Source organism: Salinisphaera sp. S4-8, assembly GCF_040361235.1.
Taxonomy (GTDB): Bacteria; Pseudomonadota; Gammaproteobacteria; order Nevskiales; family Salinisphaeraceae; genus Salinisphaera.
This window is the reverse complement of the sequence record NZ_APNF01000007.1, coordinates 1-57,671: the sequence shown is the minus strand read 5'-3', so window position 1 is coordinate 57,671 and position 57,671 is coordinate 1. Positions and strand designations below refer to the sequence as shown.

The window sequence follows — 57,671 nt, the reverse complement described above, 5'->3', positions numbered from 1 at the left end:
GCATCGACAGCATATCGGTCGAGCTCTTGCGGTCGTCGACCGAGGCCACGATCTCGATGTCGTGCGTGATCTTTTCGAAATGCGCGGTCAGCTGTTGCTTGATGTTGTCATCCAACATGAAAGAAACGCTCCGTTGATGCGAAAACGGCCGGCCCTCGGACCGGCCGTTTCGGGAAAGGTTGCTTGGCTTGGGCCGGTTGACGCAGCAACCGGCCCGGCTAGATCTTGCCGACGAGATCCAGCGACGGGTTCAGCGTTTCTTCGCCTTCCTTCCACTTGGCCGGGCACACTTCGTCCGGATGCGCGGCGACATACTGCGCGGCGCGAACCTTGCGCAGCATCTCGTTGGCGTCGCGGCCGATGCCTTCGTCGTTGACCTCGAACAGCTTGATCTGGCCTTCCGGGTTGATCAGGAAGGTGCCGCGCAGGGCCACGCCCTGATCCTCGACCATCACTTCGAAGTTACGCGCCAGCGTACCCGTCGGGTCGCCGATCAGCGGGTATTTCACCTTGCTGATGGCGTCCGAGGTGTCGTGCCACGCCTTGTGCGCGAAGTGCGTGTCGCAGGAGATGCCGTAGACCTCGACGCCGCGCGAAGAGAACTCGTCGTACAGATCGGCCAGGTCCTCGAGTTCGGTCGGGCAAACGAACGTGAAGTCGGCCGGGTAGAAGCACAGCACCGACCACTGACCCTTGAACGTTTCGTCTGAAACCTCGACGAATTCACCGTTGTGATAGGCGGTGGCCTTGAACGGTTTCACGTACGTATTGATCAGCGACATATCTGCTCCTATTTGAGACTAACGGACTACAACGAAGGTCGTAGTGTGCCGTCAATTGATCGTAAGTTTAAATCTATTATCAATATTATATGGATAGCCGATAGCTATAATGCAGCGCACAATTTAAACCCGTTTCATATAACGGCTCGCTTCCTACCAATGGTGCCGGGTCGCGATTTGAAGCTGAACCGGCCTGCCAACTCGCGAATTAAATAGACGGTCCCCGGAGCTAGGGCACGTGTTGTCGAGTGAATAAACCACGGGATGCGGCTAAAACATGAACGCCCCTGAGTCGGCTTGATCCAAGCCATGCCCCATTACCGCAGATACTGCGTTTTACCTTTCGTACAGCCTCCGCTGGATGCTCACGAAGCGACCGTCACCTCAGCATGCTAGCGCCCAAGCGGCCGTTAGTGTTCTCAACAGCCAACCTGATGCAGAACGGTTTACCGGCGGCGCCGAAAAAGAACGTCTTGCGATTGGGACCTGAATTCACCGTCCCGAAACACGACACGTTGCCGCCCACCGCGAGCCGGGTCACAATGACTCACTGTGATTCATGTGGAGCGTATCCATGACTCAACTCACACTACGCGGCTTCGATCCGGAACTTGAAAAACGCCTTCGCGAGCTCGCCGCTCGGGATAATTCGTCGCTGAACAAGGCCGCGCTCAAGCTCATGCGCCGCGGCGCCGGCCTTGAAGCGGTGCCATCGGTTGGGCCAGGTATCGGCGATCAGCTTCGAGCGTTTGCCGGTCAATTATCGAACGCCGAGGCCAAAGCGATCGATCGCGCGATCCATGAATCACGCGAGGACGACATCCGACTTCAGCCATGATCGCGCTGCTCGACACCAACGCCTATACCGCCATCATGCGCGGCGACGAGGCACTGCTACGCGGCCTGGAGAACAGCCAGGCAATCCTCATGGCATCGATCGTGATTGGCGAACTGGAATACGGATTCCGTTACGGCAGCCGATACGCCGCCAATCGACAGCAACTCGACCTATTCCTTGCGCAGCCTTTCGTGAGCTTCCTCACCATCACCCGCGACACAGCGCACCACTACCGGCAAATCATGAGCGCACTACGCGCCGCCGGCACCAAGATACCGACCAACAATGCATGGATCGCGGCCCTGGCACGAGAAAACCAGGCCGGCCTGTGGACGCACGACCAGCATTTCGAACATATCGAAAGCATTGACGTGCACCGCTGGTAAACACCGTATTTTTGGCGCCAAGCGCGCCGACGGGGTCGGTTCTTGTCACGTCGTACGCACGGCCGCAGGCACTAGCGCGATGACGTCGAATTCGGCAGGCGAACCCACGCTTGATGTCCCACCCGCCATTTGGCAACACTCGTGTTCGAATCCGCGGTCACAGCGTTCGCCTTAATATCAATATGGACTACGACTTTCTTACCACCTTGCGCCGTCAGCACCCGGGCTGGCGGCTGCTGGCCGCCGACCATGGGCCACTGGTGGCGGCGTTTCTGCATCGCTATTTCATTGAGCCGAACCAGCGGACTTTCGCCGAGGCCGAGCTGGCATCGCGACTGGAGGATTTTCTTTTCCATCTGCGCGAGCGGTTGGGAGATGACGCCTTTCCCAAGCCGGCGCGTCAGTATCTCAACGACTGGGCGGCGGACGAACGCGGGTGGCTGCGCAAGTATTACCCGCGCGACAGCGACGAGCCCCATTACGATCTGGCGCCGGCCACAGAGAAAGCGGTGCAGTGGTTGGTGTCGCTGCAGGGGCAGCGTTTTATCGGCGCGGAGTCGCGGTTGCTGACGGTCTTCGAGCTGCTGCGCGAGATCACCGAGGGCACCGAGACCGATCCAAAGGCGCGCATTGAAGAACTGACCCGGCGTAAAGAAGCTATCGAGCGGGAGATCGAGGAGATCCAAGAGGGCCGCCTGCGGATGATGGACGACACCCGGCTGCGAGAACGCTTTTTGCAGATGTCGGACACCGCCCGGGGCCTGCTGGCGGATTTCCGGCAGGTGGAGCAGAACTTTCGCGATCTGGATCGCCAGGTGCGTGAAACAGTGGCGGCCTGGGACGGGAGCAAGGGCGATATGCTGGCGCAGGTGTTCGGCGAACACGATGCCATTACCGACACCGATCAGGGGCGCACCTTTCGTGCGTTCTGGGATTTTTTGATGTCGCCGAGTCGCCAGGAAGAGTTGTCCACGCTGCTGGAGCGGGTGATGGCACTGGACCCAGTGCGCGAGCTGGAACCCGATCCGCGCCTACAGCGGGTGCATTACGATTGGCTGGAGGCCGGCGAGGCGACGTTGCGTACCGTGGCGCGACTTTCCGAGCAGTTGCGACGCTATCTGGACGATCAGGCCTGGCTGGAGAATCGCCGCATTATGCAGTTGCTGCACAAGGTGGAGCGGCACGCCCTCGCAGTGCGCGAGGCACCGGCCCAGCCACCGGGCATGACGGTGGACGAGTTGGCGCCGTCGGTAACGCTGCCCCTGGAGCGCCCCCTGTACCGGCCGCCGTTGAAGCCGCGCATTGAGCAGAACGAGCTGGCCGCCGGCGACGCCGATCTGGATGCCGGCGCTTTGTTCGATCAGTTTTACGTGGACCGAGCGGCGCTGCGCTCGCGACTGCAGCGGGCGCTGCAGACCCGTGACCAGATCAGCCTGGCGGCGTTGCTGGAGCACAGTCCCCTGGAACGCGGCCTGGCGGAACTGGTGACTTGGCTGGCGCTGGCCGCCGACGATCCAAGCGCGTTGATCGACGAGGCCGGCGAGTGTGAGGTGAGCTGGCGCGACGATCATGGCATGGTGCGCCGCGCCACCGTTCCCGATGTGCTGTTCAGCCGGTGATTGCATGAGTGAAAGTGATATCGATACCGCCTCCGATCTGTCGCCCCTGTTGATTCACCTGCTCAAGGGCGTGCTCTATCGCGACCAGCAGGAAACGCTGTGGCAATCCCTGCTGACGCTTCAGGGCCGGGTTCGCGATTACGTCACGGTGCTGGGCCTGGAACTGGTGCTGGACGAGGCCGAAGGCTACGCCTACCTGCGCCAAACGGCGCGCGGCGACGACGAGCAGGGCCCGCCGCGGCTGGTGCCGCGCCGCCAGCTCTCCTATCCGGTCAGCCTGTTGCTGGCGCTGCTGCGCAAGAAGCTCGCCGAGCACGACGCCAGCGGCGGCGACCCGCGCCTCATTCTGACCCAGGCGCAGATCGTGGAACTGGTGCGGCTGTTCCTACCAGACACCGCCAACGAGGCGAAACTGGTGGATCGCGTGCAGGGCGATATCAACAAGGTGATCGAACTGGGCTTTCTGCGGCGGCTGCGCGGACAGAACGACCGCTATGAAGTGCGCCGCATCCTGCAGTCGTTCGTCGACGCCCAATGGCTCGGGGAGTTCGAACAGCGCCTCCAGGAATATCGGGAGCATGCCGATGCACAATGAGACGCTGGGATTGGATTTCGCGGATTCCAACGAGCAGGCCGGCTTTCGCCTACAACGGCTGGAGGTGTTCAACTGGGGCACCTTCGACCGCCAGGTTTGGGCGCTGGATCCGCGGGGCGACAACAGCCTACTCACCGGCGATATCGGCTCGGGCAAGTCCACCCTGGTGGACGCGGTTACCACCCTGCTGGTGCCGGCGCAGCGAATTACCTACAACAAGGCCGCCGGTGCCGAGAGCAAAGAGCGCTCGCTGCGCTCTTACGTTCTAGGCTACTACAAGGCCGAGCGCGGTGAGGCCGGGCTCTCTGCCAAGGCCGTGGCACTGCGCGATCACAACAGCTACTCGGTGATTCTCGGCCACTTCCACAATGCCGGTTACGATCAGGACGTGACGCTGGCCCAGGTGTTCTGGATCAAGGACAGCGCCGGCCAGCCGGAGCGTTTCTACGTGGTAGCCGACCGCGCACTCACCCTGGCCGGTGACTTCGCCGATTTCGGCAGCGATATCGCCGACCTGAAAAAGCGTTTGAGAAAACAAACCGGCGTCGAAGTGTTCGACGCTTTCCCCGCTTACGGCGCCGCCTTTCGCCGCCGTTTTGGAATCGACAATGAACAGGCCATGGAGCTGTTCAACCAGACCGTCTCCATGAAGTCGGTGGATAACATCACCCGCTTCGTGCGCGATCATATGCTGGAGCCGTTCCCGGTGGGCGAGCGCATCGAAGCGTTGATTCGCCACTTCGACGACCTCAACCGCGCCCACGAGGCGGTGCTCAAGGCGCGCCTACGCATCGAAATGCTCGAACCACTGGTAGCCGATCTGGACCGTCACGACGAGCGTGAACGGCAGGTGGCGGACCTGCGGCAAAGCCGCGAGGCACTGCGGCCCTGGTACGCCAGTTTGAAAATGGATTTGCTGGACAAGCGCTTGGAGAATCTGGCCGTCGAAGCGCAACGCTTGGCCGAGCGACGCACCGCGCTGGAAAACCGGCGCCGCGACCAGCAGGCGCGCCGCGACGAGCTGCGCCAGTCCATCGCCGACAATGGCGGCGACCGGCTGCAGCGATTGAAAACAGAGATACAGGACTGTCAGCGGCAGAAACAGCATCGCCAGCACAAAGCACAGCAGTATCGTGAGCTGGCCCAGGCGCTATCGCTGCCCGACGCCGACACACTGGATATCTTCGTCCACAACCGCCGCCAGCGCGACAAGCGCCAGGAAGCGTTGCAGGAACAGCGCGCCCAGCTGCAGAACCACATCAACGAAGCCGGCGCCAAACTGCATGTCCTGAATGGGCAGCACGGCGAGCTGGAAACCGAGCTCGCCTCACTGCGCCAACGGCGCTCCAATATCCCAGGTCGCGTGCTGGCGATTCGCGAGGCTTTGTGCGCCGCATTGCAACTCGACGAAGACGATGTCCCCTTCGTCGGTGAGTTGCTGCAGGTCCCCGCCGAGGAACGCGACTGGGAAGGTGCCATCGAGCGTCTGCTGCACAACTTCGGCCTGTCACTGTTGGTGCCGGACGCCTTGTACGAGCGAGTCGCCGACTGGGTCGACCGCACACAACTGCGCGGCCGGCTGGTGTACTTCCGGGTCCGCGACTCGCGTGGCGAGGTGTCATCGGCGGCGCCGGAGTCGCTGGTGCACAAGCTGCGCATCCAGCCGGACAGCGCTTTTTACCCGTGGCTGGAGCGGGAATTGATACGGCGTTTCGATTACGTCTGTTGCGAGGATATGACCCGCTTCCGCCGGGAGCAGCGCGCCATCACCCGCACAGGGCAGATCAAGGCGCCGGGCGGGCGCCACGAGAAAGACGACCGTCATCGCATCGACGACGCCAGCCGCTACGTGCTGGGCTGGGACAACCAGGCCAAGATTCGTGCCCTGGAAGCGGAGGCCGAATCCCTGGCCCGGCGCGGTCGGGAGCTCGCCAAGCACATCCAGGGCTGGGAAAACGAGCGCAAGGGCTTGGAAGATGCCCTGGGCATGCTGGGCCAACTGGCCATGTTCGGCGACTTCGAGGAGCTGGATTGGAAGCCGTTAGCTCGGCAACTGGAGCAGTTGGAAAACGAGCGCCTGGCCCTGGAGGCCGCCAACGATCTACTGCGGGAGCTGGAAAGCCAGCTCAAGACACTCGAAGGCAGTCTTAACGAAACCGAGGAGGCGCGGTCAGCCCTGGGCCAGGACGAAGGCGCCAACCGCACCAAGACCGAAACCGCCACCGCCCAGCGCGAGGAAAGCGCCGCCCTGCTCGCCGAAGCCGACGAGGCTCAGCGCGCCTGCTTCGAGACCCTCGCGGGCTACCGCGAAGAAGCGCTGGCCGGGCGCACGCTGACAGTGGAATCCTGCGACAACCAGCAAAGCGAACTGCGCGACTGGCTGCAAAAGCAGATCGACCAGCATGACAAGCAGCTCAAGGCACTGAGCGAGCGCATCGTCAGCGCCATGCAGCGCCACCAGCACGCATTCCCGCTGGAAAGCCGCGAGGTGGATGCCACCCTGGCCGCCGGCGGCGAATACCGCGCCATGCTGGACGCGTTGCAGCGCGACGACCTGCCGCGCTTCGAACGCCGTTTCAAGGAGCTGCTCAACGAGAACACCATCCGCGAGGTGGCAGCGTTTCAGGGCCAGCTACACAAGGAACGCCAGGCGATCCGCGAGCGTATCGACATCATCAACCGTTCGCTCAAAGGCATCGACTACAACCCAGGCCGCTACATCACCCTGCTGGCGGAACCCACCGGCGACCAGGAAGTACGCGACTTCCAGCAGGAGTTGCGTGCCTGTACCGAGGGCGCCCTCAGCGGCAACGAGGAAGAACAGTACACCGAGCAGAAATTCCTGCAGGTGAAACGCATCATCGAACGCTTCCGCGGCCGCGAGGGCACCGGCGAGCTGGACAAGCGCTGGACCCAGAAAGTAACCGACGTGCGCAACTGGTTCGTGTTTTCCGCCTCGGAACGCTGGCGCGAGGACGACCGCGAATACGAGCACTATTCCGATTCCGGCGGCAAATCCGGCGGCCAGAAGGAGAAGCTGGCCTACACCGTGCTCGCCGCCAGTCTCGCCTACCAGTTCGGCCTGGAATGGGGCGAGCAGCGCTCCCGCTCATTCCGCTTCGTGGTCATCGACGAGGCCTTCGGTCGCGGTTCCGACGAATCCGCCCGCTACGGGCTGGAGCTGTTCAAGCGGTTAAATCTGCAACTCTTGATCGTCACCCCGCTGCAGAAGATTCACATCATCGAGCCCTATGTGCACAGCGTCGGTTTCGTGCACAACCGCGAGGGCCGCGAATCTCTGTTGCGCAATCTCAGCATTGAGGAGTACCAGGCGGAAAAAACCGCCCGTGAACGGATTCGTATGCAGCCATGAACTGGACGTCACCGGCCGACCTGAAACAGCAGCTGGACAAGTACTGGCGGCGCGGCGACATCCTGCGCGCGCGCCTGGACGGCGATGCGCTGTTCCCCGTGACTCTGCGACTGCGCAAGCCCAGCGCCCGGGATCTCACCGAACGCTTCGCGGATGTCGCCGACTGGGTGCGCACCCTGCGCGAGGGCGCGAAAGACAGGAAAGGCTTTGGCTACACGGTGCACTGGCGACAGCGCCGCCACCGGGTGCAGGGCGCCAACGACTTGCCCGACGTCATCACCGTGGATACGGAAGACGACGCCCTGCGCTGGCTCGGCCATCGTGACGATGCGGCACGCTTTACCCGCCTCGCCGAGCGCACGCTGGCGACCTTCCCCGCCTTGCGCGACTGGCTGCGTCAGCGCCCGCTGCGTGCGCTCGAACACGCGCCACACTGGGACGACCTGCTTGCCGTGCTGGCCTGGTTCCAGGCCCATCCGCGACCCGGCGTCTACCTGCGCGAACTGGACATCCCGGGCATTCACACCAAGTTCATCGAGACCCATCGTGGCCTGCTCGCCGAACTGCTCGACGCAGTGCTACCGGCCGGCGCTATCGATACGGGTGCCACCGGGGTGCGCAGCTTCAACCGCCGCTACGGGTTACGCGACAAGCCGGTGTTGATTCGTTTGCGGATGCTGGACGAGCGGCTGGCGGTTCAGGGGCTCACCGATCTGACGCTGCCGGTGGAACAGCTCGCCCGCCTGGACGTGGGGGCGGATACCGTCTTCATCACCGAAAACGAGATCAACGGCCTGGCGTTTCCGGCATTCCCCAACGCGCTGGTGATCTTCGGGCTGGGCTATCGGGTCGAGGCGCTGCGCCGTCTGCCCTGGCTGGCCGACAAACGCCTCTACTACTGGGGCGATATCGACACCCACGGCTTCGCCATCCTGAACCGCTTCCGTCGCGCTTTTCCGCACGCCCGCTCACTGCTGATGGACCAGGCCACGCTCGAGGCGCACCGACCGGTCTGGGGCCAGGAGGCCGCGGACAAGCGCTTCACCGGGATACTGGATCAGCTGAACGAAGACGAAGCCGCGCTGTTCCAGGCACTCCGCGACGATCGCCGCGCGCCCGCGCTACGCCTAGAGCAGGAGCATATCGCTCAGCGCTGGTTACTGGATGCACTGGCTCACCTCGACGACCTCTACGAACGCTGAGCGGGCGCCAGCCTTGGCGCTGCCCGGCCAAGATGCGACGCCCAGCCCCCGCCGCCCAAAGGCGGCGCGCTGTTTCAGGAGCGCACCTCGAGCTTTAAATCGCGTAGCGAGAGATCCAGCTGTCCGAACAGCGTGCGGGCATTGTTGGAGCAGCCGCCGCTCGCGCCCATGAGCGGTTCCTCGTCCACCGCCACCAGCACCATCCGCGAGAGCCAACGCATAACGCATCAGGTCGAGCAGAGGTGCTGCCAGGATCTGGCTGATAATACGAGTGGGAAGTGAGTGTCCCCGCCCGGGATCAAACCGTCGGCGAACGCCGCCGCGAAATCCTCGTCTAGTGCCTATTAGTCATGTTCACGCTGTCGGCGGTGCAGAATCCTGAGCGTGCTTTTCCACTGCCGCGAACGGCACATGTGCCAGGCGGCCAAACAGAGCGTGGCGTGTGAGTTTCGCCTTGGATAGCGCCGGCGATGACACGCCACACAAAAAGCGCGCGACGACACGTGCCGGGCCCAATACTTTCGGGTGTTGTCGTCTCAGCGTCATCGCTTCGGCCCACACAGCCGGATCGATCTCGGTCTTGCGACGGGCCGGGATCCGCACCGGTTTGCCATCATTCAAGCACCAGGAGCAGTGGCCGCAGGGTTCGCGCTGTTCGCCGAAGTGCGCACTCAACGCCGCTACTTGGCAGCCATCCGCTTCGATCAGCGCAAGCACTTGTTGCAAGCGCGCCAACTCGCTCTCCTCGCGGCGCAGCGCGTGCTCGTACAGTGTGGCGGCCAATGCCTTCACGCTGTCGGGGCGCTGGAGAATCCGGTAGCGATGACGCACGCCGGCCGCGGTGACTTCCAGCATGTCCTGCTCGCCCAGATAATCCAGCGCCGCCACGATGCGCTCGCGCGGCTGCTGCATCTCGGCGACCGCGCTATCTACATCCAGGTCAAACCAGGTCCGGGCCTTGCGCGCTCGACTTAGCAACTCGGCCAGGAACTGCCGGCGGCCCCGCTGGAAACGGGCCAGTATGTCCTGCGACGCCATCTTCGGCCGGAATCGGTAACTGGCGTAAAAAGGCGTGCCGCCCTTCAGATAGCCCTGCAACTCCAGATAAGTCAGCAGCGTGCGCGCGACCAGTTCACGCAGATCATGCGTGCGGGATAGCGCCGATAGGCTGATGTCGAATTCCGCTTCCTGCGCGAAGATGTCGTGCAGGAAAGAATCGATCGCTGCCGCCGTGGGCGTATCGCCATAGACGAAATTCTCCAGCGTGTTCTGGTCGTCGGCGCAAGCCAGCATCTCGCACACGGCATTCTTGCCGTCGCGCCCGGCACGGCCGATCTCCTGGGCGTAGTTTTCCAGGCTCTTGGGCAAGTTGTAGTGATAGACGTAGCGGATGTCGGCCTTGTCGATACCCATGCCAAATGCGATCGTCGCCACCACAATGCCGTCGTTCGAACGCACGAACCATTCCTGCACCGCGCTGCGCTTATCGCTGTCCATGCCGGCGTGGTAAGCCCGCGCCGGATGGCCCGCATCAGCCAGCCGTCGCGCCACCTGCTCCGCGGTACGCTGAAGGGTGACATAAACGATCGTCGGCCCCGCGCGCCGCTCGTTCAGACGTGCCAGCAGATCATGGTCACGCTGTTCCACCGTGGTCGGCGCGAACAGCAGCTTCAGGTTGGGGCGATAGAAAGCCGTACGCACGGCACAGCCAGCCCCGATATCGAGCACCCGGCAAATGTCGTCCAGCACGGCCGGCGTGGCGGTCGCGGTCAGCGCCAACAAGCGCTCGGCCTTGGCCGCCTTGGCGAAACCGATCAGCTTGAGATAGTCGGGGCGGAAATTGTGCCCCCATTCCGAGATGCAGTGCGCCTCGTCCACCGCAAACAGCGACACCCGCAATTGGCTCAGCGTTTGCCGAAAACGTTCGTTATTGAACCGCTCCGGCGCCACATACAAAAGACGCAACTCGCCCGAGCGCAGGCGATCCATCACAGCACGGTAACCCTCGGCATCGAGGCTCGAATCCAGCCGCTGCGCGGCGATGCCACGGGCGCTCAACGCATCGATCTGATCCTTCATCAACGCGATCAACGGCGATACCACCAACGTGATACCCGGCAACGCCAATGCCGGCAGTTGATAGCACAGCGATTTACCGCCCCCGGTGGGAAATACCGCCGCCGCGGAACGGCCAGCCAACAAGTGCTCGATCACTTCACGCTGGCCGGGTTGAAAACGGTCGTAACCGAAATACGCCTTAAGCAACCGATCAGGCTGGTCGTCCATGGTGCCCCCAATAATTCAAATCAAACCCCTGGCCCCGGGTTCACGATACTACGGTCGAATCAGACTGTTTATTGGGCCACGCGGCATGTTCTGGCCGCCCGCATGAGGCGTACCGGGCAAGCCGTTGCCGCATTGCATCGTGGTTTGAGGTTGCGTTTAACCGCGGCGACGCACGATGCATGACCTACCCTTTCGCCTTGCCAGCGTTCGAAAACGGACACGCTATGAGCCGAGGCTAGCTAGCCCCCTCATGACTAGGCGTAGTCCACGCCAACTCGCGAATTAAAACACTCTCCCCAGCCTTGCCCTCGTCATGGCGGGCGACTCGCACGTATGCTGACCGCCTCAAGTCGCTACGACGGCCTAGCCAGGCGTGACCAAGCCCGTGTCCCGGGGCGTCATCTAAGGTACGGCCCGCGTAGGCTGCGACTACTTTCACGACGAGGTCCCTATGCAACACAGCCGCGATCGAATCCTGACCACCCATACCGGCAGTCTGCCGCGTCCGCGCGCGCTTTCGGAACTGCTGGTCAAGCAGGAAAAAGGCAAGCCGGTCGACGCCAACGAGCTGGCACGCCATATCGACGACGGCGTGGCGCGGGCGGTTAAAGGCCAGATCGATGCCGGGCTGGATGTAATCAACGACGGCGAAGCGCCGCGCGTCGGGTTTTCCACTTACGTCGTCGAGCGCATGAGCGGCTTCGGCGGCGAGCAGCGGCGCAAGACCGCGCTCGATATGCAGCGCTTTCCCGGCTATGCCGACCATATGGCACGCCAAATCGGCGTGGCGGAAGATCTGGCCCGGGTGTGGGATACGGCCGAAGCCCAGCAGGCCGTCCACTACGAGGATTCGCTGGCGGGCGTCACCGCCGAGCTGGATGCCTTCGATCGCGGCCTGGCCAATCATCCGAAACCGGCCGAAACCTTCATGACGGCAGCGTCCCCCGGCGTGGTCACCACCACCATGCTGCGCGGCGAGAACAACCCGGCGTATCCCACCGACCGCGACTACGTGCTGGCCGTCGCGAAAGAGATGAAAAAAGAATACGACGCCATCGTCGCCCGCGGCCATCTGCTGCAGCTCGATGCACCGGACCTGGCCATGGAACGCGTGGTGATGTTCGGCGATGCGCCGCTCGGCACCTTCCTCGAACGCGTCGAACTGCATGTCGAGGCCATCAACCTCGCGCTGGCGGACCTCCCGCCCGAGAAGGTGCGCCTGCACGTGTGCTGGGGCAACTGGCAAGGCCCGCACCAGGACGACGTGCCGGTCGACGAGCTGTTGCCCATTCTCTATCGCGCCAAAGTAGGCGCGTTGAGCATCCCGCTCGGCAATCCGCGCCACGAACACGAAACCGTCGCCTTCAAGCAGCATCCGCTACCGGCGGGCATGCTGCTGCTGCCGGGCGTGATCGACGTCACCACCAACTATCTCGAACACCCGCAGGTCGTCGCCAACCGTATCTGTGCCGCTGTGGATGCCGTGGGCGATCGCGAACGCGTCATTGCCGGCACCGACTGTGGTTTCGGCACCTTCGCCAGCTATGAATTCGTAGCACCTGACGTGGCCTGGGCCAAGCTCGGCTCGCTGACCGAGGGCGCCGCCATCGCTTCCAAGCGTATATGGGGCTGAGGGCCGGCGGCGCTCCGCCAGCCAAGGTAGTCTTGTAAACACGCCACCTTAACGACGTAGCGAACCGCGTGTTGCCGCGCAGGCTGCCCGTCGGTTCGGGCGGCCAACATAGCAGTAGCGCCCAGGCCGACCACCGGCAGCAATATCGCGACGTAGATGACTGCGAAATAGGTCGAAATGACCTCGTCCTTTCGGCGTGCAGGGGCTTGGGCCACAACGGCCCATGTGTAGCGCATGGCATTTTGAAATGCAGTTTGGCTACGTACTGGCATGAGATGATCGACCGAGACGAAGCAGGTATCATCGATTCATGTCGAAAAGCGAGCGCGTTCGCGAACAGATTGCGTATCTCAAGTTCTGGCTCGGGATACTTGCGGCGTTGACGATCAGCCTGGTCGGCTGGCTACTAAGCCATTTCGATGTGGCCCCATGGCCTGTGTTGGTCGGCGGCGTCGTGGCGTTGGTATCTTTTGCAGCAGGAATTCGCGGATTACACGAGCAAATCGAACGCCGCATCGATCAACTCGAGGATTTATAGCAATGGACATTTTCATGGGCTTGCTCGTTATCGCGGTTGGCGGCTTTTTCAGCTATATGGCTATCTCCGCTTCGCGCCACGATTAATCATTTGTCAGAACACGATCCGTCCCTGCCCACGCGCTAGGCATCGCCACCCCTTAATGCGCTGATCTCGCACGAGTTGCCTGGAAGACTTCCTATCTTAAAAAAACGCGACACGCCCAAGTGCTAGCCGCGTGCAGCTGCTACGTACTTGAAGCCTCTATTGGTGGGAATCCTCGACAACTCGTTCAGTTACGATACGCGTTCAGCTGCACGAACGACGCGGCTCACCGTCGAATAATGCACGCCGAAATACGCCCCAATCTCGGCCATGCTGTAACCACCGGATCTGAATGCCGCAACGATCGCTTCGTTCCGCGTATAGCTCTGGGCAGCATAGTCAGCCAAGGGCTTGGCACGACCGAGGCGCTGTGCACGTGGCACCTCAGCTAGCGTTCGGTTCGATTGTTCGAGCTTGGAACGCATGTCTTCAACGAACGCATCGTCGCCCAACAGCACCTGGTTGGCTAAATCAGCCCACGGCGCCGGCTGACCACGCCCCTCACTTACAAACCCTCGATAGGCAAGCTGCGATTCTTTTAGACGATCGCCAAACGCTGACAGAATCCAATCCGTCGTCAAAAAACGTGGCACGCCCGTACGCCCCGCAGTGGCGCGATAACTGCTCCACGGCCAGTCGCCCGCACTGCGTACCATCTGAGCCCGAACCGGGTTGAGCACGATATAACGCGCCACTTCCAGCAAATACGATTCCTTCTGCACGAGAATCGCCTTATAACGCCCCTGAAACAGATGGCCCACACGGCCATGTCGGCGGTTGCTGTACTGCGTATACACCCCATTCAGCTGCCGCATACCCTTCGACAGATTGCCGTCCGGGGTTTCGATCAGCAGGTGATAGTGGTTAGTCATCTCGCAGTAGGCGTGCACCAGCCAGTTGAAGCGATCAGCCACATCGGCAAGCACACCGAGAAACGCCTCACGATCTTCATCGTCCTCGTAGATCGCTTCCTTGCGATCGCCGCGGGCGGTGACGTGATACAGCGCGCCGGCGAATTCCAAGCGTAGCGGTCGGGCCATCCGTGAATGCTCCTTAGGCGTTCATGCAAGCTAGCGGCCTACCGAACCACCTGCTTGTCCTTAGCTACGTCACGACATAACGCGTCGAGCTGATGCGCGATTCGTTGAATCATCGACGAATCTAAAGGCCTCGCGCGCGAGCCGCGGATCATCTTCCCGAATTCGATTGGGTTAACAACACGAATATCCGATTTTCCGGACCGGTTGACGTACCACCCTGGTAACGCCACTACGGGCTGCACGGCTACCGCCTCTCCTATAGCTGACGTAAGTTGGCGGCTAAGCCATTCCGCGTTCCGTTGCGCCTGTTTAAGCGGAGCGGCAGTCCGATAACCGGCGAAGTCGATCTGCCGCCCGTCAAAATCCGCGCGCCAATACTCTTCTTTCTCGACGCCTTGGCTTTTAACCCGTGCCTTGGTCTCGATCGCGAAAACGCCCGCGGGCCCAACGGCTACGTGATCGATATTGAAACGCCCGCCATCAAGATCATGGAGAATATCGTAGCCATGGGCATAAAGCTGATTAAGTTGTTCGCCTGTCGCAAGCTCGCCTTCCCAACCCAATCGCTTGCGGCGGATGAGCGCAAGTAGCCGGATAAAGCGGCCCGCCTCAACACATCCCCAACCGAAAGCACCGGCGATGCCGACTAACATCCCGACCCAGCTCGGCACCCCGAAAATACCAAGCGCTATGGGTGCAACTACCGTGATCGTGGTACCGATTACGACCGCAAAGAACATCCTCGATACGGCTTCCATCTGAAGCTCGGGGATCTGCACAGAAAGAGAATAGCCCGGCGGCCGACGCAGACCGCGCGTAAAAGGATGCTTCAATCCTCGCTGTCTTATCGTTCGTTCCGTATATCGGTCTCTAACCCAAGCCGCTACAAGCATGGGCGCGAACGCCACTAACGGCACCAACCCAAAGAGAAAAGTGTAGGGATTCATAGCCGCGCCGGTCAGTTTGCTCTTGCGTCCAAGTTACCACGGCGTCCAAAGTGCACAATGCAAGACCTGACCCCAACTGCTCGCTTGTCGGGCCATACGTCGATATTAGGACCGGCTGCGCCTAAAGGCAAAACGCAAGACCTGACCCCATTTACTCTGGGCGGCATTCAAAATGCACAATGCAAGACTTGACCCCGGCGCTCCTTGATGAGTAGGCATCGCTCATGCCAACTCGTGAGTTAAATATACTGTCACCGGATCTCCGCCGCCTTCGCAAGACCTGACCCCGCCGCCTACGAATGTGGCAATGCAAGACCTCGTATCTTGCAGATGCCTGGCTGCCGGCCGACCCTGGAATCGCGAGAAATAGGGGTCTGTCCCGAATAGCGCGCTGAAGATTAGCGGGAAAACGTGGTCTGCCCCTATTGTCTCAAAGCGTAACTCAATTCTCGTCTTCTCTAATAAGCTCTTCGTAAACAGCTTGCCTCTTCAAGCGATCGTCACTTATAGGCTGAAGTGTGTTTACCGTTTCTAGACAGGACAACAACTCTTCTCGGCATCCTTTATGATCATTTAGAATATAATCAATTACCGTTTCGCACCATTTTTCGATTTTTCTGGAGGTCAGCTTAGGTCGAGTAGTTCCCCCAACCCTGCGAGCAAAAAGCGCCATGATATGCCACTTAAACCGGCGCGCCTCACTTGGAAGATGCTTATTGCTAAAAAGTATTGATACCCGATAATAAATCAAACATGCTGTGTAATAAATTATTTCTCTATTATCCTCATGGAACGCAGCGTTAGAGATAGATTCATCAGAAAATATCTTTTTCGGGAAACGGTATGATAAATCAGGACGACCGAGAAAGATTGCCGAAACGCAACGCGCCAAGAGTTTCAGGTCGAAGATCTTTACGCCGGGAACGCTTTGCCCTACGTATTGCCGATCCCGACGCTCGAAATAAAGGCGATTCTCTTCATCTGAAAAAGAGTTAAAATAAGCCTCAATACGGCGCGCCACCGGCTGTAATGACAAAAATTGATCATCATCTATTTTCGTTTGGCTATTTGTAGCTTTCACCAAATCCGAAAAAACGTCTTCACTATCGGTCTCGATAACTTTTAGCGAAACCATCATGGAAGAATCAATTTTTTCGCGATTCAACCAGAGTATATTAGATGTCTGACAACCATTGACCACCTGAAAGTCTACGAATGTAATACTTAGGCCTTGAACCCTAACGTCCGGGCTCACTATAGTTATCCCGTTGTTCAAAACTGGAAATCGAGAACGGATGTTGTCGTCGTTTACGGTGGATTCGATCGCGCTATTAACTGAATTATCAATACCCAAAAAAGCCCTAACATTTTCTTCAAAAACGTGGGCCCTAAGACGGCCTGACTCGTCCGAAAGCATATTTTTTACGAAGACTTTCGCCGGGACAACTGCCAAGTAGGCCTCCTCAACACCAGATATAGTCGGCAGCGCGGCAACTGAAAACGCATCAACTTTTGCTTCGATCGGCGCCATCGTAGATCTAAAGGCGCCATTCACACCTTCACGATCTAATATTTCATAATCGATTTCCGAAAAATAGCCACCGTCTTCAAGCGATTCGATAATTTCTGCTTTCGCTTTTTCTATTTCGGCTGGTTTTTTATACTTCCCAGTATAAGCGTACCGAGCTACCAAGCTAAGTTTACCGTTACGGATACTTCCAGCCTTATCCAGAGCGGCGAGATATATATTTTTAACGTTCTTCTCGACTGGGTCTTCGGGGGTGTCTGCAAGATTGTGGCAAAATCTTTCGATAGCAGCATTGAACTTCAGGACGTCTCCCAAATCCATTGACTCTGATGTTTTGGCTTGCGTAAAGATCAGTTTTACATCGTGCTGCCGCCGTCCGTCGCTAAGCGACGAAGCACAGTCCTCTGCCGAAACGATGACCTCCTGATCGATAGTGATACAGCATCCATCGATCCCATCGTCGTTATTAGAGGTTGTTATATCAGCGAGATCGTAGCCCTCAACTACCTCCGGCGAAACTACGCAGTAGTTTATTAATCGTTCGAACTGATCCGACTCACTCATTTCGCTGAGTTCGTAACTAGCTACGAAGTCTTTTAACAGACCTTCTGTAATTCGGTGCATTTTCTCCTCGCAAAAAACGCGGGTCGTAGATCCCGCTTGCAGTCCGGAAAATCAATCCCAGCTAAGCGCCCCACCCGACTGATACTCAATCACCCGAGTCTCGAAGAAGTTCTTCTCCTTCTTGAGATCCATCATCTCGCTCATCCACGGGAACGGGTTTTCCGCGCCGGGGTAGAGTTCGGCCAGGCCGATCTGTGAGCAGCGGCGGTTGGCGATGAACTTCATGTATTCGTCGAACATGCTGGCGTTCAGGCCGAGCACGCCACGGGGCATGGTGTCGTGGGCGTATTCGATCTCCAGGTGCATGGCTTCGTCGATCATGCGACGGGCTTCGTCCTGGAATTCCTGCGTCCAGAGGTTCGGGTTTTCGATCTTGATCTGGTTGATCACGTCGATGCCGAAGTTCAGGTGCATGGATTCGTCGCGCATGATGTACTGCATCTGCTCGGCGGTGCCGGTCATCTTGTTGCGGCGGCCGAAGCTCAGGTACTGCACAAAACCGGCATAGAACCAGATGCCTTCGAAGATCACGTAGAAAGCGATCAGGTCACGCAGGAAAATCTGGTCGTTTTCGTGGGTGCCGGTCTGGAAGTTGGGGTCGTTCAGGCTCTGGGTGTACTGCATGGCCCAGGCGGCCTTGTTGTGCACGCTGGGCAGCTCGCGATACATGTTGAAGATCTCGCCTTCGTCGAGATTCAGCGATTCCACGATGTACTGGAAGGTATGCCCGTGTACGGCTTCCTCGAAGGCCTGGCGCAGCAGGTACTGGCGGCATTCGGGGTTGGTGAGGTGCTTGTACACACCCAGCACGATGTTGTTGGCGACCAGCGATTCGCTGGAGGCGAAAAAGCCGAAGCCGCGCTTTAGGATCAGGCGCTCGTCTTCGGTGAGGGCGTCCGGGTCCTGCCACATGGCGATGTCGGCGGACATGCTCACTTCCTGCGGCATCCAGTGGTTGGCGCAGGCGTTGAGATACTTCTCCCAGGCCCAGGTGTACTTGAAGGGTACGAGCTGGTTGACGTCGGCGCGACAGTTGATGATGCGCTTTTCATCGACGGAGACACGCCCGGCGCCGAGCTCGACCTGTTCCAGGCCGGTGACGGCTTCGGCGTGCTCGGCTTCGTGGCTCGAGTGCTCGTCGGCCTTGTCCAGGGCGAACGGATCGGGTGTGGCACCCGCCGGGTTCGGATTGGCGGTGCTGCCCGGCTTGTGCTCGGGCGTGCCTTGGCGCGGGGTGTCTTCGAAGTCGAGCATGGTGTCGTTCCTTTTGCCTTGCTTCGTTAAAAAGCGGTGTTCTGTTGTGTGCCGGCTGAGCGGAAGAAAAGCGATCTGTCCGCAGATTCACGCAGATCGACGCAGATTAAAGACGGCGCGTAGCGCGTCATTCTGATCCGCCTGCCTTGGCGTTCGAACGAATACGAAATACTGCGCCGGGCCGATAGAACTTGCCGCGTTCGCCTTTGGAAAAATCGTATTCGTCTTTCATCGTTGTCGTTCTCGGCTTAGAAGGCGCTCCGCAGGGACGCAGGTTCGAAGGACGACGTATTGTCTTGTCTTCCATCTGCGTAAATCTGCGTCGATCTGCGGATAACCTTCTTTCGTTCGGCGCTTCGCCCTACTGACAGGCCTCGCAGTCCGGGTCGTCGATGGCACAGGCCATGGGCGCGGTCGGCTTGCCTTCCGGTGCGGGGGCAGTGGCCGAGGCGGTGGGCCGGGCCTTGGGCGCTTCGGTCGCGCTCGCGCCGTTGGAGGCCGCGTTGACCGTCTGGCCGCCGCCGTTGCTGGAGGCACCGCCGGTGACCGAGCCACCCGCGCCGGTACCGCCGCCGGAGCCCTTGCCGCCGTTGCCGACCGCGTTCAGTCGATGATCGGTGATCGTCGACTTCTCGGTGTGCGTGGCACTGGTGGAGCGCAGGTAATAGGTGGTCTTCAGGCCTTTCTTCCAGGCGAACTTGTAGAGTTCGTCCAGCTTGCGGCCCGAGGGTTCGGCCATGTACAGGTTCAGGCTCTGGGCCTGATCCAGCCATTTCTGGCGGCGCGAACCGGCTTCCACCAGCCAGCGCGGGTCGATCTCGAAGGCGCATTTGTAGAGCACTTTCAGATCGTCCGGAATACGGTCGATGCCCTGCACGCTGCCGTCGTAGTACTTGAGGTCGTTGGCCATGACCTCGTCCCACAGGCCGAGCGCCTTGAGGTCTTCCACGAGGTAGGGGTTGGCCACGGTGAACTCGCCCGACAGGTTCGATTTGACGTACAGGTTCTGATACGTCGGCTCGATGGACTGGCTCACGCCCGTGATGTTGGCGATGGTCGCGGTGGGCGCGATGGCCATGCAGTTGGAGTTGCGCATGCCCACGCTCTGCACGCGCTCGCGCAGGGTGTCCCAATCCAGGGTCTGGGATTCGTCCTGGTCGAGATACTCTTCGCCGCGGTTCTCACGCAGGATCTTGATCGAGTCGATCGGCAGGATGCCCTGATCCCACAGGCTGCCCTTGAAGGAGCTGTAGGCGCCGCGCTCTTCGGCCAGGTTGGTCGAGGCCTTGATGGCCAGATAGCTGATCTGCTCCATCGAGCGATCGGCGAATTCCACCGCGTCGCTGGATTCGTAGGGCAGCTTGAGCTTGTAGAGGGCGTCCTGGAAGCCCATCAGGCCCATGCCGACCGGGCGGTGACGCAGGTTGGAGTCACGCGCGGTCTTCACGCTGTAGTAGTTGTACTCGATGACGTTATCGAGCATGCGCATGGCGGTGTTGATGGTGGCTTCCAGCTTGGCCACGTTCAGTTCGCCGTTCTCTATGTGCTGCGGCAGGTTCACCGAGCCCAGGTTGCAGACCGCGATTTCCTTGCCCGGCGAGGTGTTGAGCGTGATCTCGGTGCACAGGTTGGACGAATGCACCACCCCCTTGTGCTGCTGCGGGCTGCGCAGGTTGCACGGGTCCTTGAAGGTGAACCACGGGTGGCCCGTTTCAAACAGCAGGCTGAGCATCTTGCGCCATAGGTTCACGGCCGAGAGCGTCTTGAAGTTCTTGATCTCGCCGCGGGCGGCTTTCGCTTCGTAGCCCACATAGGCTTCTTCGAACGCCTTGCCGGTGAGGTCGTGCAGGTCGGGCACGTCGTTGGGCGAGAACAGCGTCCACGGCTCGTCGTTGAGCACACGCTTGACGAACAGATCCGGGATCCAGTTCGCGGTGTTCATGTCGTGGCAGCGACGACGGTCGTCGCCGGTGTTCTTGCGCAGGTCGAGGAATTCCTCGATGTCCTTGTGCCAGGTTTCCAGATAGGCACAGACCGCGCCCTTGCGCTTGCCGCCCTGGTTCACGGCCACGGCGGTGTCGTTGACCACTTTCAGGAACGGGACCACGCCCTGGCTCTTGCCATTGGTGCCCTTGATATGGGCACCCATGGCACGCACCGGCGTCCAGTCGTTACCCAGGCCGCCGGCAAACTTGGACAGCATGGCGTTGTCTTGCACCGCACCGTAGATGCCGTGCAGGTCGTCCGAGACGCTGGTCAGGTAGCAGCTCGACAGCTGCGGGCGCAGCGTGCCGGAGTTGAACAACGTCGGCGTGGACGACATGAAGTCGAAGCTCGAGAGCAGCTTGTAGAACTCGATGGCTTTTTCTTCGCGCTCGATCTCGTTGATCGCCAGGCCCATCGCCACGCGCATGTAGAACGCCTGCGGCAGTTCGAACCGCTTGGATTCGTGATGGATGAAGTAGCGGTCGTAAAGCGTCTGCAGGCCTAGATAGGTGAACGACAGATCGCGATCGGCAATCAGGGCCTGGCCCAGACGGTCGAGATCGTATTCGCCGAGCTGCGGATCGATCAGTTCATGTTCGACGCCGGCGGCGATGAAGTCCTTGAAGTAGGACGGATAGCGCTCGCGCATCTCGGCATGCGTGGCGTATTCCACGGCGCCGTCGGCAAGGAAGGTCAGGCCTTCGTGACGAATCTTGTCCATGAGCAAGCGCGCGGCAACCATGCCGTAGTTCGGCTCGGCTTCCAGGCGCTGGCGGGCCGACAGCACGAGCGCGGTGGACAGCTCGTCTTCGGAGATGCCATCAAACGCGTTCTTGAGCGTGTCCTTGAGCACCTGCTCGGCAGCCACGCCGTCGATGCCGGCACAGGCTTCGTCGATCACGCGGGTCAGGCGGTCGCGATCCAGCGGGCGCGTGGTGCCGTCCTTGAAGGCCACGTTGATATCGGCGGCCTGGGCCGGTTCGCCGGCTTCGGCGCCCTTCTCCGCCAGCTTGGCGGCACGCTCGTGGGCACGCTCTTCACGATACAGGACGTAGGAGCGGGCCACCTTGTGCTCGCCGCTGCGCATGAGCGCGAGTTCGACGTAGTCCTGGATATCCTCGATATGCACCGCGCCGCCGCCGGGCAGGCTGCGGGTCACGCCCTGCACCACCTGTTCGGTGATGTGCTTGACGGTTTCACGGATGCGCGAGGAGGCCGCGCCCTGCTGGCCTTCGACGTCAATGAAGGCCTTGGTGACAGCCAGCTCGATCTTGGAGGCATCGAACGGGGTCACCTTGCCGTTGCGGCGGATGACCTTGTAGCTGCCCGGCGCCGTCGCCTCGATGCTGGCGCCGTACGAATCGGCCGATGCCGGCTGTTCGCTGCGCGCATTCGCGCGATCGGAAACCTGTGTGTGCTCCATGTCCTTGCCTCTTGAAAGCCGCCGCGCCGGGAGAACGACGCCGCGATAAAACGAAACCGATAAACGCTGTGCCGCGCTGGGGACAACGTCTTGGCAGCAAACTCTACCCCACTAGATACTGTGGTCAAGCACCCGTTTTGGCCATCACAGGAACTATATGTTGTGGTCGCCCGGTGAACAAGAGGTGGACAACGCTGTGGATAAACGGGGGTCAAAAACGCGCAATCGCGCGGCCCGCAAGGGCTTGCGGCGGTGATCAAGTCCTGTCCAGTGCAACCGACACTTGGGTACGAACGCGCCTGTACGCCACCTACGGCCGAGCCCGGGCCAAATTTGTAGTGATCTCGTGATCGATCTGTAAAAGACTTCGCGTACAAGCATTTTCAGGCATCGATGGCGCAGACACGATCCATGAAAACCACGACGATAAAATTTTTTTTCAGCCCGGCGATTTTTAATAGTCGCCAGCCGTATTTAAGGCCGATGCGCAGTAGCGGCCAGCGCATTCACAGGCGACAATAGCGCCATGGAAATCATCGTCATTCGCCACGGTATCGCCCTCGACGCCGACAAGGCCCACGCCATGGGCCTGTCCGACGAGGAGCGCCCGCTCACGCCGGAAGGCACACGCCGTACCCGCGCCGCCGCGGCCGGCCTGCGCGCCACGCTCAACGACCTGGCCGTCGACAATATCGTCACCAGCCCCTTGCTGCGGGCCGTACAAACCGCGGAGATCCTCACCGGTTATCTGGACGATGCCACCATCGAGGAAGCCGAAGTGCTCGCCCCGCCGGTGGATATGGCCGCGCTCGACGAATACCTGCATACCCATTTCGGCGACCGCCGGCTGGTGCTGGTCGGCCACGAGCCGGATCTGGCCACCTGGGTGTCGTGGAGCCTCACCCGCCGGCGCGATCGCCTGATGGCGTTCAAGAAAGCCGGCGCGGCGCTGCTGGAATTCCCCGGCTCACCCGACGGCGGCACCGGCACACTGCGCTGGCTGCTCACCGCCCGCCAGCTGCGCAAGCTCGGCTAGCGGCAAGCTAGACCGATACGCCAAACACCAACCCGGCGGCCGCGGTCACGCCCATCGCAATCGCGCCCCAGAGCGTGACCCGCAGCACGGACTTGCCCATGGGCGCGCCGCCGGCCCGGGCGGACAGGGCGCCCAGTGCCATCAACGACAGCAGCACGCTGACCGCCACCGCGCCGATCACCGCCGACCGGCTCACGAGCAGCACGACAATCAACGGCACCGCCGCGCCGGCCGCGAAGGCGCCAGCCGATGCGAATGCGGCCTGTAGCGGGCGCGCTGCGGTGATCTCGGACAGCCCCAGTTCGTCGCGCGCATGGGCCCCGAGCGCGTCGTGTTGCATGAGCTTGACAGCGACCTGATCGGCCAGCGGTTCGTCGAGACCGCGTTCGATATAGATGCGTTTGAGCTCGGCCTGTTCGGCTGCCGGGTGGCGCTCAATCTCGCGTTCTTCCATCGCCAGATCGGCCTGCTCGGTATCGGCCTGCGAACTCACCGAGACATATTCACCGGCCGCCATCGACAATGCCCCGGCGACCAGCCCGGCGATGCCGGCCAGCAGCACACTATGGGCATCGGCCTGGCTGGCGGCCACGCCAAGCACCAGGCTGGCGACCGACACGATGCCGTCGTTCGCGCCGAGCACCGAGGCGCGCAGCCAGCCCAGCCGATGGCTGTTGTGATGCTCGTGATGATGGCGTTGCGCCGACATACCGGTCGTCCTCGTTCATATCGCTTCCGATCGGCGTTGTATCACAGCAATTTGTGCGATGTTTGAGCCGTTCTGATTCTGATTATCACTCCCTCGCGACGCCGGAACGACGTCGACCCAGGCCGGCGATACCGGCGGGGACCGGCATCGACGGCGCGGTTGCTGTCGGCCCGCAGCGGTGCATTGGCGAATGCTAGGATCGCCCCTATCGTCGGGTCAGGCGAACCCCTGACCCGATCGCCATCCGCTGCAGGCCTTCTGACGCATGCCATGACCGATTACGACTGGCTCATCATCGGCGGCGGCCCGCACGGGCGTTTTGCCGCCGCGTCGATCGCCGCCGCCGTGCCCGCTGCACGGCTAGCGATTGTCGACCCGATGCCCGCGCTGGCGGCCTGGCGCGAACGGGCTGGCGCCTGCGGCATGCATTACCTGCGTTCCTCCAATGCCCACCATCTGGGCGCGCGTGCCCACGGCCTGCGACGTTTTGCCCAGGCCCACGGTTTCGACGGCGCCGACGAACTCGGCTATTACCGTCGTCCCTCGCGGGCCCTGTTCGAAGCCCATGCCGAACAGGCCCTCGCCGGGCTTACGCGTATCGACGATACCGCCGATCGGGTCGTACCTCAGGCCCACGGCTGGCGCGTCCACACGACGGGCCGCGACGAATACGACACCGCGCGGCTCGTGCTCGCGCTCGGGCCGAACGCGCCGTATCGGCCGCGTTGGGCGGCGGGCTGCGAACACGTCTACGACGCCGACTTCGATATGAACGCGTCCAAGGCCGCGCGTATCGCCGTGGTCGGCGGCGGCATCACCGGCGCGCAACTGGCGTTGCGCCTGCACGAACACGACCATGCCGTGTGCTGGGTCACGCGGTCGCCACCGCGGCGGGCCGATTTCGATAGCGACCCCTGCTATGCCGGCCCGCGCTGTCTGACACCCTTTACCGAAACACCCATCGAAGACCGCACTGCCCTGCTCGCCGAGGCGCGCCAGCCCGGCACGCTGCCGCCAGATGTCTTTGCACGTATGACCGCCGCGTTGGCCGCCGGCGATATCGCCTGGCGCCGCGGCCACGTCGTATCGAAGGATGACAACGGACTGGTGTTCGACGACGGCCGGCGTATCGATGCCGATCGGGTGATTCTGGCAACCGGCTTCGAACAACATGCCCGCCCCGACAGCCTGCTCGGCGCCACCATCGATGCGCTGGATCTACGCTGCGATCGCGACGGCCATGTCTTTATCAACGACGATCTTGAAGCCGTCCCGGGTCTGCATCTGCTCGGCCGTCCGGCCAGTCTTCAGCTCGGGCCGATGGCGGGCAATATCAAGGGCGCACGCCTGGCGGGTACGCGGCTGGCAGCGCTCGCAAAGCGCGGCGCGCGAAACGCAGCGTAGCCGGGGCGTCTTATTTCCATGCGGCCGGCTGATCGCGCTGGCGCATGAAATCGTCACTGACGCCACGTCGCTCGAACCCGCTTTCCCAAGCCTCGGCGCCGGGCGCGACCTTGGGCCGGCGCACCGCGTGGCTGCGATTACGCTTGAATACAGCGCCGCGTTCCATGGACTGCACATCCGCTGGATCTACCCAGCGTATAGCCAGATAGGGAGGCCGACAGCCGCGTAAAAATACTAGCCGAGCAGCAACGATCCGAAACAAAACGCCGACGTTTGAAGGCGCTCTAAACGGTCGGTTTGCGCAAGAACAGGTGTGTAAAAAACACGATCCAATCAACCCCGTATACGACAAGCACCGCAAACAAAACATCTGGTTTGCCAATCGCAGCGGGGAAGCCGTCAAGGCTCGGTTCGACAACACCATTCCAGATATATGTCATGTCTGCGATGAATGCGGACCAGTGAAGGCGAAAAAAACCGCGCCCTACGACCGCTAAAATAACCGCGCCGAACAGATTCAACCGGCGTTTCACGTACTTGCGGTATCCACAATAATTCCGAACGAGCTTGCGCTCCATTAGCCGATGCCATGTCCGTCGCCGCTCGTCGCGGCGCACTTCCAATTCAAAAAGCAGCCGTCGCACCCAGCCAATACGCAGGCCCATCGCGAGCGCAATCAGTAGATACCAAAGCTGTAATGTCGACCGCGCCGGATCTACTTCGATGAACTCAATTCGCGCAAGCCAGCGATACGGCAAGCCCAGAACAAAAAGAAGCGCGAAGCTCAGAACAATCGCCACCCACTCGCCGTGGAACGGTATTCGCTGAATCTTTCGTATGCGGCGCCCCTTCGCGTCGCGGCCGGAAAGCTGACGATCCAGCCAATCGGCCAGAAAGAGCGGCTCGGGCGGCCCGTGTGGCTCTGGGGCACCCGAGCCGGGCAAATCTTCCAGCCCCGTGGGGCGGCCGATTGCCACGGACTATGCCATCAGCGGCGGCGCTTCCTTGATGTAGTCGCGACGTTTGTTGGTGGCCTCGCCGGTGAGCGCAAAGCCGATGAGCCGGCCGTCCTCGCTCATGCAGCGGGCTTCGAAATCGGGCATATCGCCTTCGATTTCCCACTGGCCGCCGCTTTCGACCGGCGGCAACACGACCACCGGGCAGACATGGGTTTTCACGATGATCGGCAGCGTCGGGTATTTGACCTGCCCGGGCGTGTCGCCCTCGGCGCCGGCCAGTGTCTTGCCCAGCGTACGCGCACACTGCATGAGCGGGCCGACATAGGGCCGCCACTGGCCATCCACTTCGGCACAGTCACCCAGCGCGTAGATGTTGGGGTCGCTGGTGACCAGCGTGCGATCGACCACGATGCCCTTGTCGATCTTGAGGCCGGCCTTTTCGGCCAGCTCGATGCCCGCGCGCAGGCCGACCGCGGACAGCACCGCATCGGCATAGATACTTTCATCGTTATCGAGCACGATCTGCAGGTGCTTGTTGCTGTGATGCACACCGGTGGCCGCATGGCCCAGGTGCCAGTGCACGCCGGCACGGGTCAACGCGTATTCGACCGCCTGACCGCAGGCCTTGGGCAGCAGCTGCGAAAGCGGCCAGTCGGCCGGATCGGCAATCGAAACCTCGTAGCCGGCCTTGATCAGATCGTTGGCGAATTCGCAGCCGATCAGCCCCGCGCCGAGAATCGCTACATGCTTGGCATCGCCCAGGTTCGAACGAAAGCTGCGGTAGTCGAACAGGTTGTTGACCTTGTGGATCGACTGGGTGGCATCGCCGGCGAGCTTGAGCACGATGGGATCGGCGCCAAACGCGAGCACGAGCTTGTGATAGGTCAGCGTATCGCCATTAAGTACGACCTGGCGCTTGTCGCGATCAATGGATTCCACCTGGCGATGGGTCAGGATCGTCGCGTCCAGCTCTTCGGCCATGGCGTCGGCGTCTTTCTTGATCAGATCGTCCGGCGCGGCCTCCTTGGCGTGGGCTTCCGACAGATCGGGCTTGTAGTAGTTGGCGCCGTCGTCACGGGTGATCAGAACCAGCGGACGCTCCTTGTCGTGCTTGCGAAATTCGCGGGCCGTGCCGTAGCCGGCCAGCCCCGTGCCGACGATGATGATCGGATCCATGCGTGCTCTCGGTTGAGATCAAATAGCAGGCCGGCGAGCGGCCCATGGGTGACGACGTGCCAAGCGGATCAGTCGACTTCCATCATTTCGAAATCGTCTTTGGGCGCGCCGCAGTCGGGACAGGTCCAGTCGTCAGGAATGTCTTCCCACTTGGTGCCCGGCTCGATCCCCTCGTCCGGCATGCCCTCGGCTTCGTCGTACTCGAAACCACAGACAATGCATTGCCATTTTTTCATCTAACGTCCTTTATGAACTATTGCGCTGTAGCAAATTCGGGTGCCGTGGCCACGGCACCCGCTCGGTGGACCTCAAGGCTACCAAAACCGCCGTACGACGGCGATTGGTTGATTACGCAGCAATCGCCCTAGGCAGACACATCGGCAGCAGGCGTGCTCGGCGGCGGATACTTGGCCAGCAGGCGCTCGCGCTGGCCCGGCTGCAGGTTGGCGCGCCGCAGGTCGCCGTCGTAATGCGTCAGTACGCGCTTGTCCATCACCCGATACCAAAGCGGCGGAAAGTAGGCGAGCACGATCATGCCGGCATAACCGGTGGGCAGTTCCGGCGCCTCGTCGAAATGGCGCAGCGACTGATAGCGCCGCGTCGGGTGGGCATGGTGGTCGGAATGGCGCTGCAGATGGAACAGGAAGATGTTGGTCACGATGTGATCGTTGTTCCAGGAATGTTCCGGCTGGCAGCGCTCGTAGCGCCCGTCCGCGCGTTTTTTGCGCAACAGCCCGTAGTGCTCGGCATAGTTGACCGCCTCCAGCAGGGAGGCACCGAGGATGGCCTGAACGATCAGAAACGGCAGCAGTTCGATGCCGAAGGCCAGCATCAACGCGCCCCAGAGCATCGCGGTCATGCCCCAGGCCTGGAGCACTTCGTTATGCACGCTCCACACGCCGCGGCCCTTGCGCGCCAGCGTGGTCTTTTCGATCTCCCAGGCCGAGCGCAGGCTGCCGACGACCGTGCGCGGCAGAAACGCCCAGAAGGATTCGCCCATGCGTGCACTGGCCGGATCTTCCGGGGTGGCCACGCGGGCATGATGGCCGCGGTTGTGCTCGACATAGAAATGGCCATAGGCCACCGGTGCGAGCGCGATCTTGGCCAGCCAGCCTTCCAGCCAGGTGCGCTTGTGCCCGAGTTCGTGCGCAGTGTTGATGGAAATGCCCGACAGCATGCCGATGGTGGTCACGAAGCCCAGCCACTGCCAGATCGTCATGTCCTGCGTACCCACGATCGCACAGGCGCCGATGAACAGCCCCATCTGCACCAGCACGTAAATGTAGGTGGAATAGCGATAGAACGGATCATGCTCGAGGATTTCCATCACCCGCTCGGGCGGATTGCTGCTGTCCTTGCCGATAAAGAAATCGAGCAGCGGCACGACGATATACACCACGATCGGCCCGGCGAAGATCAGCGGCGTGATGCCCGTGAACCAGCCCGTCAGCGCGGTGGCGGCCACGATGATGATGATCCCGAAGCCCATCGGCCAGAGCCAGCGCTTGCGGTCATGGGCCCGCGCTTCGGCCATTGTCATTGTGTTCATGCGATCTCCTCGCGTTCGCGACATCGGGCCGATCGAGCACGCGGGTTTACGCCTGACCGATCGGTTTATTACATTGCACGATGTAACACTAATAATTAAACGACCGGTTAGTCAATAGCCTGTGCTACGGTCGGGCTCTATTCGATAATCACGACAGGCCATGGCACGACCGGCAGACAGCGATCCACGCGAAACACGCGAGCGCATTTGCGAGGCGGCGTTTCGGGCGTTCGGTCGTTTTGGCTACGACGGCGTTTCGATGACGCGTCTTTCCAAGGAGTCGGGGGTGACCAAAGCCGCCCTGTACTGGCATTTCGATAGCAAGCAGGCGCTCTACGCCGAGGCCATGAAGCGGCTGATCGGTATTTTCGAAGCCCACGTATTCGACGCCGTGGCTGATGAAACCGACCCGGTGGAACAGATCTTCGCGATGTTTTCCGGCCTCGAGCAGCTGGTCGAGGATCCGCGCCTGGCCGAGGGCATCGCCGGTTACTGGCTCAAGCCCAGTACGGCCGACGTCGATGCCGCGACCACCGTGCAGCAGGCATTCGAAGCCGAGGCCGTGGCCGCAATCGAACAGGTGCTCGACGAGGCCCGTGCCGCCGATGCGCTGGGGGTGGAAGGCTCGACACGGGATATGGCACGCGCGTTCATTTCGCTGATCGAAGCCATCGTGCTGCCGCTGGGCCATCGCAGCACCCGGGATCATCGACGCGTGGTGCGCGTACTCGCCCATATCTTCTTTCAGGCCCATGCCCGCGCACCGGAACTGGCCCAACGTGCCGCGCAACGCCTGGATATGGCCACGCCCTCGTAACCGCCGCTCGCCGCTTCGACACGAAACTGACATAACATCGGGCCATGCGAATAACCCTCGACGCGATCGACGTCGAGCCAGGAGGAACCCACCATGAGTACTGCCGTAGACCACATCGCGACCGCGCCCGAAGAGGCCGATGCCAATCGTACCGAGCGGCTGCTCGCAGCCCAGCAGGCTAAGGCGCTGTCCCTGCGCACCTCGCCCGCGGCCGAGCGCATCGACAAGATCAAGCGTCTGCGCCAGGCGATGTTCGATCGCACCGAACAGATCTACGAGGCCTGCCACGCGGACTTCGCCAAGCCGGCCCCGGAAGTCGATATCACCGAAATCCTGCCGGTGGTGATGGAAGCCAATCACGCCATCCGCCATCTCAAGGGCTGGATGAAGCCCGAACGCAAGCGCCCGACGCTACTGATGTTCGGCACCTCGGCCGAGGTGCGTAACGAACCCAAGGGCGTGTGCCTGATCATTTCGCCCTGGAACTATCCGCTCAACCTGAGCTTCGGGCCACTGGTATCGGCGCTGGCGGCCGGCAATACGGTCATTCTCAAACCCTCGGAGCTGACCCCGCATTGCGCCCAGCTCATGGATGACATCGTCAGCGATATCTTCGACGAGGATGAAGTCGCGGTGGTTCAGGGCGCGGTGCAGACCTCGCAGCATCTGCTGGGTCTGCATTTCGACCATATCTTTTTCACCGGTTCGCCCGCGGTCGGCAAGATCGTAATGCGCGCGGCCGCCGAAAACCTCACCTCGGTAACGCTCGAGCTGGGCGGCAAATCGCCGGTGATCGTCGACAAGAGCGCCGATATCGCCAACGCCGCCAGGAACCTGGCCTGGGGCAAGTTCGCCAACAACGGCCAGACCTGTATCGCGCCGGACTATATGTATGTCCATGCCGATATCGTGGATAGCTTCATCGAGGCCATGGGCAAGGCCATGAAAAAACTCTATGGCGACCAGTCGCACATGGCTTCGAATCGCGACTACTGCCGGATCGTCAACGACAAGCACTACGGCCGGGTCAAGGGCCTGATCGAAGATGCCACCGAGCGCGGCGCGCAAGTGGCCATGGGCGGGGTGCCGGCCAGCGACGACAATTTCATCGCCCCGACCGTGCTCACCGATGTCGATCGCGATGCGCGCGTGCTCGACGAAGAGATCTTTGGCCCGGTGCTGCCGATCATCCCCTTCACCGATACCGATCGCATCATCGGCGAGATCAACGCCAAGCCCAAACCGTTGGCGCTGTATGTGTTCGCGCGCGACAACGACTTCATCGAAAAGGTGCTGTCCAACACCAGCGCGGGCGGCTCCTGTGTGAATCATTCCATGGTGCAGTTTCTGCACGCCAACCTGCCCTTCGGCGGCGTCAACAATTCGGGGCTGGGCAATTCGCATGGCCACTACGGCTTCAAGGCCTTCAGCCACGAACGCGCGGTGGTACGCGAACGCTTTTCGCTAAGCTTTTTGTTCCTGCCGCCCTACAAGGGCTTCACCCGCTGGTTCATCAAGTTCGCCACACGCTGGTTGAGCTGATCTACGGCGCGTCGAAGCCGGCCAAGCGGCATTCGCGCAGGCCTCGGCGTGCGCGGGGATACGCATTGTTCGCGCGGCGCGAATCGCCAGTCGCGCGTCAGAATCGTGCCCCGCGCGAGGGCCGCCTTGCGTTAAGCTGATGCCCGCCATTCAACCCGACCCGTAGACGATCATGTCCGCAGCCCAACGCTTTCTTTCCGCACTCGAAACCGAACACCCGCTCCAGATCGTGGGGGCCATCAACGCCTATTCCGCGATGCTGGCCGAACACAGCGGCTTCAAGGCGATCTATCTGTCCGGCGGCGGCGTCGCGAACTGGTCCTATGGCCTGCCGGATCTGGGCATGACGACCATGAACGACGTACTCGAAGACGTACGCCGCATCACCTACGCCACGGATGTACCACTGCTGGTGGATATCGATACCGGCTGGGGTAGCGCCTTCAATATCGCGCGCACCGTCAAGCTCTTCGAAGGGGCGGGCGCGGCCTGTGTGCATATCGAGGATCAGGTTGCCGCCAAGCGTTGCGGGCATCGTCCCGGCAAGGCGATCGTCTCCAAGGAAGAAATGGCCGAACGCGTGACCGCGGCCGCCGATGCCCGCGACGAAATGCTGATCATGGCGCGTACCGATGCGCTGGCCGTGGAAGGCCTGGATTCGGCCGTCGAGCGCGCTGCGGCCTGTGTGGAAGCCGGTGCCGATTTCATCTTCGCCGAGGCGATGACCGACCTGAGCATGTACAAGCGCTTCACCGAGCTGGGCGTGCCGGTACTGGCCAATATCACCGAATTCGGCCAGACCGAACTCTATACCACCACCGAACTGGGCGATCAGGGCGTGGGTATGGTGTTGTACCCGCTATCGGCCTCGCGGGCGATGGCCAATGCCGCGCTCGATGTCTATGGCGCGATTCGGACCGATGGCACCCAGAAGCACGTGGTCGATCGCATGCAGACACGCAGCGAACTTTACGAGCATCTGGGCTATCACGAATACGAAGACAAGCTCGACGCCCTGTTCGGCGACCAAAAGAACTGATCCACACCGGCCACCGCCGTTCCAGCCACCGAGGACACGCCTGTGAGACCTATATTCTTCATCACGCTTATCGTTGCGATCTTTCTGGGCCTGCTCATCTTCTGGCTGGCCGGCGGGCCGGGCTATCTCACCCCCGATGCCGATCGCGCCGAGGCGCAGTCCGATCAGGCCGCGCTCGTTACGGATGACGCTGCCGCGACCGGCGCAAAAGACAGCGAGACAGCGCAGGCCTCGGCTGAAAAGCCGGCACAGGAACCCGGTTTCTGTGAGCGCGACTTCGATCAGGTCGCCGAGCGCGAGGCCGATGTGCCCGAACTGCGCGACGCCGGCGGGCTGGTCTATATCTTCGAACGCGAAGCGCGCCTCGACGACCCTTACGGCTGTGCCGATTTCTATCTCGCGCACGGTCTGGATATCAACGCCGCCGACCCGCGTGAAGACGGCGAGCAGCTCACCGGGCTGTTCTATGCCATCCAGCGCAACGACCCGAAGATGCTGCGCTTCATGATCGACCACGGCGCCGACCTGCAACAGCGCGCCGGCAAGAACGACACGCGGGCGATGGGCTATGCCTATTTCCTCGCGCTCAAGGACCAGCGCATCGATCGCAACCGCATCATCGGCATGCTCGATAGCGAACTCACCCGCCAGGCCAGCGCCAACGACGCGCCCAAGGCCAAGCCGGCCGACGCCAAACGCGCCGACGCGGCTTAAACCGGCCCGAACGCCGCCAATGTCGACCGGCGGCTAGCTCCCAGTCAGCCTTTGCTGGGCTTCGCGGTACTTCGCCGCGGTATTGTCGATCACCTGCTGCGGCAGACGCGGGCCCGGGGCGGTCTTGTCCCAGTCCAGCGTTTCCAGATAATCGCGCACATACTGCTTGTCGAAGCTCGGCGGGCTCATGCCGGTGGCGTATTCGGATACCGGCCAGAAGCGTGAGGAATCCGGGGTGAGCACTTCGTCGATAAGCACCAGTTCGCCGGCGGCATCCACACCGAACTCGAACTTGGTATCGGCGATGATGATGCCGCGCTCGCGGGCATAGGCCGCCGCGTCCGTATAGATCGACAGGGTCGCGTCGCGTACCGCGGCAGCACGCTCGGCACCGATCAGTGCTACCACCGCGTCGAAATCGATCGCCTCGTCGTGTGCGCCGGCCTCGGCCTTCGTCGACGGGGTGAAGATCGGCTCGGGCAGCTGTTGTGCCTGCGCCAGACCGGCCGGCAGCTCGATGCCGGACACCGTGCCGGTCGCCTGATAATCCTTCCAGCCGGAGCCGATGATATAACCGCGGGCCACGGCTTCCACCGGCAAGGCATCGAGGCGCTTGACCAGCATCGCCCGCGTGCCGACCTGGGCGATTTCGGCGTCGGTGAGGACATCGGTCAACGGCCTCTCGGCACGATGATTGGCGATATGGCCGGCGAACCGATCGAACCAGAAATTGGAAACGGCGGTGAGTACCTCACCCTTGCCGGGGATCGGATCGGGCAGGATGACATCGAAGGCCGACAGCCGATCCGTGGCCACGATCAGCAGATGCTCGTCGCCCACGGCATAGACATCGCGCACCTTGCCGCGCATGAGCAGCGGCACGCTGTGCAGATCGGATTCGAATAGGGTTTCGGGCATGACGCTTGGGCCGCGACGGCGTTCGATGGATGACCCGCGCGATTCTATCAGCGCGGGCCGCGAAAACCCGGCCTCAGCCGACCCAGTAGCGCCCGCCCGTGGCGATCACCACCACGATCAGGCCGATCGCCAGGTTGATGGCGGCGAACAGACGCAGCTGGCCCATCGCGCGGCTGGCATCGGCCAGGGCGCCCGCCGACAACGCCACGCGCACCCGGCGCCAGGGCGAAAAGAACATATGCCCGAACAGCAAAAACATGGCCCAGCCCAGCGCCTGCATGAGATGGATATACAGCGGCACGCCGCCCATGCCCCCGAGCATGAAAATCATGGTGTTACCGGTGACCAGCAACACGATGATCGCAATCCACACCCACAGAAAGAAACGCCCCATCGCGGTGGACAGCAGCGGCAGGCGTTCGGCCAGGGGTACCGACGATGCGGCCGGACGCAGAATACCCACCAGAAAGAACAGCCCGCCCACCCAGATCACGGCGGCGAGCGCGTGCAACGCGATAAGAACGCTCATTCAAGCTCACTGACACAGACAATCCGCAAAGCGTAAACTAGCGCCGCTATTCGATCCACGGTTTTGACCCATGCCCCGTTCCACGCGCGCGCCGCTTATCGCCCCTTCGATTCTTGCTGCCGATCTGGCCGCGCTCGGTGACGAATGCGAGGCCGTGATCGAGGCCGGCGCCGACTGGATTCATTTCGACGTGATGGACAACCACTACGTGCCGAACCTCACCTTCGGCCCGCCGGTGGGTGCCGCGCTGGCCAAGCGCTTGAAAAACACCCATCCGAACGTGCCGATCGACGTGCATCTGATGGTCAAACCCGTCGACGCCATGATCAGCGCGTTCGCCGAGGCCGGCGCGACGTCGATCACCTTCCATCCGGAAGCCAGCGAACATGTCGATCGCAGCCTGCAGCTGGCCCGCGATGCCGGCTGCAAGACCGGGCTGGTGTTCAACCCGGCCACCCCGCTGGAATGGCTGAAATACGTACTCGATAAGGTCGATATCGTGCTCATCATGTCGGTCAACCCGGGCTTTGGCGGCCAGAAGTTCATCGAGGAAGCCATCGGCAAGATCGCCGAAGCGCGCGAGATCATCGACGCATCGGGCCGCGATATCCGCCTGGAAGTCGACGGCGGCATCAAGACCGACAACATCAAGCGCGTGGCCGACGCCGGTGCCGATACCTTCGTGGCCGGCTCGGCGATCTTCGGCCAGCCCGATTACGCCAAGGTCATCGCCGACATGCGGGCCGAGCTGGACTAGCGGTGATCCTTGAGCAGGTTCGCTTAACCCGAAGGCCGTAAGCCAACACAGAGCCGCCACCGGCATCGGTTCATAGTCGTACGTCCGCTCGGCTTTGCGGGTCGAGTTCCTTGTTGGATTAAGCGGCGCTAATGCACCGATGCAAGGCGCCAGCATTGGCGCGCCTCGCGTTCGTCTGCGGACTTAATCCGGCAAACCGGCGTTGCGATCGCGCCGCACCGGTGCACGACTTGGCAACGCGCACGAGATACGTCAGCATTGGCCTACGAAAGCGCGCATACGCGCCGCAGACGAACCGCGATAGACATGACATCGAATCGATCGAAAAACACCGCCAACCGGGCATTCGATGCCGCGTGGCGATGGCGGCAAGGCGACTGGCGAGGCTAAAAACGCCTGTTCCCGGTCGCGCGCTGTGCGCGGGCATCCCCCGTTTTTCAAGCGCGCGCTTGTTGCGATTTTCGATCGAGTGATTTCATGAACAATTCGTCTTCTTCCCCCCGCGAATCGGCCCATTCGCTCCACCACCCGCGCGTGCCGCTGGTGGTCGAAGCGCTGGCCGATCTCGACACCCCGCTTTCGACCTATCTCAAACTCGCCGACGCGCCCTATTCGTTCCTGCTGGAATCGGTGCAGGGCGGCGAGCGCTGGGGCCGGTATTCGATCATCGGCCTGCCCTGTGCCGAGCGTATTCGCGTACGTGGCCATGCGCTGGTTCACGAACGCGACGACGAGATTCTCGAACAGATCGAAACCGACGATCCGCTGGCCTGGATTCAGGCCTTCAACGATGCACGGCCGTTGCCACGCCTGCCCGAGCTGCCGCGACTGACCGGCGGTCTGGTGGGCTATTTCGGCTACGACACCATTCGTTATATCGAGCCGCGCCTGGCCGCGGGCGGTGCCGGCAAGGACGATCCGCTCGATCTGCCGGATATCCTGTTGCTGATCGCCGAAGAGCTGGTCATCTTCGACAACCTCTCGGGCAAGCTCTATTGCGTGGCCCATCACGTCGAAGGCGACACGGCGGATCGCGAACGCGTGGCGAAACGGCTCGACGCCCTGCTCGATCGCCTCGAACAACCGCTGACCACGAGTACGGCCCGCGCGAAAGCCGGCGACACCTCGGCCGAGCTGCTCGACGACAGCCGCTTCGTGTCCGGACTGACCCAGGCCGGCTATGAAGACGCGGTACGCCTGATTCGCGACTACACCCAGGCCGGCGATGTAATGCAGGTGGTGCCCAGCCAGCGCCTGTCGGCGCCGTTCAATGCCGAGCCGATGTCGTTGTATCGGGCGCTGCGCAGCCTGAACCCCTCGCCGTATATGTACTACTTCAACTTCGGCGATCACCATGTAGTCGGCGCCTCGCCGGAGATTCTGGTGCGCGCCATGGACGGTGAGGTCACCGTGCGCCCGATCGCCGGTACCCGCAAACGCGGCGCCACCGAGGCCGAAGACGAAGCCCTGGCGCAGGAGCTGCTCGACGATCCCAAGGAAGTCGCCGAGCATCTGATGCTCATCGATCTAGGCCGCAACGATGTCGGGCGCGTATCGCAGCCGGGCAGCGTAAAGCTGACCGAACGCATGGCCATCGAGCGTTATTCGCATGTCATGCATATCGTGTCGAACGTCACCGGCAAGCTGCGCGACGATCTCACCCCCATGGATGCGCTGCGCGCGGCCTTTCCCGCCGGCACGCTTTCGGGCGCACCCAAGATCCGGGCGATGGAAATCATCGACGAAATCGAGCCGGTCAAACGCGGGGTCTACGGCGGCGCGGTGGGCTATCTGGCCGGCAACGGCAGCATGGACCTGGCGATCGCCATTCGGACCGCCGTGCTCAAGGACGGCGAGATTCATGTCCAGGCCGGGGGCGGCATCGTGGCCGATTCGCAGCCCAACGCCGAATGGGAAGAAACCATGAACAAGGCCAAGGCGGTGATGAAGGCCGCGGCCATCGCCGAGCGCGGGCTGAGCACGCGTGCCCAGGCCAGCACGCCACACAACGGGGGTGACGCATGATTCTCATGCTCGATAACTACGATTCGTTCACCTACAACCTGGTGCAGTACCTCGGCGAGCTCGAAGCCGAAGTCCACGTGGTACGCAATGACCAGGTCACGGTCGAGGATATCGAAGAGCTCAAGCCCGCCGGCATTGTGGTGTCGCCCGGGCCCTGCACGCCGGATGAAGCCGGCGTCTCGGTCGAACTGATCCAGCGTCTGGCCCATCGACTGCCGATCTTCGGCGTCTGCCTGGGCCATCAGGCATTGGGCCAGGCCTATGGCGGCAAGGTCATCCGGGCACGCCAGGTCATGCACGGCAAGACCTCGGTGATCCGCCATACCGGCCGCGGCGTATTCGAAAATCTCGCCGACCCGTTGACCGCGACCCGCTATCACTCGCTCATCGTCGCTCGCGACGGTCTGCCGGACGACTTCGAGATCACCGCCTGGACCGAAACCGAAGACGGCGACATGGACGAAATCATGGGCCTGATCCATACGCCCACCGGCGCCGAAGGCGTGCAGTTTCATCCCGAGTCGATTCTGTCCGAACACGGCCACGAAATGCTGCACACCTTCCTCAAGCGCTGCGGCGAAGGTCGGCCCGCCACGGGAGACGCGCCGTGATCGACAAGGAATTGATGAACCACATCGTCGCCGGCCGCGATCTGTCGGCCGAGCGCATGCACCAGGCGATGACCGCGATCATGACCGGCCAGGCCACGGCGGCCCAGATCGGTGGCTTTCTCATCGCCATGCGCATGAAAGGCGAAACCGTGCCCGAAATCGCGGCCGCCACGACGGTCATGCGCGAGTTGGCCACCGATGTGCCGGTCGATCCGGCCCTGGCCGATCGTCTGGTCGATACCTGCGGCACCGGCGGCGACGCGGCCGGGCTGTTCAACGTCTCCACGGCGGCCGCGTTCGCCGTGGCCGCAGCGGGCGGCCATGTGGCCAAACACGGCAATCGCTCGGTCTCGAGTTCCTCGGGCAGCTCGGATCTGCTCGAGGCGGCAGGAGTCGCCATCGACACCTCGCCGGAACAGGTCGCCGAATGTATTCGTCGGCTGGGCGTGGGTTTCATGTTCGCCCCGGCCCATCACGGCGCGATGAAATATGCCGTCGGCCCGCGCCGTGAGCTGGGCGTGCGCACGATCTTCAATATCATCGGCCCGCTGACCAACCCGGCTGGCGCACGCAATCAGGTGATGGGCGTATTCAACGGCCATCTGTGTGAACCGCTGGCCGAAGTGCTGCAACGCCTGGGCAGCCGCCATGTGATGATCGTGCACGGCGAGGACGGCCTCGACGAACTGTCGATCAACGCCCCCAGCCGCGTCGCCGAGCTCAAGGACGGCCAGATCTCGACCTACAAGATCGCGCCGGAAGATGTCGGCCTGGAACGCGGCTCGCTGGATGGCCTGCGCGTCAAATCCGCCGATGAAAGCCTGGCGATCGTGCGCGATGTGCTGGCCGGCAAGGCCGGGCTCGCCCTCGACATGGTCGCCTTCAATGCCGGTGCCGCGCTGTATGTGGCTGGCAACGCGCCGGATATCGCCGCCGGTGTGGCCAAGGCGCGCGAGGTGCTGCTCAGCGGTGCCGCTGGCGAGCGCATGAACGCACTGGCCGAACTCACCCAGACGATGACCGGCCGCGCCGGCATGGTGGATTCATGAGCATTCGTACGACCGCCACGATTCTCGATCGCATCCTCGTGCGCAAGCGCGAAGAAATCGATGCCTTCAAGGCACAGACCTCGCAGGCCGAGCTCGATGAGGCAGTGGAACGCGCCTTCGCACCGCGCGGTTTCGCCGATGCCTTGCGTGCGAAATCACCCCGCGCGGTGATCGCCGAAATCAAGAAGGCCTCGCCCAGCAAGGGGCTGATTCGCGAGGATTTCGACGTGGCCTGGCTGGCCGAGCGCTATGCCGCCGGTGGCGCGGCGTGTCTATCGGTACTCACCGATCACGACTTCTTTCAGGGCGATAACGATTTTCTCGCCCTGGCGCGCCAGGCCTGCGATCTGCCGGTACTACGCAAGGATTTCATGATCGACCCGATCCAGGTCGATCAGGCCCGCGCCATGGGCGCGGACTGTATTCTGCTGATCGCGGCGGCCCTGGACACCGGACTCATGACCGAACTGGCCGAACGTGCCTTCGAACTGGGCATGGACGTGCTCGCCGAAGTGCACGACAGCGAAGAACTCGAGCGGGCCCTGGAACTGCCGGAACGCACGATTCTCGGCATCAACAACCGTGATCTGCACACCTTCGAAACCACGCTCGATACCAGTATCGACCTGCGCGAACCCATTCCCGCGGGCCGCGTGGTGGTCAGCGAAAGCGGCATTCACACCCCGGCCGATCTGGCGCGCCTGACCGAAGCCGGTTTCGGCGCCTTTCTGATCGGCGAATCGTTCATGCGCGAAGCCGACCCGGGCGCCGCTCTGTCCGATCTGCTGGCTTCACCCGACTAGAACGCGTCTTCGCGCCGCCACTTTTTTTCGCCGCTACAAGCCCCATCGTCGCCTGACGGTATCGATCATCATTTTTGGCACATGAAAGCAACCATCGACTGGCAGGGCCAGCTCAAGTTCTCCGGCAGCGCCGATAGCGGCCACGAAGTCATTATCGACGGCCCGCCCGATATCGGCGGCGAAAACGCCGGCTTTCGGCCCATGGAAATGATCCTGCTCGGCGTGGGCGGCTGCAGCGCGATGGATGTCATGCATATCCTCAAGAAATCGCGCCAGGACGTCACCGGTTGCCGCATCGAAGTCGACGGCACCCGCGCGAGCACCGATCCGAAAGTCTTTACCGACATCCATCTGCAGTTTTTCGTATCCGGACGCGATCTCAACGAAAAACATGTCGCCCGCGCGGTTCAGCTGTCGGCCGAGAAATACTGCTCTGCCTCGATCATGCTCCAGGCCAGCGTGAACATCACGCACGACTACACCATCGAGGCTTCGGGCTGAACATCCCGCGCGATGCGGCCCGCACGGCTGCGTGCGTAACGCTTGACGTACGCGCGTTCGCGCGGATACTGCGCCCTTTCATCGACCTTCGTATGTCGCTAGCCAACGCATCGCCTGGACACCGCTACCGGACAATCGCTGTTATCGTCGCGCCGCCGGCGCGTTGACCACGACATTCAGGCTCACACCGAATTACTTATTCGCCATGGAAAAACTGCGCCTGCACGGCTTCAACAATCTGACCAAGTCGCTGTCGTTCAATATCTACGACATCTGCCATGCACGTACGCAGGAGCAGAAGAAAGCCTATGTGGCGTATCTGGACGACATGTTCAGTGCCGACCGGCTCACCCAGATCCTGACCGAGGTGTCGGACATCATCGGTGCGCATATCCTCAATATTGCGCGCCAGGACTACGAGCCCGAGGGCGCGAGCGTGACCATCCTCATCGCCGAGGAAGCCGCCTACGACGGGCCCACGCCGGATGCCGTGGTCGGCCATCTCGACAAGAGCCATATCACGGTGCATACCTATCCGGAATTTCATCCGGACAACGGCATCTCGACCTTCCGCGCGGATATCGACGTGTCCACCTGTGGCCTGATCTCGCCGCTCAAGGCACTCGATCACCTCATTCACAGCTTCGAATCGGATGTGGTGTCGATGGACTATCGCGTGCGCGGCTTTACCCGCGATGTGGATGGGGTCAAGCACTTCATCGATCACGAGATCAACTCGATTCAGGACTACATTCCCGAAGACATCTGCAACCGCTATCAGATGATCGACGTGAACGTGCTGGCCGAGCGTATTTTTCATACCAAGATGCGGCTGACCGAGTTTTCGCTCAACGACTATCTGTTCGCCGAGAAGGCCGAAGACCTGTCCGCCGAGGAAGCCGCCGAGCTCACCGACCGGATCGAGGCCGAGGTCAACGAGATCTTCTACGGCCGCAATTTCGCCAACGACGCCCAGGACGACGAATAACCCCGTCGCTGCGCGCCATGGCGCGTATCGTGCTTGTATGAACGGGGTGTGTTCATGTTCGTATCCAGCGAGTCTCGGATGGCTGTCCTAGCGAGGTAGAACCGTGGAATTGCGCCCGGACCAGTTCCAGCGCCAAGTCGAAACCCAGCCGCTGGCCCGCTGTTATCTGCTGGCCGGTGACGAACCCCTGCAGGTACTCGAAGCTGCGGATGCCCTGCGCGCCGCGGCCCGCAAGCAGGGTTTCGACGAACGCGAGGTACTGCACGCCGAGCCCGGGTTCGATTGGGGCCAGCTGGCAAGCGCGGGCGCGAGCCTGTCGCTGTTTTCGGAAAAACGTCTGCTGGAACTGCATCTGACCGACAAGGGCCCGGGCAAGCCCGGCAGCGCAGCAATCAGTGACTACGCCAAGAACGCCCCGGATTCGACGCTGCTTTTGATCCTGGCCACGCCGCTGGCGGCCAACGCGCGCAAAAGCGCCTGGTACAAGGCCATCGCCAAGGCCGGCGTTGCGATGTACGCCTGGCCGCTGCCGGGCGCGCGCATGGCGCAATGGGTCGAACAGCGCGCCCGTGGCAACGGACTGTCGCTCGATGGCGATGCCGTTGCCCTGCTTGCCGAGCAGACCGAAGGTAACCTGCTGGCGGCCGCCCAGGAGATCGACCGGCTCGCGCTGCTGCACCCGAACGACACCATTGGCGCCGCCGAAATCGAGGCCGCGGCCAGCGATCACAGCCGTTTCGGCATTTTCGACCTGCCTGCCAAGGCACTGGCCGGCGACAGCGCCAATGCCTTGAAAACACTGGCCAAGCTACGCGCCGAAGGCGTGGATGCGGTGCCCATCACCTGGGCGCTGGTGCGCGAAATCCGCCTGCTTTATCAGGCCACGCTCGCCGCGCGCGCGAATCGCCTGGACGCCATGCTCGGCAAGGTGTTCATGCCGCCGGCACGCAAGCGCCAGATCGGCGAAGCCGCGACCCGGGCCGATCCGGCCATGCTCGCCGAGTTATTGCGCCGCGCCGCCCGGCTGGATCAGATCAACAAGGGGGCCGCGGTCGGGCGCGCCTGGGACGAACTGGTAACATTGACGCTCGGTCTGGCGGGACGGCCTGCGCGCGCGTCCTGCCTCGTATCCAATCGTCTTTAAGCAACAACCATAATCATGAGCGCCAATCTTAGCGATCGCGAAAACCACGACAGCAGCTCGCACTCCCGTGTCGAGCGCCAGATGCAGGCCATGGGCAAGCGTGCCCGTGCTGCGGCCCGGCATATGGCCGCGGCCGAGCCAGGCGCGAAAAACGCTGCCCTTTTCGCTATCGCCGAAGCCCTGATCGCGTCGCGCAGCAGCATTCTCGCGGCCAATGCCCGCGATATGCGCGAAGGCCGCGACGAGCTCGACCCGGCCCTGCTCGAGCGCCTGGAACTCAACGACAAGCGTCTGGAACAGATGGCCGAAGGCCTGCGTCAGGTCGCGGCCCTGGCCGACCCGATCGGCGGCATTACCGATCTCAACTATCGCCCGTCCGGTATTCAGGTCGGGCGCATGCGCGTACCGCTGGGCGTGATCGGCATCATCTACGAATCGCGCCCGAACGTGACCGCGGATGCCGCCGCGCTGTGCCTGAAATCGGGCAATGCCGCGATTCTGCGCGGCGGCTCGGAAGCCGCACACAGCAATCAGGCCATCGCGGCCTGTATCAGCCGCGGGCTCACCGATGCCGGCCTGCCCGCCGATGCGATCCAGGTGGTCGAAACCACCGATCGCGCGGCAGTCGGCGCATTGCTGCGCATGCCCGAATACGTGGATGTGATCGTGCCGCGCGGCGGCAAGGGGCTGATCGAATTCGTGGCCGATAACGCCCGCATGCCGGTGATCAAGCACCTGGACGGCGTATGTCATGTCTATATCGACGAGCATGCCGATATCGACAAGGCGATTGCCATCGCGGTCAATGCCAAGACCCAGCGCTATGGCACCTGCAACACCATGGAAACGCTGCTGGTGGCCGATGCCATCGCCGAACGCGTGCTCAAGCCGCTGTCGCAGGATCTGCGCCAGGCCGGCGTCGAGCTGCGCGGCTGCCAGCGCACGCGCAAGCTGCTGGGCAGCACGGTCAAGCCGGCATCGGATGCTGACTGGGCCGAGGAATATCTGGCGCCGGTGCTGGCGATTCGCATTGTCGACGACATGGACGAGGCGATCGACCATATCGAAACCTGGGGCTCGCACCATACCGATGCCATCGTCACCGAAAGCGTAACCAAGGCCCGGGCGTTCATGCGCGGCGTGGATTCGTCGTCGGTGATGGTCAACGCCTCGACCCGTTTTGCGGATGGGTTCGAGTACGGCCTAGGCGCCGAGATCGGCATCTCCACCGACAAGCTGCATGCACGCGGCCCGGTGGGCCTGGAAGGGCTGACCTCGCTCAAGTATGTCGTGTTCGGCGACGGACACGTGCGCTGATGCCCTGCGCGATCACGCCCGGAGAAGTATTTTGAGCACGGCTCCTGTCGGTGTCCTCGGCGGCACGTTCGACCCGATCCACAACGGGCATCTGCGCCTGGCCATGGAACTCGCCGGCGCACTCGAACTTGCGCATGTGCGGCTTGTGCCCTGCGCACGCCCGCCGCATCGCGACGCGCCCACGGCCTCGCCGGGCCAGCGCTCGAAATGGATTCGGGTGGCGGTCAGCAACGAGCCACGACTGCGGCTGGACGATCGCGAACTGCTGCGCAATGGCCCGTCCTATACCGTAGACACGCTGGCCTCCATGCGGGCCGACATGCCGGATACGCCGCTGTGTCTGATCATGGGCCGCGACGTCTTCGCCAAGTTGCCGCAATGGCATGAATGGGAACGCATTTTCGACAGCGCCCATATCGTGCTCATCGACCGACCAGGCATCGATTGCAAACTCGATGAGGCCGCCGCCGAGGCCCTGGCCGAGCGTGAAACCGACAGCCACGAAACCCTGCATCGTCGGCTGGGCGGGCATATCTATACCTATATGCCGCCGCCGCTGGTGATTTCGGCCAGTTATATCCGCGAGCTGCTCGCGCGGGGGGAAAGTCCGCGCTACCTCTTGCCCACCGCCGTGCTCGACGACATTATGGATGCAGGCGTCTATCAGTCCCAACCGGCCACGGCCGCGAGTCAATGAATCTACAAGACACCCCCGACACCGCCCGCAACAGCGATCCACAGATCAACGCCCTGCTGAAACTGGCTATCGAGGCCGTCGACGAACTCAAGGGCGAATCCGTCCAGGTGCTCGACGTCGCCGAGCTGACCACCATCGCCGATCACATGGTCATTTGCAGCGGCCGCTCGGCGCGCCACGTCAAACGTCTGGGTGAGACCGTGATCGCCCATGCCAAGGAAGCCGGCATCCAGCCACGCGTGGAAGGCCTGAGCCAGGCCGAATGGGTGCTCATCGACCTCAACGGCGTGGTGGTACACATCATGCAGCCGGTCACGCGTGCCTATTACCAGCTGGAAAAACTCTGGGACATGGACGCGATCGCCGGCGAAAGCTCGACCACCACCCACTAGCGCTTCGATAGCGCGGCCATGCGAATACGTCTGCTGGCCGTGGGCCGGCGCATGCCAGCCTGGGTGACGAGCGCCTACGACGATTACGCCCGGCGCCTGCCGCATGAATGCCGGCTGGAACTCACCGAAATCGCGCCCGGCAATCGCAAGGGCGGCAAGCCCGAGCGCGCGATCGCCGATGAGGACCGGCGCATCTGCGATGCACTCTCGCCCGATCTGGACGTGATCGCCCTGGCCGTCGACGGCAAGCCGTGGAACACCGACCAACTCGCCGCGCAGATGCGCGAATGGCTGGCCGACGGGCGCGACCGGGCCTTGCTGGTGGGCGGGCCGGACGGGCTCGGCCCCGACAGTCTGGCACGCGCCAACCGGCGCTGGTCGCTATCGGCGCTGACACTGCCGCACCCGCTGGTACGCGTGATTCTGGCCGAACAGCTGTTTCGCGCGCACAGCATTCTCACCGGTCATCCCTACCATCGCGGCTGACCCGGGCGCACCAGCCACTGCATACGGTGCTTGCAGATACGCCTGCTGTGCGCAGACAATCGAACGCATGGCACTGAATTCGCACAATCTGTTTCGTATCCACGCGCTTGTGCGCGGCACGCGGTGAGCGCCTCCGGGCAGACAGCGGCTGAGCTCGAATCGCCGCGTATCGAGATTCTGGTCAACGTCTCGCAGGGCGAAACCCGGGCCGCACACCTGGAAAACGGCGTGCTCCAGGAAATCTATATCCAGCGCGACGCCACCGGCAGCGTGGTGGGCAATATTTATCTCGGCCACGTCCAACGCGTGCTGGCCGGCATGCAGGCGGCATTCATCGATGTCGGCCTGCCCCGGGCGGCGTTCCTGCAGATTTCCGACATGGTTCGGCGCCCGGCTGAAACCCAGGATGTCGCCCCGCGTATCCAGAACCGCCTCAACCAGGGCGATCGGGTACTGGTACAGGTCACCAAGGATGCGATGAGCAGTAAGGGCGCACGCCTGACCACGGACCTGGCGATCCCGTCGCGCTTTCTGGTGTACATGCCCTACAACCCGCGTATCGGCGTGTCCGCGCGAATCGAAAACGAAGCCGAACGCAATCGGCTGCACAGTGCCGTGACCGGCATTCGTGAAGAACTCGGGCTGAGCGGCGGCTTTATCGTGCGTACGGTCGGCGACGGCGCGCCGCACCACGCGCTGGCCGCGGATATGCGGTTTCTGGCCACGGTCTGGAAAGATATCCTCGCGCAAAGCCGTACCGTGGCGCCGGAAACCCTGCTCTACGGCGATCTCGCCCTGCCCATTCGCATGCTGCGCGACATGCTCACACCCGAGGTGGTGGCGATCACCATCGACGACGAAGCCGCCTGGCAGGAAATGACCGGCTTCACCCAGCGCTTCGCGCCGGAATTCACCGAACGCACGCTGCATTACACCAAGCCCGTGCCGCTGTTCTCGCAATACGGTATCGAAGAAGCCATCGAACGCGCCCTGGCGCCCAAGGTGCCGCTGCGTTCGGGCGGGTTTCTGATCATCGAACAGACCGAGGCCATGGTCACGGTGGACGTGAATACCGGCGGCTATGTGGGCACGCGCAGTCTCGAACAGACGGTGCTGCGCACCAATATCGAGGCCGCCAATACGGTCGCCCGCCAGCTGCGGCTGCGCAATCTCGGCGGCATCATCGTGATCGATTTCATCGACATGGTGGATGCCGATCACAAGGCCCAGGTACTCACCGCCCTGCGCGCCGCGCTCGATGCCGACCCGGCCAAGACCAGCGTCGGCGCGATCTCACCGCTGGGGCTGGTGGAAGTCACCCGCAAGCGCACCCGTGAATCGCTGCAGCAGCTGATGTGCCATGACTGCGAAACCTGCGGCGGGCGGGGCTTCGTCAAGACCGGCGAAACCGTGTGCTTCGAATTGTTTCGCGAGATGACGCGGCTGGCGCACAGCCAGCGTGTGGACGAACTGCTGATTCTCGCAGCACCCGATACCATCGGCCTGTTGCTCGACGAACTGGCCACCGCCTTTCACGAGGTCTGCGCGGAAACCGGGCTTGCGGTGCGGTTGCAGTCGGAATCGTTATATACCCCGGAACAGTTCGATCTGGTGGTGATGTAAGCTGTGTCTGGCGACGACGCCTGCGCGGTCGCGGTACGCGCCTGCGCTGGAGCGCGCGAGTTCGAACGCCCGCGGCACGAAATCGGCGTCTCATCGCGAACCCTGAGCGCTTGGGTGTGTCGCACCCCCATCGCCTTTGTCCGATCGCTGCCCGACACGTTCATGCCCGCACCGCGCCTCGTCAACGTTTTCGCTCTACGGCATGCATCGCAGCGCTCGGCGCGCGCTGAGAGCGAACGACATGGCTAGCACCACGATCATCAAACGCGCGCTGGTCATCACCCTGGCCAGCGTGGTCATCCTGGCCGGTCTGCTGGTGGGGGGCGTGCGCTTGATCGATCATCTGGTGCCCGGCTATCGGCAGGCGCTGGCCGAACGTATCGGCCGTCGCATCGATGCCGATATCGACATCGATGCCATCGAGCTGCGCTGGCAATGGAATGGACCGTTGCTGGAGCTGGCCGACGTACGCGTAACCCGTCACGGCTTCGATAAGCCTGCGGTTACGCTCGCAAGCCTTGGCCTGCATTTTTCCTTTACCGATCTCATCGACGGCAAACGCCTGCCCGACGGGCTGGTGCTGGAACAGCCCACGGTCGCGGTACGCCGCGGCGACGACGGCCGCCCGCAACTCGAATACTGGTCGCGCCCGGACGACGAACCGCTGGACTGGGACACCATCAACGAGCGCCTGGCCCTACTGCATACCGCCACCATCAGCGATGCCGATATCACCCTGCTCGACGAAGCGCTGCCGGACGGGCGCGCGCGTATCGAGCGTCTCGATGCCCATATCGCCCATCGCGGCAACGACAGCTATGCCCTGCGCTTCAATCTCGACGGCCCGTCCTGGCTGAAGCAGGCCGACGGCAAGGCGCGTTTTTCCGGGCGCCTGCCGACGATTGATACGGCCGATTTCGAGTTCAGCGTCGACGCGCTGGATACACCGACCCTGGCCCACGGCGCGCGCCTGATCGACGACAACCTCTATGAACGCCTCTCCGGCGGCCGGTTGACCACGACCATCGACGGGCGTTGGCAACAGGGGCATCTGCTCAACGCCCGCGCCAAATTCGATCTGGACGCCGTACACGACGACAGCCGGAAAACCGATCTACTGCCGGCCCTGTCGAGCACGCTGGAGGCCACCGGCATCGACCCCCCCGAGTCGGGCCAGGCCTCAGCGCCCGACGACGACATCCGTGTGGCAATGACCTCGCTGTCCGGCGATGCGCCCGGGCTGGAGGACTTCAGCCTGACCGGTACAGTCGACCTGGACGAGCCGCGCCTGCGTATCGATGCCCGGCATGTGCCGTTTTCGATCGCCTGGCGGCTGGCCAAATTGCGCGTCGCGCGTCTGGCCGACACCACCGCCGATGCGCGCATCGATAATCTGGCGCTCACCCTCGGCGCCGATACCCCGCTGCAATTGGCCTTCGATTTCCAGGATCTGTCGATCGACGATCCGGCGATCACGCTCGGCCCGGTCGCCGGCAGTTACTACCAGCAGGCCGATAACCATCGGCTGCAGTTCAACGACGCCGGCGGCACGCTGGCCGCGCGGCGCTATCTGCGCGGCGAACTGCCGGTTGACGATCTCGACGGCGAGATCGCCTGGCAACGCCGCGACGACGGCTGGCAGATCGATGCAAACAAGCTCGAGCTGACCAGCGCCGAGGCAACGTTCCAGACCAGCGGTCGTATCCAGCTGCAACCGGGCAGCGCGCCCGTGGTCGATATCCAGGCCAGCGCCAGTGCGCCGCAGATCGCGCCCGTGCTCGCGCGTATCCCCCAGGCCAAGGATCTGCCCAACGAGAAGCTGCGCGACTGGCTGCCCAAGGCAATCACCGCCGGCACGCTGGATAGCGCGTCGCTGGCAGTGCGCGGGGCCATGGACCGATTTCCCTTCGCCAAGCCGCGCGGCGACGAGCGTTTTCATCTGGAATTGAGCGGCCATGATGTGGATGTCGCCTACAAGGACGATTGGCCGCCGCTGAAGTCTGCCCGCGGCAAACTCACCCTCGATGGCGACGATCTGCGTGTGGATGTCGCTGCCGCACGCATGTTGGATGTGGATCTGGGCCCGGCCACCGGGCGCGTGGCCAACGTGCGCGAACCGGTGCTCAAGATCGACGGCAAGGCGCGCAATGCCCGCGCCGAGAAGATGCTGGCGTTTCTGGTGCGCTCGCCACTACGCGATCGATTCGAAAAGATCGTCGATGCGCTCAAGATCACTGGGCCGGCCAATCTGGCCATCGATCTGCGTATCCCGCTCAAGCCCGAGCTGGGGGATGTCGATGTCAGCGGCGACGTGCAGGCACGCGGCGCAACGCTGCGTACCGACGTGCTGCCCGGGCCGATCACCGATATCACCGGCACGCTGCATTTTGACGATAAACGCGGGCTCGCCGCGCACGCACTCCAGGGCAAGCTGCTGGGCGTGGCGCTGAATACCGATATCGAGCCGGCGCCGGGCGAGCGCCAGCGCATTGTCAGCCGCGCCCGCCTGCAACTGCCCGAAGACGGCACGGCCCTGGCGCATTATCTGCCCGAATCCTGGCTGCGCTATGGCCACGGCGCGACCGATTTGCGTATCGCCTTCGAAGTCGCTCGCGATGGCGAGGTCTCGGCTATCGATATCGACAGCGACCTGCGCGGTCTGGCCCTGAATCTGCCTGCGCCCCTGACCAAGCCAGCCGATCGCGCCGCGCCGATGGCGATTACCGTCGCCGGCGATGCGAGCCGCGTGCATATCGACTACGACAAGCGCCTGGATACACGCGTGCGCCTGCGCGATGGCGCGGTCACGCGTATCCAGGCGCTACTCAACGACAACACGCTCGAGCCACCCGATGTCGATGGCATCTGGATTGGCGGGCGCACCGAGACCGCCGACGGCTTGGGCTGGTTCTATGTGGTAACCGAGCAGATCGAGGCCGCGGAAAAACTCGCCAGACAATCCGGCGGTCCGGCCTCGACGCTGGATTTCGTCGGCGGCGATGTGCGCGTGGGCGCGCTCGAACTCGACAATCGCTATTTCGAAAACACGCATATCCGCGCCCAACCGATGAACGCCCGCCCCGGCTGGCGGGTGGACTTCGAAGGCCCGGACACCCAGGGCCAGATCACCTGGACCCAGCCGGCCGGCGGCAACGTCAATATCGCCGGCAATCTGGCCCGGCTGGCGCTCAAGACCCGTGCACAGCAGCCCGCAGCGCCGCCTGCCGAAAGCGACCCGGTGATCTGGCAATACATCGACCCGGTCGATCTGCCGCACCTGGACGTGTTCGTGGCCAATGTTGAGATCGACGGCACCGATTTCGGCGAGGCCGAACTCAAGGCGCGTGCCCAGCCCAACGGCTGGCAGCTGGACCGCTTCCAGCTCAAGAACGGGGCCATGGCCGGCTGGGCAACCGGCCGCTGGACCCACGACAACGGTCTGACCCAGGCCAGCGCCCAGACCCGTTTCGCCGGCCGTGGCATGGCCGGGCTGCTGCGCGCACTCGGCTATGCGGCCACCGTGACGGCCGAATCTACCCAGGTACATGCGCGGCTCAATATCGCGCCCAACCCGCTGGGGCTGGACTTGCGCTCGCTCGACGGCAGCGTGGATCTGGAGCTGGATAACGGTACCTTCACCGCCGTCGAGCCCGGCGCGGCGCGGGTGCTGGGGCTGGTCAATCTCTATGTACTGCCGCGGCGCCTGCGGCTGGATTTTCGCGACGTGGTCGACGAAGGCCTGGCTTTCGATCATGTGCGTGCCCACTTCAATATCGACAAGGGCAACGCCTATAGCGACAACATGCTTATCGAAACCCCCTCGTCGCAGATCCGCATGACCGGGCGTATCGGCCTGGCCGCGCGCGACTACGACGAACGCGTGACTATCGTGCCCAAGGTCGGCAGCGGTGTGGCGGTGGCCAGTACCGTACTCGGCGGCCCACTCGTGGGCGCAGCGGTATTCGCCATGCAGGAAATATTCAAGAAACCGATCAAGAAATTCTCCAGCATCGCGTATACCCTGAAAGGCAGCTGGGACGATCCGCGTATCGAACAGCCCAGCGCCGAACAATAGCCCTACCCGACGAACCGATCGCCATGACTTCCGATTCCGATCTGCCCCGTGTCGCTGCCATCCAGATGAACTCACGCGGTGAGGTGGCGCCCAATCTCGCCCGTGCCGACGACCTGCTCGCCGACGCCGCGCGCCGCGGCGCCCAGCTGGCCGTACTGCCGGAAAACTTCGCCCTGATGGGGGCGCACGAAACCGACAAGATTGGCGTGGCCGAGCCCGACGGCGCCGGCAACGGTCATACGCCGATTCAGGATTTCCTGGCCGACGCGTCCCGCAAATACGGCCTATGGATCGTCGGCGGCACGATCCCGCTGGCCAGCGACGAAGCCGATCGCGTTTATCCCACCTGCCCGGTGTATGCCGACAACGGCGAACGCGTGGCCCGCTACGACAAGATCCACCTGTTCGATGTCGGCGTGCCCGATTCGGCCGAGGCCTATCGCGAATCTGCCACCTTCGTGGCCGGCCCACCCACGCCGCATGTGGTGGATACGCCGTTCGGCCGCCTCGGGCTGAGCGTGTGTTACGACCTGCGTTTTCCCGAGCTGTATCGCGCGCTTGCCGACGAAGGCGCGGAAATCGTGGTCGCGCCCTCGGCCTTTACGCATACCACCGGCAGTGCCCACTGGCATGTGCTCACCCGCGCGCGGGCAATCGAAAACCTGGTCACGCTGATCGCGCCCAATCAAGCCGGGCATCATGCCAACGGCCGTCGCACCTATGGCCACAGCCTGATCGTCGACCCCTGGGGCCAGATCAAGGCCGAAGCCAAGAGCGAGGCCAACGAAGTGGTCGTTGCCCCGATCGATCGGGCCCGTACCGCCAGCCTGCGTGACGGCTTTCCCTGTTTGTCGCATCGACGTCTATTCTAGAGGCTGCTAGAAATAGCGCATTGATTTACTGCGCTGTTTTCAAAGGAGCGTGCCATGGCTCGTCAGATCCAGTTCACCCAAACCGGCGGCCCTGAAGTTCTCGAACTCGTCGATGTCGAGCCCCGCGCGCCGGGCCGCGGCGAGATTCGTATCGCCAATCGCGCGGTGGGCCTGAACTTCATCGATATCTATGTGCGTAGCGGCCTGTACCCGGCCCATCCACCCAGCGGGCTCGGCACCGAAGGCGCCGGCGTGGTCGACGCGGTGGGCGAAGGCGTCGAGGATTTCGCCGAAGGCGATCGGGTGGCCTATGCCCAGGCGCCGCTCGGCGCGTACGCCGATTTCGTGGTCATGGACGCAGACAAGGCCATCGCCCTGCCCGAGGCCATCGATTTCGAAACCGCGGCCGCCGGCATGCTCAAGGGCCTGACCGTGCAATATCTGCTGCGCCAGACCTATGCCATCGGCGAAGACGACACCATTCTCTTTCATGCCGCCGCTGGCGGCGTGGGCTCGATCGCCTGCCAGTGGGCGCATGCACTGGGCGCGCACGTAATCGGTACCGTCTCCAACGAAGACAAGGCCGGTATCGCCAAGCGCAACGGCGCCTGGATGACCATCGATTACACCCGCGAATCGGTGCCCGAGCGCGTACGCGAACTCACCGACGGCGTCATGGTGCCCGTAGTCTATGATTCGGTCGGCCGCGACACCTGGAAGGACTCGCTGGCCTGCCTGTCCAAGCGCGGGCTGATGGTGAGCTTCGGCAATGCCTCCGGGCCGGTCGAGGGCGTCAACCTGGCCGAACTCAACAAGGGCGGTTCGCTGTTCGTCACCCGGCCCAGCCTGAATGGCTATGCCGATACGCGCGAACGCTTCGAGATGATGTGCGACGACCTGTTCGCCGTGCTCGAATCGGGTGACGTGAAGATCAAGATCGGCCAGCGCTTTGCCCTGGAAGACGCGGCAGATGCCCACCGGGCGCTGGCCAATCGCGAAACCACCGGTTCGACCATTCTCACGCTCTGAGCCCGCGGGCCCGCTGCCCAATGGGCGGCCCGGCGGTGTTAATGTGTCGGCATGAAAAACGCTATCGATATCGCTTCCGACACCCTGCTCGGCCGGGCCGGCATCGACGCCGGCCAGCTGCAATCCGCGCTCGGCGCGCTGATGGTGCCCGGCGTGGACTATGCCGATCTGTATTTCCAGATTCTCAAGAACGAATCGTGGCTGCTCGAGGACGGCGTGGTCCGTAGCGCCGGTGCCTCCACGTCTCAGGGCGTGGGCGTACGCGCGCTGGCCGGCGAACAGACCGGTTTCGCCTATGCCGACGAACTGGCCTTCCCGGCGTTGGCCGAGGCATCGAAGGTCGCCGCTGCCATCGCCCGCGACGGCAAGAGCGCGAGCGTCAATACGCTCACCCGTCGCGATAGCGGCGCGCTAAGCCGCTATGCGCCGATCGACCCGTCCGCTACGCTCGACGCCGACGCCAAGGTCGCGCTGCTGCATCACGCCGACAAGATCGCCCGCGACGCGGATGATCGCGTGGTGCGGGTAACGGTATCGCTGGCCGGCTCCTCGGATACGATGCTGGTCGCTGCCTCCGACGGCACGCTGGCCGGCGACGTCCGCCCGCTGGTACGGGTGAACGTGTCGGTCCAGGTCGAGGAAAACGGCGTGCGCGAATCCGCCAGTGCCGGCGGCGGCGCCCGCATGGGCTACGACTATTTCGGCGTAGCCAGCGGCGATGCCGCCGATCGCGTGGCCGGCTATGCCCGCGAGGCCGTGCGCCGCGCGCTCGTGCGTCTGCATGCCGAAGCCGCGCCGGCGGGCAGCCTGCCCGTGGTGCTCGGCGCCGGCTGGCCGGGCGTGTTGCTACACGAAGCCGTCGGCCACGGCCTGGAAGGCGATTTCAATCGCCGCGGGTCGTCGAATTATTCCAACCGGATCGGCGAGAAAGTCGCCTCCGATCTGTGCACCATCGTCGACGACGGCACGCTCGACGGGCGCCGCGGCTCGCTGGCCATCGACGACGAAGGCAGCCCCGCGGCGTGTAACACGCTCATCGAAAACGGGCGTCTCGTGGGTTACATGCAGGACAAGCACAACGCACGGCTGATGGGCATGAAGCCCACCGGAAACGCGCGCCGCGAGTCCTATGCGCATACGATCATGCCGCGCATGACCAATACCTATATGCGCGCCGGCGACAGCCAGCCGGGCGATATCATCGCCTCGGTCGACAACGGCCTCTATGCGGTGAACTTCTCGGGCGGCTCGGTGGATATCACCTCGGGCAATTTCGTGTTTTCGGCCGACGAGGCCTATCGCATCGAGAACGGGAAGATCGGCGCGCCGATCAAGGGCGCCACGCTGATCGGCAACGGGCCCGACGTGCTCGAGCGCATTTCCATGGTCGGCAACGATCTGGCCCTGGATGAAGGCATCGGCGTATGCGGCAAGAACGGCCAGAGCGTACCGGTGGGCGTGGGCCAGCCCACGCTCAAGGTCGACGCGATTACCGTGGGCGGCACCCAGCAGGGATGAGCGCCACGCCGAATCGCGTCTGAGCATGGCGCGTCGAGCACGCCAGCGGCGCCCGAGCGCTGCCCCTGCGAGCACCACCGTACGCATCATCGGCGGGCAGTGGCGTGGCCGGCGTCTGCCGGTCGCGGTGGCCGACGGGCTGCGTCCGACGCCGGATCGCGTGCGCGAAACGCTGTTCAACTGGCTGGCCCCGCGGATCGAGGGCGCCCGCTGTGTCGATCTGTTCGCCGGCACCGGCGCGCTGGGTCTGGAAGCGTTATCCCGCGGCGCGGCGCATGTGCAGTTCGTCGATCGCGATCGTCAGGCCATCACGGCGTTGCGCACGACACTGGAAACCCTCGCGGCCGGCGAGCGCGCCACACTGGTTCAGGCCGATGCATTGACGCTCACGCTTACCGCGCCGGCGCCGGATATCGTATTCATCGACCCGCCTTTTGCCGCGCAGCTGCACGCAGGCGCGCTGGCAGCCGTGATCGCGCAGCTGCGCCCCAACGCGCGTATCTATCTCGAATACCCGGCCGCCCAAGGCGACGAAATCCTGGCCATGCTGGCCGATCGGGCGCATGTGCTGCGGCAAAAGCGTGCCGGCCAGGTGGGTTATTGCCTTGCACAGCCGCGCGCCGCCAGCGAAGATGATGGCGCATCTTCGATCTCGTAATACATGCTCGCGCAGCGTGCAGCCGCACGCGCGCGAAAAACGCCTGAGGAGACTTCACGTGCGGTCAGCAGAACAGCACTGGGCCAACGACAACACCTGCGTGTGTGTCGCATGAGTAATGCCCCCCGTATTCGTGCCGCCTATACCGGCACATTCGACCCCATCACCAACGGCCATGCTGATGTGATCCGCCGTGCTGCGGGCATGTTCAACGAGTTGATCGTGGCCGTGGCCAGCAACGCCAGCAAGAAATCGATCTTCGATCATCAGGAACGTGTCGAGCTGGCCAAGCAGGTCTTGGCCGATGTCGACAACGTCACCGTCATGCCGGTGAGCGGGCTGGTGGTCGATTTCGCCCGCAAGCATGGCGTGAGCGTGCTCGTACGCGGCGTACGCGGCGTGGGCGATTACGAATACGAAAAACAGATGGCGGTAATGAACCGCCACCTCGCCCCGCAGGTGGATACGATCTTTCTGGCGCCCTCGCCCGAATATGCCCATATCTCGTCCACGCTGGTGCGCGAGATCGCGTTTCTCGATGGGCGCATCAGCGGCCTGGTCCCCAGTCTCGTCGCCGACAAGCTCCACGAAAAGACCGCTGGCTGAACCACAGGCTAGAGTCTGACGATCACAGGCGGTATCGTGATGATCCGCCTTTCGTTTTTTCGGTAATGTCCATGCCTGTTCGGCTTCGCCTGATCGCCTGCGTGGCGCTTGTTTCATGCCTGCCATTTTCAGCCGCATTGGCGGGCAACGACACACCGCCCGCGCCGGCGGTAGCCAGCGCGCATCCCGCCGCGACCGCGGCCGGCATGCAGATACTCGAAGCCGGCGGCAACGCCTTCGATGCAGCAGTCGCCGTCAGCGCGGCGCTGGCCGTGGTCGAACCGCAGGGTTCGGGCCTGGGCGGGGGCGGCTTCTGGCTGCTGCACGACGCCCAGAACAAGCGCGACGTCATGATCGACGGCCGCGAAGAAGCGCCGGGTGCTGCGACCCGCGACATGTATCTCGATGACGAAGGTAACTTCGTACAGGAACGCTCGCGCAACGGCGCGCTCGCGGCCGGCATTCCGGGCGAACCGGCGGCGCTGGCGCATATCGCCGCGCGCTACGGCAAGCTCGATCTGGCCACCACCCTCGCGCCCGCGATTCGCTTGGCCCGCAACGGCTTCGAAATCAACGATCACATGCACGCGCTGGCGCAATACCGCAAGGACGTGCTCGCGCGTTATCCGGCCAGTGCCGCCCTGCTGCTCGATGACGACGGCGAACCGCTGCCGGCCGGCACACTGTTCAAACAACCGGAACTGGCCCGTACGCTGGAAGCCATCGCTGCCCAGGGCCGCGACGGCTTCTACAAGGGCGATATCGCCCGCCAGCTGGTCGAGGCCGTGCGTAGCGCCGGCGGTATCTGGACCCGCCAGGACCTGGCCGACTACGACGTCGTCGAGCGCGAGCCGATTCGTGGCACCTATCGCACGCCCGACGGCGAATATCAGATCATCTCGGCCGCACCGCCGTCCTCTGGCGGGCCGGTGCTGGTGGAAGCACTCAACATCCTCGAAGGGTTCGATTGGGGCGCGCTCGACGACGTCGAACGCCGGCATGTGACCATCGAGGCCATGCGCCGTGCCTATCGCGATCGCGCGGTCTATCTGGGCGACCCCGACTTCGTCGATATGCCTATCGACCGGCTGACCGACAAAAACTACGCGGCCGGACTGCGCGTGGGCATGCGCATGGATCGCGCCACACCCAGCGACGAACTCGCCAGCGTCACGGCCGACCATGCCAATGGCCATCACACTACGCATTTTTCCGTCATCGATGCCCAGGGCAATCGCGTGGCGGCCACGTTGTCGGTGAATTTCCCGTTCGGCTCGGGCCTGGTCGCGGCCGGTACCGGCGTATTCCTCAACGACGAAATGGACGACTTCTCGGCCAAACCGCTCACGCCCAATGGCTATGGCTTGGTCGGCAGCGAAGCCAACGCCATTGCCCCCGGCAAGCGCCCGTTATCGAGCATGACGCCTACCTTCGTCGTCGGCGACGATCGCGAGATCGCGCTCGGCACGCCGGGCGGCAGTCGCATCATCAGCATGGTCCTGCTCGGCGTGCTCGACTTCACCCACGGCGGCGATGCGGCCAGCGTGGTCGGCAAGCCTCGCTATCACCACCAGTATCTGCCCGACCACGTCGAATACGAACCCGGTGCGCTGTCGGCACAAACGCTGGCCGGGCTGAAAAAACTCGGCCACAAGTTCGAGAACGTGGATCGCCACTACGGCGATATGCACGCCGTGATCTGGAACAAGGCAGAAAACACGATGGATGCGGCCTCCGATCCGCGTGGGATTGGCTGTGCCACGATCGGCGATAGCGCCCCGGTTTGCGAACACGAATCCCGGGATGCCGTCACCGCATCGGACTAAGCCGCGTAGGTGGCTTACGCCGCAGGCCGTAAGCCAACGGGTGATTGCCACCGTTGCTGGTTCAAATCTCCGGGCCGAAATGGACAACAAGGGCTGCGTTGTTTGTTGGATTACGCTTCGCTAATCCAACCTTGTATGTTGATAGCCAGCGCCTGATACGCGAC

Annotated in this window: 52 protein-coding genes (1 of these 52 running past the window's edge); 34 read left to right on the top strand and 18 right to left on the bottom strand. The window is 62.8% G+C overall.

Translation table 11 applies throughout. The features are described from left to right. Together ahpF and ahpC are read right to left on the bottom strand one after the other, a co-directional pair. A protein-coding gene (gene ahpF / locus S4A8_RS12135) for an alkyl hydroperoxide reductase subunit F (protein ID WP_353220340.1) crosses the window boundary here: on the bottom strand, nt 1-118 show its start. The gene continues 1,475 nt to the left of window position 1, outside the view; only the first 118 of its 1,593 coding nucleotides appear in the window; its start codon is at nt 116-118; its stop codon lies beyond the left edge, outside the window. Between the two features lie 100 nt (nt 119-218). Then, the gene (gene ahpC, locus S4A8_RS12130; RefSeq protein WP_353220339.1) at nt 219-782 is read right to left on the bottom strand and encodes an alkyl hydroperoxide reductase subunit C; all 564 of its coding nucleotides are present in this window, start codon (nt 780-782) and stop codon (nt 219-221) included. Between the two features lie 559 nt (nt 783-1,341). Here ahpC and S4A8_RS12125 point away from each other — a divergent pair. From S4A8_RS12125 to S4A8_RS12100, 6 genes are all read left to right on the top strand, one after another. After that, nucleotides 1,342-1,620 (top strand): hypothetical protein, encoded by a 279-nt coding sequence (locus S4A8_RS12125; protein ID WP_006914865.1) that lies wholly within the window; start codon nt 1,342-1,344, stop codon nt 1,618-1,620. Beyond that, on the top strand, nt 1,617-2,006 hold the full coding sequence (locus S4A8_RS12120) for a type II toxin-antitoxin system VapC family toxin (protein ID WP_353220338.1): 390 nt from the start codon (nt 1,617-1,619) through the stop codon (nt 2,004-2,006). Before S4A8_RS12125 ends, S4A8_RS12120 begins: the two co-directional genes overlap by 4 nt. 182 nt (nt 2,007-2,188) lie before the next feature. Beyond that, complete coding sequence (locus S4A8_RS12115) at nt 2,189-3,625, top strand: DUF3375 domain-containing protein (protein WP_353220337.1); 1,437 nt, start codon at nt 2,189-2,191, stop codon at nt 3,623-3,625. 4 nt (nt 3,626-3,629) lie between these two features. Continuing rightward, entirely contained in the window at nt 3,630-4,220 is a 591-nt protein-coding gene (locus S4A8_RS12110) for a DUF4194 domain-containing protein (protein ID WP_353220336.1), read from the top strand. Beyond that, a complete protein-coding gene (locus S4A8_RS12105) occupies nt 4,204-7,593 on the top strand; it encodes an ATP-binding protein (protein ID WP_353220335.1) in 3,390 nt (1,129 codons plus the stop codon). Before S4A8_RS12110 ends, S4A8_RS12105 begins: the two co-directional genes overlap by 17 nt. Further along, entirely contained in the window at nt 7,590-8,795 is a 1,206-nt protein-coding gene (locus tag S4A8_RS12100) for a DUF3322 domain-containing protein (RefSeq protein WP_353220334.1), read from the top strand. The genes S4A8_RS12105 and S4A8_RS12100 overlap by 4 nt, the downstream gene beginning before the upstream one ends. A gap of 74 nt (nt 8,796-8,869) precedes the next feature. Here the strand turns inward: S4A8_RS12100 and S4A8_RS12095 are convergent, their stop codons facing one another. Then, nucleotides 8,870-9,016, bottom strand: a complete 147-nt coding sequence (locus tag S4A8_RS12095; protein ID WP_353157471.1) for a hypothetical protein — start codon at nt 9,014-9,016, stop codon at nt 8,870-8,872. A 133-nt stretch (nt 9,017-9,149) separates the two neighbouring features. Then, a complete protein-coding gene (locus S4A8_RS12090) occupies nt 9,150-11,081 on the bottom strand; it encodes a RecQ family ATP-dependent DNA helicase (RefSeq protein WP_353220333.1) in 1,932 nt (643 codons plus the stop codon). A 451-nt stretch (nt 11,082-11,532) separates the two neighbouring features. Here S4A8_RS12090 and S4A8_RS12085 point away from each other — a divergent pair, with 451 nt between their 5' ends. Together S4A8_RS12085 and S4A8_RS12080 are read left to right on the top strand one after the other, a co-directional pair. Continuing rightward, nucleotides 11,533-12,714 (top strand): cobalamin-independent methionine synthase II family protein, encoded by a 1,182-nt coding sequence (locus tag S4A8_RS12085; protein WP_353220332.1) that lies wholly within the window; start codon nt 11,533-11,535, stop codon nt 12,712-12,714. Nucleotides 12,715-13,024: 310 nt separating this feature from the next. Beyond that, nucleotides 13,025-13,252, top strand: a complete 228-nt coding sequence (locus tag S4A8_RS12080) for a hypothetical protein (RefSeq protein WP_353220331.1) — start codon at nt 13,025-13,027, stop codon at nt 13,250-13,252. A 275-nt stretch (nt 13,253-13,527) separates the two neighbouring features. Here S4A8_RS12080 and S4A8_RS12075 read toward each other — a convergent pair whose 3' ends face one another. The 6 genes from S4A8_RS12075 to S4A8_RS12050 form a co-directional block, all read right to left on the bottom strand. Continuing rightward, nucleotides 13,528-14,376 carry an REP-associated tyrosine transposase gene (locus tag S4A8_RS12075; RefSeq protein ID WP_353220330.1) on the bottom strand — a complete coding sequence of 283 codons (849 nt, stop codon included), beginning with the start codon at nt 14,374-14,376 and terminating at the stop codon, nt 13,528-13,530. Between the two features lie 38 nt (nt 14,377-14,414). Next, entirely contained in the window at nt 14,415-15,209 is a 795-nt protein-coding gene (locus S4A8_RS12070) for a nuclease-related domain-containing protein (RefSeq protein WP_353220329.1), read from the bottom strand. A gap of 556 nt (nt 15,210-15,765) precedes the next feature. Further along, nucleotides 15,766-17,475, bottom strand: coding sequence for an AIPR family protein (locus S4A8_RS12065; protein WP_353220328.1), 1,710 nt, complete (start codon nt 17,473-17,475; stop codon nt 15,766-15,768). A gap of 51 nt (nt 17,476-17,526) precedes the next feature. Further along, a complete protein-coding gene (locus tag S4A8_RS12060) occupies nt 17,527-18,729 on the bottom strand; it encodes a ribonucleotide-diphosphate reductase subunit beta (RefSeq protein ID WP_502950736.1) in 1,203 nt (400 codons plus the stop codon). 361 nt (nt 18,730-19,090) lie between these two features. Further along, nucleotides 19,091-22,138, bottom strand: coding sequence for a ribonucleoside-diphosphate reductase subunit alpha (locus tag S4A8_RS12055; protein ID WP_353220327.1), 3,048 nt, complete (start codon nt 22,136-22,138; stop codon nt 19,091-19,093). A 383-nt stretch (nt 22,139-22,521) separates the two neighbouring features. Beyond that, entirely contained in the window at nt 22,522-22,644 is a 123-nt protein-coding gene (locus tag S4A8_RS12050; RefSeq protein WP_353220326.1) for a hypothetical protein, read from the bottom strand. A gap of 20 nt (nt 22,645-22,664) precedes the next feature. Here S4A8_RS12050 and sixA point away from each other — a divergent pair, with 20 nt between their 5' ends. Continuing rightward, complete coding sequence (sixA, locus tag S4A8_RS12045) at nt 22,665-23,174, top strand: phosphohistidine phosphatase SixA (RefSeq protein ID WP_353220325.1); 510 nt, start codon at nt 22,665-22,667, stop codon at nt 23,172-23,174. A gap of 7 nt (nt 23,175-23,181) precedes the next feature. Here sixA and S4A8_RS12040 read toward each other — a convergent pair whose 3' ends face one another. Continuing rightward, nucleotides 23,182-23,883, bottom strand: a complete 702-nt coding sequence (locus S4A8_RS12040) for a VIT1/CCC1 transporter family protein (RefSeq protein ID WP_353220324.1) — start codon at nt 23,881-23,883, stop codon at nt 23,182-23,184. 270 nt (nt 23,884-24,153) lie between these two features. On the opposite strand from S4A8_RS12040, the gene S4A8_RS12035 reads away from it, so the two are divergent. Beyond that, nucleotides 24,154-25,287, top strand: a complete 1,134-nt coding sequence (locus S4A8_RS12035; RefSeq protein WP_353220323.1) for an FAD-dependent oxidoreductase — start codon at nt 24,154-24,156, stop codon at nt 25,285-25,287. 10 nt (nt 25,288-25,297) lie between these two features. On the opposite strand, the gene S4A8_RS12030 is transcribed toward S4A8_RS12035, so the two are convergent. The 5 genes from S4A8_RS12030 to S4A8_RS12010 all read right to left on the bottom strand — a co-directional run bounded on the left by S4A8_RS12030 (nt 25,298) and on the right by S4A8_RS12010 (nt 28,962). Next, nucleotides 25,298-25,453, bottom strand: coding sequence for an AbrB/MazE/SpoVT family DNA-binding domain-containing protein (locus tag S4A8_RS12030; RefSeq protein WP_353220322.1), 156 nt, complete (start codon nt 25,451-25,453; stop codon nt 25,298-25,300). 118 nt (nt 25,454-25,571) lie between these two features. Further along, nucleotides 25,572-26,264 carry a hypothetical protein gene (locus tag S4A8_RS12025; protein ID WP_353220321.1) on the bottom strand — a complete coding sequence of 231 codons (693 nt, stop codon included), beginning with the start codon at nt 26,262-26,264 and terminating at the stop codon, nt 25,572-25,574. Between the two features lie 3 nt (nt 26,265-26,267). Continuing rightward, nucleotides 26,268-27,422: an NAD(P)/FAD-dependent oxidoreductase gene (locus S4A8_RS12020; protein ID WP_353220320.1), complete on the bottom strand. Its 1,155-nt coding sequence runs from the start codon at nt 27,420-27,422 to the stop codon at nt 26,268-26,270. 68 nt (nt 27,423-27,490) lie between these two features. Next, nucleotides 27,491-27,658 carry a rubredoxin gene (locus S4A8_RS12015; RefSeq protein WP_037335711.1) on the bottom strand — a complete coding sequence of 56 codons (168 nt, stop codon included), beginning with the start codon at nt 27,656-27,658 and terminating at the stop codon, nt 27,491-27,493. A 128-nt stretch (nt 27,659-27,786) separates the two neighbouring features. Beyond that, a complete protein-coding gene (locus S4A8_RS12010; RefSeq protein WP_502950739.1) occupies nt 27,787-28,962 on the bottom strand; it encodes an alkane 1-monooxygenase in 1,176 nt (391 codons plus the stop codon). Between the two features lie 169 nt (nt 28,963-29,131). Between S4A8_RS12010 and S4A8_RS12005 the strand changes: the two genes are divergently transcribed. The 4 genes from S4A8_RS12005 (at nt 29,132) to S4A8_RS11990 (ending at nt 33,083) form a co-directional block, all read left to right on the top strand. Next, on the top strand, nt 29,132-29,788 hold the full coding sequence (locus tag S4A8_RS12005) for a TetR/AcrR family transcriptional regulator (RefSeq protein WP_353176317.1): 657 nt from the start codon (nt 29,132-29,134) through the stop codon (nt 29,786-29,788). A gap of 93 nt (nt 29,789-29,881) precedes the next feature. Further along, on the top strand, nt 29,882-31,330 hold the full coding sequence (locus tag S4A8_RS12000; RefSeq protein WP_353220318.1) for an aldehyde dehydrogenase family protein: 1,449 nt from the start codon (nt 29,882-29,884) through the stop codon (nt 31,328-31,330). A gap of 172 nt (nt 31,331-31,502) precedes the next feature. Then, a complete protein-coding gene (gene prpB, locus S4A8_RS11995) occupies nt 31,503-32,369 on the top strand; it encodes a methylisocitrate lyase (protein WP_353220317.1) in 867 nt (288 codons plus the stop codon). Nucleotides 32,370-32,411: 42 nt separating this feature from the next. Next, nucleotides 32,412-33,083 (top strand): ankyrin repeat domain-containing protein, encoded by a 672-nt coding sequence (locus S4A8_RS11990; RefSeq protein WP_353220316.1) that lies wholly within the window; start codon nt 32,412-32,414, stop codon nt 33,081-33,083. A 33-nt stretch (nt 33,084-33,116) separates the two neighbouring features. On the opposite strand, the gene S4A8_RS11985 is transcribed toward S4A8_RS11990, so the two are convergent. Beyond that, a complete protein-coding gene (locus tag S4A8_RS11985) occupies nt 33,117-34,001 on the bottom strand; it encodes a phosphoribosylaminoimidazolesuccinocarboxamide synthase (protein ID WP_353176312.1) in 885 nt (294 codons plus the stop codon). A 73-nt stretch (nt 34,002-34,074) separates the two neighbouring features. Next, the gene (locus S4A8_RS11980) at nt 34,075-34,530 is read right to left on the bottom strand and encodes a CopD family protein (RefSeq protein ID WP_353176311.1); all 456 of its coding nucleotides are present in this window, start codon (nt 34,528-34,530) and stop codon (nt 34,075-34,077) included. 70 nt (nt 34,531-34,600) lie between these two features. Here S4A8_RS11980 and rpe point away from each other — a divergent pair, with 70 nt between their 5' ends. The 20 genes from rpe (at nt 34,601) to ggt (ending at nt 57,507) form a co-directional block, all read left to right on the top strand. Beyond that, entirely contained in the window at nt 34,601-35,287 is a 687-nt protein-coding gene (gene rpe, locus S4A8_RS11975) for a ribulose-phosphate 3-epimerase (RefSeq protein WP_353220315.1), read from the top strand. 477 nt (nt 35,288-35,764) lie between these two features. Continuing rightward, complete coding sequence (trpE, locus tag S4A8_RS11970) at nt 35,765-37,312, top strand: anthranilate synthase component I (RefSeq protein WP_353220314.1); 1,548 nt, start codon at nt 35,765-35,767, stop codon at nt 37,310-37,312. Further along, nucleotides 37,309-37,923: an anthranilate synthase component II gene (locus S4A8_RS11965; protein WP_353220313.1), complete on the top strand. Its 615-nt coding sequence runs from the start codon at nt 37,309-37,311 to the stop codon at nt 37,921-37,923. Before trpE ends, S4A8_RS11965 begins: the two co-directional genes overlap by 4 nt. A 14-nt stretch (nt 37,924-37,937) precedes the next feature. Next, nucleotides 37,938-38,972 (top strand): anthranilate phosphoribosyltransferase, encoded by a 1,035-nt coding sequence (gene trpD / locus S4A8_RS11960; protein WP_502950738.1) that lies wholly within the window; start codon nt 37,938-37,940, stop codon nt 38,970-38,972. Further along, the gene (gene trpC / locus S4A8_RS11955; protein ID WP_353220311.1) at nt 38,969-39,775 is read left to right on the top strand and encodes an indole-3-glycerol phosphate synthase TrpC; all 807 of its coding nucleotides are present in this window, start codon (nt 38,969-38,971) and stop codon (nt 39,773-39,775) included. Before trpD ends, trpC begins: the two co-directional genes overlap by 4 nt. Before the next feature lie 81 nt (nt 39,776-39,856). Beyond that, entirely contained in the window at nt 39,857-40,276 is a 420-nt protein-coding gene (locus S4A8_RS11950; protein WP_353176301.1) for an OsmC family protein, read from the top strand. A 205-nt stretch (nt 40,277-40,481) separates the two neighbouring features. Next, the gene (speD, locus tag S4A8_RS11945) at nt 40,482-41,264 is read left to right on the top strand and encodes an adenosylmethionine decarboxylase (RefSeq protein ID WP_353176299.1); all 783 of its coding nucleotides are present in this window, start codon (nt 40,482-40,484) and stop codon (nt 41,262-41,264) included. Nucleotides 41,265-41,367: 103 nt separating this feature from the next. Beyond that, a complete protein-coding gene (holA, locus tag S4A8_RS11940) occupies nt 41,368-42,408 on the top strand; it encodes a DNA polymerase III subunit delta (protein ID WP_353220310.1) in 1,041 nt (346 codons plus the stop codon). 15 nt (nt 42,409-42,423) lie between these two features. Beyond that, nucleotides 42,424-43,725, top strand: coding sequence for a glutamate-5-semialdehyde dehydrogenase (locus tag S4A8_RS11935; protein ID WP_353220309.1), 1,302 nt, complete (start codon nt 42,424-42,426; stop codon nt 43,723-43,725). A 31-nt stretch (nt 43,726-43,756) separates the two neighbouring features. Then, nucleotides 43,757-44,422, top strand: a complete 666-nt coding sequence (gene nadD / locus S4A8_RS11930) for a nicotinate-nucleotide adenylyltransferase (RefSeq protein WP_353176294.1) — start codon at nt 43,757-43,759, stop codon at nt 44,420-44,422. Next, on the top strand, nt 44,419-44,814 hold the full coding sequence (gene rsfS / locus S4A8_RS11925; protein ID WP_353176292.1) for a ribosome silencing factor: 396 nt from the start codon (nt 44,419-44,421) through the stop codon (nt 44,812-44,814). Before nadD ends, rsfS begins: the two co-directional genes overlap by 4 nt. Nucleotides 44,815-44,832: 18 nt before the next feature. After that, nucleotides 44,833-45,300 (top strand): 23S rRNA (pseudouridine(1915)-N(3))-methyltransferase RlmH, encoded by a 468-nt coding sequence (gene rlmH / locus S4A8_RS11920; protein WP_353176290.1) that lies wholly within the window; start codon nt 44,833-44,835, stop codon nt 45,298-45,300. 123 nt (nt 45,301-45,423) lie between these two features. Beyond that, nucleotides 45,424-46,923, top strand: a complete 1,500-nt coding sequence (locus S4A8_RS11915) for an Rne/Rng family ribonuclease (protein ID WP_353220308.1) — start codon at nt 45,424-45,426, stop codon at nt 46,921-46,923. A gap of 241 nt (nt 46,924-47,164) precedes the next feature. Further along, a complete protein-coding gene (locus S4A8_RS11910) occupies nt 47,165-50,998 on the top strand; it encodes a YhdP family protein (protein WP_353220307.1) in 3,834 nt (1,277 codons plus the stop codon). A 23-nt stretch (nt 50,999-51,021) separates the two neighbouring features. Continuing rightward, nucleotides 51,022-51,870 carry a carbon-nitrogen hydrolase family protein gene (locus S4A8_RS11905; protein WP_502950735.1) on the top strand — a complete coding sequence of 283 codons (849 nt, stop codon included), beginning with the start codon at nt 51,022-51,024 and terminating at the stop codon, nt 51,868-51,870. 54 nt (nt 51,871-51,924) lie between these two features. Beyond that, entirely contained in the window at nt 51,925-52,899 is a 975-nt protein-coding gene (locus tag S4A8_RS11900; RefSeq protein ID WP_353220306.1) for a quinone oxidoreductase family protein, read from the top strand. A gap of 51 nt (nt 52,900-52,950) precedes the next feature. Continuing rightward, a complete protein-coding gene (gene tldD, locus S4A8_RS11895) occupies nt 52,951-54,417 on the top strand; it encodes a metalloprotease TldD (RefSeq protein WP_353220305.1) in 1,467 nt (488 codons plus the stop codon). A gap of 25 nt (nt 54,418-54,442) precedes the next feature. Then, nucleotides 54,443-55,075, top strand: coding sequence for a 16S rRNA (guanine(966)-N(2))-methyltransferase RsmD (gene rsmD / locus S4A8_RS11890; RefSeq protein ID WP_353220304.1), 633 nt, complete (start codon nt 54,443-54,445; stop codon nt 55,073-55,075). A gap of 111 nt (nt 55,076-55,186) precedes the next feature. Further along, complete coding sequence (coaD, locus tag S4A8_RS11885) at nt 55,187-55,681, top strand: pantetheine-phosphate adenylyltransferase (RefSeq protein ID WP_353176280.1); 495 nt, start codon at nt 55,187-55,189, stop codon at nt 55,679-55,681. A gap of 65 nt (nt 55,682-55,746) precedes the next feature. Continuing rightward, nucleotides 55,747-57,507: a gamma-glutamyltransferase gene (gene ggt / locus S4A8_RS11880; protein WP_353220303.1), complete on the top strand. Its 1,761-nt coding sequence runs from the start codon at nt 55,747-55,749 to the stop codon at nt 57,505-57,507. Nucleotides 57,508-57,671: the final 164 nt, after the last annotated feature.

Bases quoted from the DNA above. Each gene is read 5' to 3' on its own strand.
- S4A8_RS12065 (WP_353220328.1), bottom strand. From the start codon at position 17,475: ATGCACCGAATTACAGAAGGTCTGTTAAAAGACTTCGTAGCTAGTTAC.
- S4A8_RS12085 (WP_353220332.1), top strand. From the start codon at position 11,533: ATGCAACACAGCCGCGATCGAATCCTGACCACCCATACCGGCAGTCTG.
- S4A8_RS12030 (WP_353220322.1), bottom strand. From the start codon at position 25,453: ATGGAACGCGGCGCTGTATTCAAGCGTAATCGCAGCCACGCGGTGCGC.
- speD (WP_353176299.1), top strand. From the start codon at position 40,482: ATGGAAAAACTGCGCCTGCACGGCTTCAACAATCTGACCAAGTCGCTG.
- S4A8_RS11950 (WP_353176301.1), top strand. From the start codon at position 39,857: ATGAAAGCAACCATCGACTGGCAGGGCCAGCTCAAGTTCTCCGGCAGC.
- S4A8_RS12010 (WP_502950739.1), bottom strand. From the start codon at position 28,962: ATGACAATGGCCGAAGCGCGGGCCCATGACCGCAAGCGCTGGCTCTGG.
- S4A8_RS12095 (WP_353157471.1), bottom strand. From the start codon at position 9,016: ATGCGTTGGCTCTCGCGGATGGTGCTGGTGGCGGTGGACGAGGAACCG.
- S4A8_RS12015 (WP_037335711.1), bottom strand. From the start codon at position 27,658: ATGAAAAAATGGCAATGCATTGTCTGTGGTTTCGAGTACGACGAAGCC.
- sixA (WP_353220325.1), top strand. From the start codon at position 22,665: ATGGAAATCATCGTCATTCGCCACGGTATCGCCCTCGACGCCGACAAG.
- prpB (WP_353220317.1), top strand. From the start codon at position 31,503: ATGTCCGCAGCCCAACGCTTTCTTTCCGCACTCGAAACCGAACACCCG.
- S4A8_RS12075 (WP_353220330.1), bottom strand. From the start codon at position 14,376: ATGGCCCGACCGCTACGCTTGGAATTCGCCGGCGCGCTGTATCACGTC.
- S4A8_RS12035 (WP_353220323.1), top strand. From the start codon at position 24,154: ATGACCGATTACGACTGGCTCATCATCGGCGGCGGCCCGCACGGGCGT.
- rpe (WP_353220315.1), top strand. From the start codon at position 34,601: ATGCCCCGTTCCACGCGCGCGCCGCTTATCGCCCCTTCGATTCTTGCT.
- S4A8_RS11965 (WP_353220313.1), top strand. From the start codon at position 37,309: ATGATTCTCATGCTCGATAACTACGATTCGTTCACCTACAACCTGGTG.
- S4A8_RS12105 (WP_353220335.1), top strand. From the start codon at position 4,204: ATGCCGATGCACAATGAGACGCTGGGATTGGATTTCGCGGATTCCAAC.
- S4A8_RS11900 (WP_353220306.1), top strand. From the start codon at position 51,925: ATGGCTCGTCAGATCCAGTTCACCCAAACCGGCGGCCCTGAAGTTCTC.
- S4A8_RS12090 (WP_353220333.1), bottom strand. From the start codon at position 11,081: ATGGACGACCAGCCTGATCGGTTGCTTAAGGCGTATTTCGGTTACGAC.
- S4A8_RS12040 (WP_353220324.1), bottom strand. From the start codon at position 23,883: ATGTCGGCGCAACGCCATCATCACGAGCATCACAACAGCCATCGGCTG.
- rsmD (WP_353220304.1), top strand. From the start codon at position 54,443: ATGGCGCGTCGAGCACGCCAGCGGCGCCCGAGCGCTGCCCCTGCGAGC.
- tldD (WP_353220305.1), top strand. From the start codon at position 52,951: ATGAAAAACGCTATCGATATCGCTTCCGACACCCTGCTCGGCCGGGCC.
- trpE (WP_353220314.1), top strand. From the start codon at position 35,765: ATGAACAATTCGTCTTCTTCCCCCCGCGAATCGGCCCATTCGCTCCAC.
- trpC (WP_353220311.1), top strand. From the start codon at position 38,969: ATGAGCATTCGTACGACCGCCACGATTCTCGATCGCATCCTCGTGCGC.
- rsfS (WP_353176292.1), top strand. From the start codon at position 44,419: ATGAATCTACAAGACACCCCCGACACCGCCCGCAACAGCGATCCACAG.
- coaD (WP_353176280.1), top strand. From the start codon at position 55,187: ATGAGTAATGCCCCCCGTATTCGTGCCGCCTATACCGGCACATTCGAC.
- S4A8_RS12110 (WP_353220336.1), top strand. From the start codon at position 3,630: ATGAGTGAAAGTGATATCGATACCGCCTCCGATCTGTCGCCCCTGTTG.
- S4A8_RS11935 (WP_353220309.1), top strand. From the start codon at position 42,424: ATGAGCGCCAATCTTAGCGATCGCGAAAACCACGACAGCAGCTCGCAC.
- S4A8_RS12050 (WP_353220326.1), bottom strand. From the start codon at position 22,644: ATGCGCTGGCCGCTACTGCGCATCGGCCTTAAATACGGCTGGCGACTA.
- S4A8_RS12120 (WP_353220338.1), top strand. From the start codon at position 1,617: ATGATCGCGCTGCTCGACACCAACGCCTATACCGCCATCATGCGCGGC.
- S4A8_RS12000 (WP_353220318.1), top strand. From the start codon at position 29,882: ATGAGTACTGCCGTAGACCACATCGCGACCGCGCCCGAAGAGGCCGAT.
- S4A8_RS12080 (WP_353220331.1), top strand. From the start codon at position 13,025: ATGTCGAAAAGCGAGCGCGTTCGCGAACAGATTGCGTATCTCAAGTTC.
- ggt (WP_353220303.1), top strand. From the start codon at position 55,747: ATGTCCATGCCTGTTCGGCTTCGCCTGATCGCCTGCGTGGCGCTTGTT.
- S4A8_RS12020 (WP_353220320.1), bottom strand. From the start codon at position 27,422: ATGGATCCGATCATCATCGTCGGCACGGGGCTGGCCGGCTACGGCACG.
- trpD (WP_502950738.1), top strand. From the start codon at position 37,938: ATGAACCACATCGTCGCCGGCCGCGATCTGTCGGCCGAGCGCATGCAC.
- S4A8_RS12060 (WP_502950736.1), bottom strand. From the start codon at position 18,729: ATGCTCGACTTCGAAGACACCCCGCGCCAAGGCACGCCCGAGCACAAG.
- S4A8_RS11905 (WP_502950735.1), top strand. From the start codon at position 51,022: ATGACTTCCGATTCCGATCTGCCCCGTGTCGCTGCCATCCAGATGAAC.
- S4A8_RS11910 (WP_353220307.1), top strand. From the start codon at position 47,165: ATGGCTAGCACCACGATCATCAAACGCGCGCTGGTCATCACCCTGGCC.
- ahpC (WP_353220339.1), bottom strand. From the start codon at position 782: ATGTCGCTGATCAATACGTACGTGAAACCGTTCAAGGCCACCGCCTAT.
- S4A8_RS12005 (WP_353176317.1), top strand. From the start codon at position 29,132: ATGGCACGACCGGCAGACAGCGATCCACGCGAAACACGCGAGCGCATT.
- S4A8_RS12125 (WP_006914865.1), top strand. From the start codon at position 1,342: ATGTGGAGCGTATCCATGACTCAACTCACACTACGCGGCTTCGATCCG.
- S4A8_RS12115 (WP_353220337.1), top strand. From the start codon at position 2,189: ATGGACTACGACTTTCTTACCACCTTGCGCCGTCAGCACCCGGGCTGG.
- S4A8_RS12100 (WP_353220334.1), top strand. From the start codon at position 7,590: ATGAACTGGACGTCACCGGCCGACCTGAAACAGCAGCTGGACAAGTAC.
- rlmH (WP_353176290.1), top strand. From the start codon at position 44,833: ATGCGAATACGTCTGCTGGCCGTGGGCCGGCGCATGCCAGCCTGGGTG.
- S4A8_RS11985 (WP_353176312.1), bottom strand. From the start codon at position 34,001: ATGCCCGAAACCCTATTCGAATCCGATCTGCACAGCGTGCCGCTGCTC.
- S4A8_RS11980 (WP_353176311.1), bottom strand. From the start codon at position 34,530: ATGAGCGTTCTTATCGCGTTGCACGCGCTCGCCGCCGTGATCTGGGTG.
- S4A8_RS12055 (WP_353220327.1), bottom strand. From the start codon at position 22,138: ATGGAGCACACACAGGTTTCCGATCGCGCGAATGCGCGCAGCGAACAG.